The 57,671-nt window shown below is 74.7% G+C and carries 37 protein-coding genes (1 of these 37 running past the window's edge); 14 read left to right on the top strand and 23 right to left on the bottom strand.

Annotated elements, in window-relative coordinates:
- The 4 genes from AB0P03_RS16785 to AB0P03_RS16770 all read left to right on the top strand — a co-directional run.
- A protein-coding gene (locus tag AB0P03_RS16785) for an amino acid adenylation domain-containing protein (protein WP_363629438.1) crosses the window boundary here: on the top strand, positions 1 to 12,411 show its 3' portion. The gene continues 849 nt to the left of window position 1, outside the view; the window shows 12,411 of its 13,260 coding nt (coding positions 850–13,260); the start codon falls outside the window, past its left edge; its stop codon occupies positions 12,409 to 12,411.
- Positions 12,412 to 12,417: 6 nt separating this feature from the next.
- Entirely contained in the window at positions 12,418 to 13,740 is a 1,323-nt protein-coding gene (locus AB0P03_RS16780; RefSeq protein WP_363629436.1) for an MFS transporter, read from the top strand.
- A gap of 87 nt (positions 13,741 to 13,827) precedes the next feature.
- Positions 13,828 to 14,640: a dimethylargininase gene (gene ddaH / locus AB0P03_RS16775; protein WP_363629434.1), complete on the top strand. Its 813-nt coding sequence runs from the start codon at positions 13,828 to 13,830 to the stop codon at positions 14,638 to 14,640.
- Positions 14,641 to 14,775: 135 nt separating this feature from the next.
- A complete protein-coding gene (locus tag AB0P03_RS16770; protein ID WP_363621049.1) occupies positions 14,776 to 15,012 on the top strand; it encodes a hypothetical protein in 237 nt (78 codons plus the stop codon).
- Between the two features lie 83 nt (positions 15,013 to 15,095).
- On the opposite strand, the gene AB0P03_RS16765 is transcribed toward AB0P03_RS16770, so the two are convergent.
- On the bottom strand, positions 15,096 to 18,272 hold the full coding sequence (locus tag AB0P03_RS16765) for a BTAD domain-containing putative transcriptional regulator (RefSeq protein WP_363629432.1): 3,177 nt from the start codon (positions 18,270 to 18,272) through the stop codon (positions 15,096 to 15,098).
- 257 nt (positions 18,273 to 18,529) lie between these two features.
- On the opposite strand from AB0P03_RS16765, the gene AB0P03_RS16760 reads away from it, so the two are divergent.
- Positions 18,530 to 19,603, top strand: coding sequence for a hypothetical protein (locus AB0P03_RS16760; RefSeq protein ID WP_363629431.1), 1,074 nt, complete (start codon positions 18,530 to 18,532; stop codon positions 19,601 to 19,603).
- 149 nt (positions 19,604 to 19,752) lie between these two features.
- On the opposite strand, the gene AB0P03_RS16755 is transcribed toward AB0P03_RS16760, so the two are convergent.
- The 6 genes from AB0P03_RS16755 to AB0P03_RS16730 form a co-directional block, all read right to left on the bottom strand.
- Positions 19,753 to 21,606, bottom strand: coding sequence for a glycoside hydrolase family 15 protein (locus tag AB0P03_RS16755; RefSeq protein WP_363629429.1), 1,854 nt, complete (start codon positions 21,604 to 21,606; stop codon positions 19,753 to 19,755).
- A 359-nt stretch (positions 21,607 to 21,965) separates the two neighbouring features.
- Positions 21,966 to 22,967 carry a 2-hydroxyacid dehydrogenase gene (locus AB0P03_RS16750; protein WP_363629427.1) on the bottom strand — a complete coding sequence of 334 codons (1,002 nt, stop codon included), beginning with the start codon at positions 22,965 to 22,967 and terminating at the stop codon, positions 21,966 to 21,968.
- 124 nt (positions 22,968 to 23,091) lie between these two features.
- Positions 23,092 to 24,117, bottom strand: a complete 1,026-nt coding sequence (locus AB0P03_RS16745) for a 6-phosphofructokinase (RefSeq protein WP_350886672.1) — start codon at positions 24,115 to 24,117, stop codon at positions 23,092 to 23,094.
- Between the two features lie 355 nt (positions 24,118 to 24,472).
- Positions 24,473 to 25,201, bottom strand: coding sequence for a glutamine amidotransferase (locus AB0P03_RS16740; protein WP_363589322.1), 729 nt, complete (start codon positions 25,199 to 25,201; stop codon positions 24,473 to 24,475).
- 46 nt (positions 25,202 to 25,247) lie between these two features.
- The gene (locus tag AB0P03_RS16735; protein WP_350886666.1) at positions 25,248 to 26,510 is read right to left on the bottom strand and encodes a MurT ligase domain-containing protein; all 1,263 of its coding nucleotides are present in this window, start codon (positions 26,508 to 26,510) and stop codon (positions 25,248 to 25,250) included.
- 262 nt (positions 26,511 to 26,772) lie between these two features.
- Positions 26,773 to 27,477, bottom strand: coding sequence for a GNAT family N-acetyltransferase (locus AB0P03_RS16730; protein WP_363589324.1), 705 nt, complete (start codon positions 27,475 to 27,477; stop codon positions 26,773 to 26,775).
- 273 nt (positions 27,478 to 27,750) lie between these two features.
- On the opposite strand from AB0P03_RS16730, the gene AB0P03_RS16725 reads away from it, so the two are divergent.
- Complete coding sequence (locus tag AB0P03_RS16725; RefSeq protein WP_363629426.1) at positions 27,751 to 27,990, top strand: hypothetical protein; 240 nt, start codon at positions 27,751 to 27,753, stop codon at positions 27,988 to 27,990.
- A gap of 105 nt (positions 27,991 to 28,095) precedes the next feature.
- On the opposite strand, the gene AB0P03_RS16720 is transcribed toward AB0P03_RS16725, so the two are convergent.
- The 5 genes from AB0P03_RS16720 to AB0P03_RS16700 all read right to left on the bottom strand — a co-directional run bounded on the left by AB0P03_RS16720 (position 28,096) and on the right by AB0P03_RS16700 (position 32,562).
- Positions 28,096 to 29,313 (bottom strand): HAMP domain-containing sensor histidine kinase, encoded by a 1,218-nt coding sequence (locus AB0P03_RS16720; RefSeq protein ID WP_363629425.1) that lies wholly within the window; start codon positions 29,311 to 29,313, stop codon positions 28,096 to 28,098.
- On the bottom strand, positions 29,310 to 30,125 hold the full coding sequence (locus tag AB0P03_RS16715; RefSeq protein WP_363629423.1) for a response regulator transcription factor: 816 nt from the start codon (positions 30,123 to 30,125) through the stop codon (positions 29,310 to 29,312). The genes AB0P03_RS16720 and AB0P03_RS16715 overlap by 4 nt, the downstream gene beginning before the upstream one ends.
- Positions 30,122 to 31,006, bottom strand: a complete 885-nt coding sequence (locus tag AB0P03_RS16710; protein WP_363629422.1) for a hypothetical protein — start codon at positions 31,004 to 31,006, stop codon at positions 30,122 to 30,124. Before AB0P03_RS16710 ends, AB0P03_RS16715 begins: the two co-directional genes overlap by 4 nt.
- A 175-nt stretch (positions 31,007 to 31,181) precedes the next feature.
- The gene (locus AB0P03_RS16705; protein WP_363629421.1) at positions 31,182 to 31,991 is read right to left on the bottom strand and encodes a class F sortase; all 810 of its coding nucleotides are present in this window, start codon (positions 31,989 to 31,991) and stop codon (positions 31,182 to 31,184) included.
- 79 nt (positions 31,992 to 32,070) lie between these two features.
- Positions 32,071 to 32,562 carry a sortase-dependent protein gene (locus AB0P03_RS16700; protein ID WP_363629420.1) on the bottom strand — a complete coding sequence of 164 codons (492 nt, stop codon included), beginning with the start codon at positions 32,560 to 32,562 and terminating at the stop codon, positions 32,071 to 32,073.
- Positions 32,563 to 32,973: 411 nt separating this feature from the next.
- Here AB0P03_RS16700 and AB0P03_RS16695 point away from each other — a divergent pair, with 411 nt between their 5' ends.
- Complete coding sequence (locus AB0P03_RS16695; RefSeq protein ID WP_363629418.1) at positions 32,974 to 33,708, top strand: DUF2306 domain-containing protein; 735 nt, start codon at positions 32,974 to 32,976, stop codon at positions 33,706 to 33,708.
- A gap of 96 nt (positions 33,709 to 33,804) precedes the next feature.
- On the opposite strand, the gene AB0P03_RS16690 is transcribed toward AB0P03_RS16695, so the two are convergent.
- The 4 genes from AB0P03_RS16690 to asnB all read right to left on the bottom strand — a co-directional run bounded on the left by AB0P03_RS16690 (position 33,805) and on the right by asnB (position 39,188).
- Complete coding sequence (locus AB0P03_RS16690; RefSeq protein ID WP_363629416.1) at positions 33,805 to 34,317, bottom strand: hypothetical protein; 513 nt, start codon at positions 34,315 to 34,317, stop codon at positions 33,805 to 33,807.
- A 76-nt stretch (positions 34,318 to 34,393) separates the two neighbouring features.
- Positions 34,394 to 35,818 carry a pyridoxal-dependent decarboxylase gene (locus tag AB0P03_RS16685; RefSeq protein ID WP_363629414.1) on the bottom strand — a complete coding sequence of 475 codons (1,425 nt, stop codon included), beginning with the start codon at positions 35,816 to 35,818 and terminating at the stop codon, positions 34,394 to 34,396.
- A 161-nt stretch (positions 35,819 to 35,979) separates the two neighbouring features.
- A complete protein-coding gene (locus AB0P03_RS16680) occupies positions 35,980 to 37,098 on the bottom strand; it encodes a hypothetical protein (RefSeq protein ID WP_363629412.1) in 1,119 nt (372 codons plus the stop codon).
- A 239-nt stretch (positions 37,099 to 37,337) separates the two neighbouring features.
- Positions 37,338 to 39,188: an asparagine synthase (glutamine-hydrolyzing) gene (gene asnB, locus AB0P03_RS16675; RefSeq protein WP_363585840.1), complete on the bottom strand. Its 1,851-nt coding sequence runs from the start codon at positions 39,186 to 39,188 to the stop codon at positions 37,338 to 37,340.
- A 204-nt stretch (positions 39,189 to 39,392) separates the two neighbouring features.
- Between asnB and AB0P03_RS16670 the strand changes: the two genes are divergently transcribed.
- Complete coding sequence (locus AB0P03_RS16670) at positions 39,393 to 39,668, top strand: hypothetical protein (RefSeq protein ID WP_063350341.1); 276 nt, start codon at positions 39,393 to 39,395, stop codon at positions 39,666 to 39,668.
- 100 nt (positions 39,669 to 39,768) lie between these two features.
- Positions 39,769 to 41,595, top strand: a complete 1,827-nt coding sequence (glmS, locus tag AB0P03_RS16665) for a glutamine--fructose-6-phosphate transaminase (isomerizing) (protein WP_363629411.1) — start codon at positions 39,769 to 39,771, stop codon at positions 41,593 to 41,595.
- Between the two features lie 82 nt (positions 41,596 to 41,677).
- On the opposite strand, the gene AB0P03_RS16660 is transcribed toward glmS, so the two are convergent.
- Together AB0P03_RS16660 and AB0P03_RS16655 are read right to left on the bottom strand one after the other, a co-directional pair.
- Positions 41,678 to 43,030, bottom strand: coding sequence for a lanthionine synthetase C family protein (locus tag AB0P03_RS16660; RefSeq protein ID WP_363629409.1), 1,353 nt, complete (start codon positions 43,028 to 43,030; stop codon positions 41,678 to 41,680).
- A complete protein-coding gene (locus AB0P03_RS16655) occupies positions 43,027 to 46,497 on the bottom strand; it encodes a lantibiotic dehydratase (protein WP_363629408.1) in 3,471 nt (1,156 codons plus the stop codon). Before AB0P03_RS16655 ends, AB0P03_RS16660 begins: the two co-directional genes overlap by 4 nt.
- Before the next feature lie 255 nt (positions 46,498 to 46,752).
- On the opposite strand from AB0P03_RS16655, the gene AB0P03_RS16650 reads away from it, so the two are divergent.
- Positions 46,753 to 46,884 carry a hypothetical protein gene (locus AB0P03_RS16650; protein WP_363629406.1) on the top strand — a complete coding sequence of 44 codons (132 nt, stop codon included), beginning with the start codon at positions 46,753 to 46,755 and terminating at the stop codon, positions 46,882 to 46,884.
- Positions 46,885 to 46,985: 101 nt separating this feature from the next.
- Here AB0P03_RS16650 and AB0P03_RS16645 read toward each other — a convergent pair whose 3' ends face one another.
- The 5 genes from AB0P03_RS16645 to AB0P03_RS16625 all read right to left on the bottom strand — a co-directional run bounded on the left by AB0P03_RS16645 (position 46,986) and on the right by AB0P03_RS16625 (position 53,900).
- Positions 46,986 to 47,906 carry a cupin domain-containing protein gene (locus tag AB0P03_RS16645; RefSeq protein WP_363585836.1) on the bottom strand — a complete coding sequence of 307 codons (921 nt, stop codon included), beginning with the start codon at positions 47,904 to 47,906 and terminating at the stop codon, positions 46,986 to 46,988.
- Between the two features lie 482 nt (positions 47,907 to 48,388).
- Positions 48,389 to 49,774 carry an MFS transporter gene (locus AB0P03_RS16640; protein WP_363585835.1) on the bottom strand — a complete coding sequence of 462 codons (1,386 nt, stop codon included), beginning with the start codon at positions 49,772 to 49,774 and terminating at the stop codon, positions 48,389 to 48,391.
- A gap of 533 nt (positions 49,775 to 50,307) precedes the next feature.
- Complete coding sequence (locus AB0P03_RS16635; protein WP_363629404.1) at positions 50,308 to 51,063, bottom strand: heparin lyase I family protein; 756 nt, start codon at positions 51,061 to 51,063, stop codon at positions 50,308 to 50,310.
- Positions 51,064 to 51,267: 204 nt separating this feature from the next.
- Positions 51,268 to 52,686: a solute carrier family 23 protein gene (locus AB0P03_RS16630; RefSeq protein ID WP_363585833.1), complete on the bottom strand. Its 1,419-nt coding sequence runs from the start codon at positions 52,684 to 52,686 to the stop codon at positions 51,268 to 51,270.
- 260 nt (positions 52,687 to 52,946) lie between these two features.
- Positions 52,947 to 53,900 (bottom strand): helix-turn-helix transcriptional regulator, encoded by a 954-nt coding sequence (locus AB0P03_RS16625; protein WP_363629402.1) that lies wholly within the window; start codon positions 53,898 to 53,900, stop codon positions 52,947 to 52,949.
- A 191-nt stretch (positions 53,901 to 54,091) separates the two neighbouring features.
- On the opposite strand from AB0P03_RS16625, the gene AB0P03_RS16620 reads away from it, so the two are divergent.
- The 4 genes from AB0P03_RS16620 to AB0P03_RS16605 all read left to right on the top strand — a co-directional run bounded on the left by AB0P03_RS16620 (position 54,092) and on the right by AB0P03_RS16605 (position 57,546).
- The gene (locus tag AB0P03_RS16620; protein WP_363629400.1) at positions 54,092 to 54,802 is read left to right on the top strand and encodes a G1 family glutamic endopeptidase; all 711 of its coding nucleotides are present in this window, start codon (positions 54,092 to 54,094) and stop codon (positions 54,800 to 54,802) included.
- 151 nt (positions 54,803 to 54,953) lie between these two features.
- Positions 54,954 to 55,604 carry a TetR family transcriptional regulator gene (locus tag AB0P03_RS16615; RefSeq protein WP_363629398.1) on the top strand — a complete coding sequence of 217 codons (651 nt, stop codon included), beginning with the start codon at positions 54,954 to 54,956 and terminating at the stop codon, positions 55,602 to 55,604.
- A gap of 42 nt (positions 55,605 to 55,646) precedes the next feature.
- Complete coding sequence (locus AB0P03_RS16610; protein ID WP_363629396.1) at positions 55,647 to 56,414, top strand: SDR family NAD(P)-dependent oxidoreductase; 768 nt, start codon at positions 55,647 to 55,649, stop codon at positions 56,412 to 56,414.
- 91 nt (positions 56,415 to 56,505) lie between these two features.
- Complete coding sequence (locus AB0P03_RS16605) at positions 56,506 to 57,546, top strand: NAD(P)-dependent alcohol dehydrogenase (RefSeq protein ID WP_363585828.1); 1,041 nt, start codon at positions 56,506 to 56,508, stop codon at positions 57,544 to 57,546.
- Positions 57,547 to 57,671: the final 125 nt, after the last annotated feature.

Below are 57,671 nucleotides of genomic sequence, written 5' to 3'. Positions count from 1 at the left end.
GACGACCTGGTCGGCTTCTTCGTCAACTCCCTCGTGCTGCGCGCCGACACGTCCGGCGACCCGAGCTTCGCCGAGCTGCTCGGCCGCGTCCGGGAGGCCCAGCTCGACGCCTTCGCCCACCAGGACATCCCCTTCGAGCGCCTCGTCGAGGAGCTCAACCCGACCCGCGCCCTCGGCCGCCACCCGCTGTTCCAGACCCTGCTGGTGCTCCAGAACCACGGACAGGACGCCGAACTCGACCTGCCCGGGCTGGAGTCCGCACCCGAACCGATCGGCCTGCGGGTCGCCAAGTTCGACCTCAACATCGGCATCGCCGAACGCCACGGCCCCGACGGCGCCCCCGCCGGGCTCACCGGCTCGATCGAGTACGCCGCCGACCTCTACGACCACACCACCGTCGCCGCCCTGGCCGACCGGCTCGGCCTGCTGCTGACCGGTGCCGCCGCCGACCCGCACGCCCCCATCGCCACCCTCGACGTCCTCGCCCCCGAGGAGCGCACCCGCATCCTCACCGAGTGGAACGCCACCGGCGCCCCGGGCCGGCCCGGGACCCTCGCCGAGTCCTTCGAGCGCCAGGCCGACCGCACCCCGCACGCCACCGCCCTCGCCCACGACGGCGGCACCCTCGGCTACGCCGAACTCGACGCCCGGGCCAACCGCCTCGCCCACCACCTGATCGCCCTCGGCGTCGGCACCGAGACCCCCGTCGCGATGCTGATGGAGCGCTCCGTCGACGTCGTCGTCGCCACCCTGGCGATCCTCAAGGCCGGCGGCTGCTACGTGCCCATGCACCCCGGCCTGCCGCCCGAGCGGATGACCGACGTGCTCGCCGACACCGGCGCCCCCGTGCTGCTCACCGACCGCGCCGACCCGGGCTTCCCGCACCGGGCCGTGGTGGTCCGCCCCGGCGACGAGGCGGCCGCCCCCGCCCACCGCCCCGGCGTGCCCGTCCACCCGGACCAGCTCGCCTACGCGATGTACACCTCCGGCTCCACCGGCCGCCCCAAGGGCGTCGCCGTCCGCCACCGCGACGTCCTCGACCTCGCCGCCGACCGGCGCTGGCAGGACGGCCGGCACGAGCGGGTCCTGCTGCACTCCCCGCACGCCTTCGACGCCGCCACCTACGAGATCTGGACGCCCCTGCTGGCCGGCGGCACCGTCGTGGTCGCCCCGCCCGGCGCCCTCGACGCCACCTCCCTGCACGCCGTCACCACCCGCCACGACGTCACCGCCGTCTTCCTCACCAAAGCCCTGTTCGACCTCGTCGCCGAGCAGGCCCCGCAGACCTTCGCCGCCCTGCGGGTCGTCTGCACCGGCGGCGAAGCCGCCTCCGGCACCCTGATGCGGCGCGTCCTGGACGCCTGCCCCGACCTGCTGCTCGCCCACGTCTACGGGCCCACCGAGACCACCACCTTCGCGACCCACCACCCGCTCGTCCACGCCGACCTCGACGGCCCCCGGGTGCCGATCGGCGGCCCGCTCGACGCCATGCGCAGCTACGTCCTCGACGCCCGGCTGTGCCCCGTCCCGCCCGGCGTCCCGGGAGAGCTGTACATCGCCGGTGCCGGGCTGGCCCGGGGCTACCTGAACCGTCCGGGGCTGACCGCCGAGCGGTTCGTCGCCTGCCCGTACGCGCCCGGGGAGAGGATGTACCGCACCGGCGACCTGGTGCGGCTGCGCGCCGACGGCGCCGTGGAGTTCCTCGGCCGGATCGACGGCCAGGTCAAGCTGCGCGGCTTCCGGATCGAACTCGGCGAGATCGAGGCGGCGCTCTCCCACCACCCCGCCGTGCGCCAGGTCATCGTGATCGCCCGTGAGGACCGCCCCGGCGACACCCGGCTGGTCGCCTACTGCACCGCCGACGCCTCGCTCACCCCGGCCGAGCTGCGCACCTTCGCCGGCACCACGCTGCCCGGCTACATGGTCCCCGCCGCCGTCGTCCTGCTCGACGCGCTGCCGCTCAACGCCAACGGCAAGGTCGACCGCCGGGCCCTGCCCGCCCCGGACGTCGCCGCCGACGGCACCGGCCGCGAGCCCCGCGACGAGCGCGAACGGGCGCTGTGCGAGCTCTTCGGCGACCTGCTCGGCATCGACGACATCACCATCGACGACGACTTCTTCGCCCTCGGCGGCCACTCGCTGCTCGCCACCCGCCTCACCGGGCGGGCCCGCGCCGAACTCGGCATCGAACTCGCCATCGGCGACCTCTTCCAGGCCCCCACCGTCGCCGGGCTCACCGACCGGCTCGCCGACCGCGCGGCCGACGTGCCCGCCCCGGCCCGCCCGGCGCTGCGGCCCGGCCCCCGGCCCGACCGGGTGCCGCTCTCCTTCGCCCAGCGCCGCCTCTGGTTCCTCGCCCAGGCCGAGGGCCCCGCCGCCACCTACAACGTGACCCTCGCCCTGCGGCTGCGCGGCCCGCTCGACCCCGCCGCCCTGGCCGACGCCCTCGGCGACACCGTCCGGCGGCACGAGGCCCTGCGCACCGTCTTCGCCGTCCACGACGGCACCCCCCACCAGCACGTCCTCGACGGGCCGACCGCCCCGCTGCTCACCACCACCGACCGGCCGGTGGACGAACTCGCCCGCCACACCTTCGACCTGGCCGCCGACCTGCCCCTGCACGCCTACCTGCGGCCCGAGGGCCCGGACGAGCACGTCCTGGTCCTCGTCCTGCACCACATCGCCGGGGACGGCGCCTCGCTGGGCCCGCTCTACCGCGACCTCACCGACGCCTACCGGGCCCGGCTCGCCGGCCGCGCCCCCGACGGCGAGCCGCTGCCCGTCCAGTACGCCGACTACGCGCTCTGGCAGCACGCCCTGCTCGGCGACGAGGACGACCCGCAGAGCCTGGCCGCCCGCCAACTCGCCTACTGGCGGGCCGCGCTGGCCGACCTGCCGGAGGAGCTGCCGTTGCCCGTGGACCGCCCCCGGCCGCCGGTCGCCACCCACCGCGGCGCCGTCGTCCCGCTGGAACTCGACGCCGAACTGCACGCCCGCCTCGGCGAGCTCGCCGCCCAGCACGGCGCGACCCTGTTCATGGTCCTCCAGGCCGCCTACGCCACCCTGCTGCACCGCTTCGGCGCCGGTACCGACCTGCCGATCGGCACTCCGGTCGCCGGCCGCCTCGACGAGGCCGTCACCGACCTGGTCGGCTACTTCGCCAACACCCTGGTGCTGCGCACCGACCTCTCCGGCCGGCCGGGCTTCGCCGAACTGCTGCGCCGCGTCCGGGACACCGACCTCGCGGCGTACGAGCACCAGGACACGCCGTTCGAGCGCCTCGTCGAGGAGCTCAACCCGGTCCGCTCGCTGGCCCGGCACCCGCTGTTCCAGGTGATGCTGACCTTCGCCACCGCCGCCGAGGCCGGACCGTCCTTCCCCGGTGTGGCGGCGGCGGAGGAGCCCGTCGACTACGGCACCGCCAAGTTCGACCTCAAGCTGTCGCTGACCGAGCGCCACCGCGCGGACGGGACCCCGGGCGGGCTCGCGGGCGGGCTGGAGTACGCCACCGACCTGTTCGACCGGGAGACGGCGGAACGGCTGGGCGCCGCGCTGGTCCTGATCCTGCGGCAGGCCGCCGCCGACCCGGACCTGGCCGTCACCGCCGCCGAGGTCCTGCCCGAGGCCGAGCGGGCCGCGCTGACGGCCGGCCCCGCGTCGGCCGGGGAACCGCCGCTGCTCCCGGCCGTGTTCGAGGCCCGGGCCGCGGCCAGCCCGGAGGCGGTGGCGCTGGTCCACGGGGACACCGCGCTGACCTTCGCGGAGCTGAACGCGCGGGCCAACCGGCTGGCGCACCGGCTGATCGCCGCCGGGGTGGCCCCCGGATCGGTGGTGGCCCTCGCCCTGCCGCGCTCGGCGGAGACGGTGGTCGGGCTGCTGGCGGTACTCAAGGCCGGCGGCGCCTACCTGCCGCTGGACGCCGAGTACCCGGCGGAGCGGACGGCGCACATGCTCGCGGACGCCGCGCCCGCCCTGGTGCTGACCGACGCCCGCTGGCCGCTGCCCGAACTGCTGGCCGCCCTGCCCGTCCTGGACGTCACGGACGAGCCCGGCCCGGCCCAGGACCCGCGGCCCCGCCTGCACGCGGCGGACGCCGCGTACGTGATCCACACCTCCGGCTCGACCGGCCGCCCCAAGGGCGTGCTGGTGCCGCACCGCAGCCTCGCGGCCCTGCTGGCCGGCCACCGGGCCACGATGATCGCGGACGCCGAGGCGGCGCACGGCCGGCTGCGGGCCGCGCTGACCGCGTCGCTCTGCTTCGACGCCTCGCTGGAGGTCGTGCTCTGGATGGTCGCCGGGCACGAGCTGCACCTGATCGGCGACGAGGTCCGCCGGGACGCCGCCCTGCTGGTCCGCCACGTGCGCGAGACCGGGATCGACACGCTGCACGTCACCCCCTCGTACGCCGAGCAACTGGTCGAGGAGGGCCTGCTGGAGGAGCCCGCGCCGAAGCTGCTGCTGCTCGGCGGGGAGGCCATCGGCCAGGGCCTGTGGAGCAGGCTGTGCGCGTCCCCGCTGACCGCCGGCCACACCATGTACGGCCCCACCGAGTCCACCGTGCACGCCCTCACCCGGCCGCTCGACGGCACCCAGCGGCCGGTGCTCGGCCGGACGGTCGCCGGGACCGCCGGGTACGTGCTGGACGAGTACCTGAACCCGGTGCCGGTCGGCGTCCCCGGGGAGCTGTACCTGGCCGGGGCCGGGCTGGCCCGGGGCTACCTGAACCGGCCGGGGCTGACCGCCGAGCGTTTCGTCGCCAGCCCGTTCGCCGAGGGTACGAGGATGTACCGCACCGGGGACCTGGTCCGCCGCACCCGCGACGGCGAGCTGGAGTACCTCGGCCGCACCGACCACCAGGTCAAGGTTCGCGGCTTCCGGATCGAACTCGGCGAGATCGAGAGCGTCCTGGCCGCGCACCCGCAGGTGCACCGGGCCGCCGTCCTGCCCGACGACAGCGGCCTGCGCCTGGTCGCCTACGTGGTCGCCGACGGCCCCCTCGACCCGGCCGGACTGCGCGCCTTCGCCGCGGAGACACTGCCCGGCTACATGCTCCCGGCCGCCATCGTGCCGCTGCCCGCCCTGCCGCTGAACGCCAACGGCAAACTGGACCGTGCCGCGCTCCCGGCCCCGGACTTCGCCGCCCTCGCCGGCGGCCGGGCCGCCCGCACCCCGCAGGAGGAGATCCTCTGCGGCCTGCTCGCCGAGGTGCTCGGCCTGGACGCGGTCGGCGCCGACGACGACTTCTTCGCCCTCGGCGGGCACTCGCTGCTCGCCACCCGGCTGCTGAGCCGGGTCCGGGGCGCGCTGGGTGCGGAGTTGGGTATCCGGGACGTCTTCGAGGCGCCGACCGCGGCCGGGCTCGCCGGCCGCCTTGACGCGGGCTGCGACCGGCTCGCGCTGAGCGCCCGGGCCGAGCGGCCCGAGCGGGTGCCGCTGTCCTTCGCGCAGCAGCGGCTCTGGCTGATCGACCGGATGGAGGGCCCGAGCGCCCTCTACAACTCGCCGCTGGCCCTGCGGTTGGCCGGGGAGCTGGACGCCGCGGCCCTGGAGCTCGCCCTCGGCGACCTGGTGGCCCGGCACGAGAGCCTGCGCACGGTGATCGTCGAGACCGACGGCGAGCCCCACCAGCTGATCCGCCCGGCCGACGCGGCGGCGGTGCCCTTCGACGTCCGGGACTGCCCGGCCGACGAGGTCGCCGAGGCCGTCGACGCGGCCTCTCGCCGGGCCTTCGACCTGGCCACCGAACTCCCGCTCCGGGCCGTCCTGCTGCGCACCGCCGACCAGGACCACGTGCTGGTCCTGGTACTGCACCACATCGCGAGCGACGGCTGGTCGACGGGCCCGCTGGTCCGCGATCTCGCCGAGGCCTACGAGGCCCGGGCGGCGGGCACCGCGCCCGATCGGGCGCCGCTGCCGGTGCAGTACGCGGACTACGCGCTCTGGCAGCGCGAGCTGCTCGGCGAGGAGGTCGATCCGGAGAGCCTGGCCGCCCGCCAACTCGCCTACTGGCGGGACGCGCTGGCCGACCTCCCGGAGGAGCTGGCGCTGCCGGCGGACCGCCCCCGGGGCGCCGTCGCCAGCCACCACGGCGACCGGGTGTCGCAACTCCTGGGCGCCGAACTCCACCGCGAACTGGTCGCGTTGGCGCGCTCGCAGCGGGTGACGGTGTTCATGGCCCTCCAGGCCGCCCTCGCCGCCCTGCTCACCCGGCTCGGAGCGGGCACCGACGTGCCGATCGGTTCGGTGGTGGCCGGGCGGTCCGACGAGGCGCTGGACGACCTGGTCGGCTTCTTCGTCAACACCCTGGTGCTGCGCACCGATACCTCGGGAGATCCGAGCTTCACCGAACTGCTGGCCCGCGTCCGGGAGACCGACCTCGGTGCCTACGCACACCAGGACGTGCCGTTCGAGCGGCTGGTGGAGGAGCTGAACCCGGCCCGCTCGCTGGCCCGCCACCCGCTCTTCCAGGTCATGCTGGTGCTCCAGAACAACGAGCAGGCCGACGCGTCGCCCACCGGCCTGTGGGGCGAGGCGCTGCCGGCGGCCACCGGAGTCGCCAAGTTCGACCTCAACCTGATCGCCCAGGAGTCCTTCGACCCGGAGGGCGAACCCGCCGGGATCGACTGCGCGCTCGACTTCGCGACGGACCTCTTCGACCGGGAGACGGCCGAGACGGTCGTCCGCCACTTCGCGCGGCTGCTGACGGCGGCCGTCCAGCGGCCGGACACCCGGATCGGGCTGCTCCCGTTGATCACCCCGGTCGAGCGGGTCGAACTGCTGGGCGGGGTAGTGCCGTTGGAGGCGGAGGTGCCGTTGGTTCCGGCCGTGTTCGAGGCTCAGGCCGTGGCGACTCCGGAGGCGGTGGCGCTGGTCCACGGGGGCGTCGCGTTGACCTTCGCGGAGCTGGACGCGCGGGCGAACCGGCTGGCGCACCGGCTGATCGCCGCCGGGGTGGTCCCCGGGTCGGTGGTGGCGTTGGCGCTGCCGCGTTCGGTGGAGTCGGTGGTGGGGCTGCTGGCGGTGTTGAAGGCCGGTGGTGTCTACCTGCCGCTGGACCCGTCGTACCCGGCGGAGCGGACGGCGTACACGCTGGAGGATGCGGCGCCGGTGCTGGTGCTAAGTGACGGGCGTTGGCCGTTGCCGGAGGTGCTGGCGGGGCTGTCCGTTCTGGATGTCACGGATGTGCCCGGTCCGGGCGGGAGTCCGAGCCGTCGGCTGGGCGCGGCGGATGCGGCGTACGTGATCTACACGTCGGGTTCGACCGGTCGCCCCAAGGGGGTGGTGGTGTCGCACGGGAGTCTCGCGGCGCTGCTGGCGGGCCACCGGATGGAGCTGATGGCGGGTGAGGAGCGGCGGAGGGTCGCGTTGACGGCCTCGCTGTGCTTCGACGCTTCGTGGGACGGCGTGCTGTGGATGGTCGCCGGGCACGAGCTGCACCTGATCGGCGACGAGGTCCGCCGGGACGCCGCCCTGCTGGTCCGCCACGTGCGCGAGGCCGGAATCGGCGTCCTGGAGGTCACCCCTTCGTACGCCGAACAGCTCCTGGCAGAAGGACTGTTGGAAGCACCGGCGCCGGGCCTCCTGCTGCTGGGGGGTGAGGCGGTCGGTCAGGCGCTGTGGACGCGGTTGCGGGAGGCGCCGGGGACCCGGGCGTACAACCTGTACGGTCCGACGGAGTGCACCGTGGACGCGCTGGTGCAGCCGCTCGACGGCGCGGACCGGCCGGTTCTCGGCCGGACGGTCGCGGGGACCGCCGGGTACGTGCTGGACGAGCACCTGAACCCGGTGCCAGCGGGTGTTCCGGGGGAGTTGTACCTCGCCGGGGCCGGTCTGGCCCGGGGCTACCTGGGTCGCGCGGCGCTCACGGCGGAGCGTTTCGTCGCCAGCCCGTTCGCCGAGGGTACGAGGATGTACCGCACCGGGGACCTGGTCCGTCGTACCCGCGACGGTGGGATCGAGTACCTGGGCCGCACCGACGACCAGGTGAAGATCCGTGGCTTCCGGATCGAACTCGGCGAGATCGAGCAGGCATTGACCCGCCACCCCGCCGTCCGCCAGACCGTGGTGACCGTTCGGGAGAGCAGCGAAGGAGACCGCCGGCTGGTCGCCTACTGCGCGGTGGACGGCGCCGCCGCCCCCGAACTCGCCCACGCGCTGCGCCGGTTCGCCGGCGAGTCGCTGCCCGGCTACATGGTGCCCGCCGCCTTCGTCGCGCTGCCCGCCCTGCCGCTGACCGGCAGCGGCAAGGTCGACCGCCGTGCTCTGCCCGCCCCGGACTTCGCCGCCCTGGCGGCGGCCGGCGGCCGGACGGCCCGTAGCCCGCAGGAGGAGATCCTGTGCGGCCTGCTTGCCGAGGTGCTGGGCCTGGACGCGGTCGGCGTGGAGGACGACTTCTTCGCGCTGGGCGGGCACTCGCTGCTCGCCACCCGGCTGCTGAGCCGGGTCCGGTCCGTGCTGGGTGTGGAGTTGGGCATCCGGGACGTCTTCGAGGCGCCGACCGCGGCCGGGCTCGCCGGCCGCCTCGACGCGGGCTGCGACCGGCTCGCGCTGACCGTCCGCGCTGAGCGGCCCGAGCGGGTGCCGCTGTCCTTCGCGCAGCAGCGGCTCTGGCTGATCGACCGGATGGAGGGCCCGAGCGCCCTCTACAACCTGCCGCTCGTGCTCCGCGTGACGGGCGAGCTGGACGCCGCGGCCCTGGAGCTCGCCCTCGGCGACCTGGTGGCCCGGCACGAGAGCCTGCGCACGGTGATCGAGGAGGAGGACGGAACCCCGTACCAGCGGATCCGACCGGCCGAGGCGGCCCGCGTCCCCGTCGAGCTGCTGCCCGGCGGCACCGCGCCGGAGGCCTGCACCTCGCGCCCGTTCGACCTCGCCGCCGAACTGCCGATCCGGGCCCACCTGATCCCGGCCGGCCGGGACGAGCACCTGCTCGTCCTGGTGCTGCACCACATCGCCGGTGACGGCTGGTCGATGGGCCCGCTGCTGCGCGATCTCGCCGCGGCCTACGCGGCGCGGGTGGCGGGCGCCGCGCCCGAGCAGGCGCCGCTGCGGGTGCAGTACGCGGACTACGCGCTCTGGCAGCGTGAGCTGCTCGGCGAAGGCGAGGGCGAAGGCGAAGGCCAGGCCCAGGGCGGCCTCCTCAGTCGCCAACTCGCCTACTGGCGGGACGCGCTGGCCGACCTCCCGGAGGAGCTGGCGCTCCCGGCGGACCGCCCCCGGGGCGCCGTCGCCAGCCACCGCGGCGACCGGATCGTCCATCCGCTGGGCGCCGAACTCCACCGCGAACTGGTGACGTTGGCGCGCTCGCAGCGGGTGACGATGTTCATGACCGTCCAGGCCGCCCTCGCCGCCCTGCTCACCCGGCTCGGCGCGGGCACCGACGTGCCGATCGGTTCGGTGGTGGCCGGGCGGTCCGACGAGGCGCTGGACGACCTGGTCGGCTTCTTCGTCAACACCCTGGTGCTGCGCACCGACACCTCGGGAGATCCGAGCTTCACCGAACTGCTGGCCCGCGTCCGGGAGACCCAACTCGACGCGCACGCACACCAGGACGTGCCGTTCGAGCGGCTGGTGGAGGAGCTGAACCCGGCCCGCTCGCTGGCCCGCCACCCGCTCTTCCAGGTCATGCTGGTGATGCAGGGCGACGGCGACGCGGCGCCGCTCGACGCGGCCGGTCTGGACGTCTCCGTCGAGCCGTCCGGTGGCGCGGTCGCCAAGTTCGACCTGAGCGTCGGCATCGGCGAGTCCTTCGACGCGGACGGCGCCCCAGCCGGCCTGGAGTGCGTGATCGACTTCGCCACCGACCTCTTCGACCGGGAGACGGCCGAGGCGATCGCCCTCCGGCTCGGCCGGCTGCTGGCGGCCGTGGCGGCCGAGCCGGACCAGCCGATCGGTCGGGCGGAGCTGCTGTCCCCGGTCGAGCGGGTCGAACTGCTGGGCGGGGTGGTGCCGTTGGCGGTGGAGGTGCCGTTGGTTCCGGCTGTGTTCGAGGCTCAGGCCGTGGCGACTCCGGAGGTGGTGGCGCTGGTCCACGGGGGCGTTGCGTTGACCTTCGCGGAGCTGGACGCGCGGGCGAACCGGTTGGCGCACCGGCTGATCGCCGCCGGGGTGGTCCCCGGGTCGGTGGTGGCGTTGGCGCTGCCGCGTTCGGTGGAGTCGGTGGTGGGGTTGCTGGCGGTGTTGAAGGCCGGTGGTGTCTACCTGCCGCTGGACCCGTCGTACCCGGCGGAGCGGACGGCGTACACGCTGGAGGATGCGGCGCCGGTGCTGGTGCTGAGTGACGGGCGCTGGCCGTTGCCGGAGGTGCTGGCGGGGCTGTCCGTTCTGGATGTCACGGATGTGCCCGGTCCGGACGGGAGTCTGAGCCGTCGGCTGGAGTCGGCGGATGCGGCGTATGTGATCTACACCTCGGGCTCCACCGGTCGCCCCAAGGGCGTGGTGGTGTCGCATGGGAGTCTCGCGGCTCTGCTGGCGGGCCACCGGATGGAGCTGATGGCGGGTGAGGAGCGGCGGAGGGTCGCGTTGACGGCCTCGCTGTGCTTCGACGCTTCGTGGGACGGCGTGCTGTGGATGGTCGCCGGGCACGAGCTGCACCTGATCGGCGACGACCTGCGCCTCGACGCAGCCGCCCTGGTCCGCCACGTCGGCACGCACGGCCTCGACGTGGTGAACTCGACCCCGTCCTTCGCGGCCCAACTGGTCGAGGAGGGACTGCTCGACGCCCCCGCCCCGAAGCTCGTGCTGCTGGGCGGTGAGGCCGTCGGTCAGGCGCTGTGGACGCGGTTGCGGGAGGCGCCGGGGACTCGGGCGTACAACCTGTACGGTCCGACGGAGTGCACCGTGGACGCGCTGGTGCAGCCGCTCGACGGCGCGGACCGGCCGGTTCTCGGCCGGACGGTCGCCGGGACTGCCGGGTACGTGCTGGACGAGCACCTGAATCCGGTGCCGGCCGGTGTTCCGGGGGAGTTGTACCTCGCCGGGGCCGGGTTGGCCCGCGGTTACCTGGGTCGCGCGGCGCTCACGGCGGAGCGTTTCGTCGCCAGCCCGTTCGCCGAGGGTACGAGGATGTACCGTACCGGGGACCTGGTCCGCCGCACCCGTGACGGCGAGTTGGAATACCTGGGCCGCACCGACGACCAGGTGAAGATCCGTGGCTTCCGGATCGAACTCGGCGAGATCGAGCAGGCGTTGACCCGCCACCCGGAGGTCGCCGCCGCCGTCGTCCGACCGGACGACAGCGGCAGCCGGCTGGTCGCCTACCTGGTCACCGACCGTCCGCTCGACCCGGCCGGGCTGCGGGCCTTCACCGCCGAGTCCCTGCCCGCCCACATGGTGCCCGCCGCCTTCGTCGCGCTGCCCGCCCTGCCGCTGACCGGCAGCGGCAAGGTCGACCACCGCGCTCTGCCCGCACCGGACTTCGCCGCCCTGCCGGCCGGCCGCCCGGCCCGCACCCCGCGGGAGCGCCTGCTGTGCACACTGTTCGCCGAGACCCTCGGCCTGGAGCGGGTCGGTATCGACGACGGCTTCTTCGACCTCGGCGGACACTCCCTGCTCGCCATGAAGCTGCTCTCCCGGATCCGCACCGCCCTCGGCGTCGACCTCGGCATGCGGGCGCTGTTCGAGGCGCCGACCGTGGCCGGGCTCGACCGCCGGCTCGACCAGGGCCCGGCGGCCGACGCCCTGGACGTCCTGCTGCCGCTGCGCACCGGCGGCGACCGGGCCCCGCTGTTCTGCGTCCACCCGGCGGCCGGCATCAGCTGGGTCTACTCCGGGCTGCTGCGCCACCTCGACCCCGAGCTGCCGGTGTACGGCCTCCAGGCCCGTGGCCTGCGCGGCGGGGCGCCGGCGAGCGTCGCCGAGATCGCCGAGGACTACGTGCGGCAGATCCGCGCGGTGCACCCGTCCGGCCCGTACCACCTGCTGGGCTGGTCCTTCGGCGCGGTGGTCGCCCAGGAGATGGCGGTCCGGCTGCGGGCCGAGGGCGCGCCGGTCGGCCTGCTGGCCCTGTTGGACGGCGCCCCGGCGGTTCGCACGGACGCCGCCCCGCCCACCACCGAACCGGCCGACACGCTGGCCGAGTTGCTGCGCTCGCTGGGCTACGACCCGGCGGACGGCAGCGGCCAGGCCGACCTGGCGGCCGTGCTCGGCGAGGCCGCGGACGTCCTGCCCGAGGTGTTCGACCGGCACCGCAAGCTGATGGCCGAGCACCTGCCCGAGCAGTACCGGGGCGACGCCGTGTTCTTCGGCGCCACCCTCGCCAAGCCCGCCGACTGGCCGTACGAGCAGGCTTGGCGGCCCTATCTGGACGGCCGGATCGAGAGCCACCGCCTGGCCTGCGGGCACGGCGACCTGACCCGTCCGGAGTCCCTCGCACGGATCGCCGCCGTGCTCGCCGAGAAGCTTGGAGTGTGATCCGCGATGACCACCACCGTCCCCGCACCCGCCGCACCGCCGACCGGACCGCCCCGCGGCCGGTGGGGCCTGTGGGCCCACGGCGACTTCCGCCGGCTCTGGATCGGTGAGACCTCCAGCGGTCTCGGCACGGCCGTCGGGAGCGTGGCACTGGCCCTGGTCGCCGTCGTCACGCTGGACGCCGGCCCGCTCGCGGTCGGTGTGCTGAACGCCGCCGCCTGGCTGCCCTGGCTGTTCCTCGGCCTGCCGGCCGGCGCCTGGGTCGACCGCTGGCCGCGGCTGCGGGTGATGCTGGTCTGCGACCTGCTGCTGCTCCTGCTGTTCGCGAGCGTCCCGGTGGCCGGCTGGCTGGGCGTGCTCGGCATGCCGCAGCTGGTGGTGGTGGCCCTGCTCACCGGAGCCGTGAAGGTGTTCTTCTCCACCGCCTACGGGGCCGTGCTGCCGACCCTGGTCGGCAAGGAGGACCTGCTGGAGGGCAACGTCAAGCTGCGTTCCGGCGCCTCCGCGGCCGACATCGCGGGGCCGGGCGTGGCCGGTCTGCTGGCGCAGGCGTTCGGCGCGGCCAGCGGGCTGCTCGCGGACTCCGTCAGCTACGTGGTCTCCGCGATCTGCGTCAGCCGGATCCGGACGGTCGAGCAGCCGCCGCCGCGGTCCGCGCGGCGCGGCCTCCTGCGGGAGATCGGCGACGGGGTGCGCTTCCTGGCGCACGACCCGTACCTGCGGACGCTGGCACTGTTCGGCGCCGTCGGCAACCTGGGGCTGAACGGCATCCAGGCGGTGCAGACGGTGTTCCTGATCCGGTCGGTCGGCGTCGAACCGGGCGCGGTGGGCATGGTGTTCGCGGTGGTCAGCGTCGGCGGCCTGGCCGGGGCGACGCTGGCCCGGCGGATCGCCCGCCGGCTCGGCAGCGCGCGCGGACTGCTGCTCTGCGAGCTGGTGGTGGCGCCGTTCATCCTCCTGCTGCCGCTCGCGGGGGAGCGGCTGCCGCTGGCGGTGTGCGCGCTCGCCTGGGCCGTCGCGGTGGGCGGGGTGATCGCCGGGAACGTGCTGGCGGGAAGCTTCAACCAGGCCTACTGCCCGCCGGAGATGATCGGCCGGATCCGGGCCAGCGCGGCGACCCTGAACTACGGTGCGATCCCCGTCGGCGCCCTGGCCGGCGGCTGGCTCGGCGAGGCGTTGGGCGCCCGCACCACCATCTGGATCATGGCGGGCGTGCTGCTCTCCGCCGGAGGGGTGCTGCTGGCGAGCCCGCTGCGGAGCCTGCGCGACTTCCCCGAGCGGCCCGAGCTGCCCGAGCTGCCCGAGCGCCCCGGGCGTCCCGTCTCCTGACCGGACCGCCGCAGCACCCGAACCGCCAGCCCTGCCCGTACCTGACCTGACCTGCCTGACCTTCCCTCCCGACCCATGGAGCCTCCCATGACCCGCACCGCCCGCCCGCGCCACTACCTGATGTGCCGTCCGACCCACTTCGAGGTCACCTACGCGATCAACCCGTGGATGGACCCGGCGAAGCCGGTCGACACCGACCTCGCCGTCGCCCAGTGGGAGCGGCTCCACGCCCTCTACGGCGAGCTCGGCCACCGGGTCGACCTGATCGACCCGATCCCGGGCCTGCCCGACATGGTCTACGCCGCCAACGGCGCCACCGTGGTGGACGGCAAGGTGCTCGGCGCCCGCTTCTGCAACGCCGAGCGGGCCGCCGAGGGCCCGGCCTACCTGGAGTGGTTCCGCGCCCGGGGCTTCGAGACGCGCGATCCGGAGCACGTCAACGAGGGCGAGGGGGACCTGCTGCTGACCGCGAGCTCCGTGCTGGCCGGGCGGGGCTTCCGCAGCGTGGCCGACGGGCACGCGGAGGCCCAGGAGTTCTTCGGGCGCCCGGTGATCGGCCTGGAGCTGGTCGACCCGCGCTTCTACCACCTGGACACCGCGCTGGCCGTGCTGGACGGCGACGAGATCATGTACCACCCGGAGGCCTTCTCGGCCGGCAGCCGTGCCGTCCTGCGCCGGCTGTTCCCCGACGCCCTGCTGGTGGACGGCGCCGACGCGGCGGTGTTCGGCCTCAACGCCGTGAGCGACGGCCTGCACGTGGTGCTGCCGGAGGCGGCCGTCGGCCTGGCCGCGCGGCTGCGGGAGCGCGGGTTCCGGCCGATCGGGATGGACCTCAGCGAGCTGCTCAAGGGCGGTGGCAGCGTCAAGTGCTGCACCCTGGAGATCCGCGCGGCGGCCTGAACGACGGCCTCGACGGGAGGCCGTGATCAGTGGTGCTCGGCTGTAGATCCGCCGTTGAACGCTCCCGGCCAGACTGGTGGCACACCACGACGGAAGCCCTTCCCACCGGGGAAGCGAGCCAAGGGAGCACCAGAGATGACGCAGCGTCCGGCCACCGCCCCCACCCGCCTCCGGCTGTTCACGGTCGGTCTCGGGGTGGTCGTCGCCCTGGGCGCCGGCCTCTCCGCCACGGCCGCCGTGGCGGAGACGGCCGGCACCGGGACGGCGACGGTGGTGAGCGGCGACGCGACGCCGACGCCCACCCCCGCCCAGCCCAGCCCCACCGGCACCGTCCACGGCAGCACCGGCGACTGGAACAGCACCGGCTCCTGACCGCACCAGTTCCTGACCGCACTGGCTCCTGACCGCACCGGAAAGCGGCAGGATCGATTCTTCAGTGACCGGTCATCAGCTCGTCAGCGGCCCGGCCCGCAGCTCGTCACCGGAGCGCCCGACGCCCCCCGGCCACCGCCCCGACGCCCGTCCGGGACGGACGGAGCCGACGACGTCGACGGAGCCGAAGAAGCCGAAGCAGCCGTAGCGGCCGAAGCGTTCGGACCCTCCCCCCGGGGCAGCAGCCCCGCCACCTCCTCCGCCTCCGGCAGCCCCAGCCGGACGAAGATCCGATGCGCCTCCCGCAGCCGGCCCCACGCCTCGGCCTCTCGCCCGAGGTCCGCCAGCGTTCGGCCCAGCACCACCAGCGCCTGGCCCTGGTCCCGCTCGGCCCCCAGCTCCTCGCACAGCGTCAGCGCCTGCCCGGCGTGCTCCAGCGCCTCGTCCGTCCGACCCAGCGAGCGCAGACTGTCCGCCATCCGGTAGCGGGCGTGCGCGGCCCGGGCCCGCAGCCCGGCCGCCGAGGCCACCGCCAGGCACTCGCCGAACCAGGTGACGGCCTCCTCGTGCCGCCCCAGCCCGTGCAGCGCCAGCCCCAGCACGTACAGCGTGTACGCCCGGCCGGGATCGTCGTGCCGGGTCCGCAGCTCGGCCAGCGCCTCGTGGCAGATCGGCACGGCCTCGGCGGCCCGCCCGCTGCGCACCCGGGCCAACGCGGCGTTCACCGTCGTCACCAGCGCCCCGGAGCGGTGGCCGAGTTCGCGGGCCAGCAGCAGCGCCTCGTCGTAGTGCCCGACGGCCTCGTCGTAGCGGCTGAGGAACTGGCAGACCAGGCCGAGGTCGTTCAGCGCCTGGCGCAGGATCACCGTGTCGCCCGCCGAGCGGGAGGCGGCCACCGCCAGCCGGGAGGCCGCCTCGGCCTCCTCCAACCGGGTGGCGGCCAGGGCGACGTTGCCGCGGAGGAAGTGCGCCCGACCAGCTGCCCGGTGGTCGGCGTGGTGGTCCGCGGCGGCGGCCAGGGCCTCCGCCGTACTGGCGAGCTGGCGGCTGGGCGGGGCGAGGACGAACGGCGTCAGCGCGATCAGCAGGTCGATCGCGGCGCGCAACGGGTCCGGTGCCGCGCCGTCGGCCGGGGCCGGCGCGGCGTCGTCCGCGACGGTCCAGCACGCCACCTGGGCGGCGAGCGCGATCGCCCCGGAACCCTCCGCCTCGGCCCAGGCCCGGGCGCCGTCCGGGCCGCCGAGGTCCACGCCCGCGCTGCGGGCCGGCCCGAGCGCACCGGCGGCCGGATCTCCCGGGACGGCGTGCTGGAAGGCCGCGCACGCGGTGGCCAGCAGGTGGTCCAGCAGCCGGTCACGGGCCTCCACGGCCGCGCCCGGGTGGTCCGGGCGCCGCCGGGCGAAGGCGCGCAGCAGGTCGTGGTAGCGGTAGCGGCCGGGGAACGGCGACTCCATCATCGCCACGTCCACCAGGGACTCCAGCAGGTCCTCGGCGTCGTACTCGTCCAGGTCCAGCAGGGCGGCCGCGGCGGGCAGCCCGATGTCCGGGCCGTCCACCGAGGCGGCCAGCCGGAACGCCCGGGCCTGGGCGGGCGTCAACTGGCGGTAGCTCAGTTCGAAGGCGGCCTCCACCGCCAGGTCGCCGATGCGCAGCTCGTCGATCCGCCGCCGTTCGACTGCCAGCCGGCGGCCCAGCGTCTGGACCGTCCAGCTCGGCCGGGCGGCCAGCCGGGCCGCCACGATCCGCACCGCGAGCGGCAGGTGGCCGCAGACGAGCAGCAGCTCCCGGGCGGCCTCCGGCTCGGCGGCCAGCCGCTCGCCGCCGATCGTGCGGCCCAGCAGTTCGAGCGCCTCCGCCGGCTCGAACACGCCGAGGTCGGCCTGGACGGACGCGGGCAGGCCCGAGAGCCGGGTACGGCTGGTGGTGAGTACGGCGCAGCCGACCGCGCCCGGCAGCAGCGGTCTGATCTGCGCGGTGTCGTGGACGTTGTCGAGCACCAGCAGCAGCCGCCGGCCGTCGACCACCGAGCGGAACAGCGCCGAGCGGGCGTCCAGCCCCTCGGGCACCCCGTCGGCCGGCACGCCGAGCGCCACCAGGAAGCTGCTGAGCACCGCCTCCGGGTCGGCCGGCGTGGTGTCGGCGCCCCGCAGGTCGACGTAGAGCTGCCCGTCGGGGTAGGCGTCGCGGGCCCGGTGGGCGACGTGCAGGGCCAGCGCGGTCTTGCCGACCCCTCCCATGCCGACCACGGTCGCGATCACCAGCGCCTGCTGGTCCGGGGCGCCGAGGGCCTCGCCCAGCCGCTCGACCAGGACGGTGCGGCCGGTGAAGTCCGCCGCGTCGGGCGGCAGCTGGGCCGGTCTGGGCGACGCCGTGCTGGTGCCGGCGGGCGCGGCGGGCGCACCCGCCGCCGCGGGGCCGTCCGGCGGATCCTGCGCCTCGGGCCCGGGCCCGGCCGGCTTCACCGGGCTGGAAAGCAGCGCCACGGGCGGCGCCGGGGCGGCGAGCGACAGGTCGCCCTCCAGGATCCGCCGGTGCAGCTGGTCCAGGTCGGCCCCGGGCTCCACCCCCAGCTCGTCCAGGAACAACTGACGCACGCCCCGGTACACCGCCAGCGCGTCCGCCTGCCGCCCGGCCTGGTACAGCGCGCGCATCAGCAGCCCGTACGCCCGCTCGTGCAGCGGGTGCTCGGTGGTCAGCGCGGTCAGCTCCGGGATGCACCGGGAGAAGCGGCCCAGCGTCAGATCCAGGGCGATCCGTTCCTCCAGCAGGGTCAGCCGGAGCTCCTGCAACCGCTGGCGCTGCCGCTGCGCGAACGGGCCGGGGATGCCGGCCAGCGGCTCGCCCTGCCACAGCTCCAGCGCCTGGTTCAGCAGGTCACGCGCCTGCTGCGGCTGTCCGGCGGCCGCCGTGCGCTCGGCCTGCGCCGCCAGTTCCTCCCCTTGCGCCGCGTCCACGGAGTGCTTGGGCAGCACCAGCCGGTAGCCGTCCCCGACCGAGGTCAGCACGGTCGGCGCGTCCGGCTCGTCGCCGTGCAGGATCTTGCGCCACCGCCAGGCGTACGTCCGCACCGTCGTCACCGCGGTGCTCGGCGGCTCCTCACCCCACAGGGCGTCGATCAGGTCCGTGGCGCTCGCGCCGTGCCCCGGCCGGAGCAGCAGCACCGCCAGCATCGCCTGCTGCTGGGGACTGCCGACCTTCAGCACGGTCGTGCCGCACTGCGCTCTCATCAACCCCAGCACCGAGAACCGGAAATCACCCATTCGTGCACCTGCCCGCTTCATGTGCCCGCCCCCGCCCACGCACGCGTCTGCCCCCCGATTGATGAGTCACTATCAACCCACGCCAGCCGGTGGGCTGTCGAGGGATCGTCGACCCCGTAGTGATCCGGTGTTGATCGCCCACCGTCACAATCACTGGTGTGGCCCCAGCCGTCGGCCCGGTACGACCCGCCGGGCCCGCCACACCCCCCGGGTGCCGCCGCCCGGGCGACCACCACGTCTCTCGGAGGCCGACGCCAGTGAACACCGACCTGCTCTACCGGTTGCTCGACGTCGACCCGGTCGCCGGACCGGTCGAACTGCTCCACCGCGCCCGCGGCGCCCGCGACCTCCCCTACCTGGTGCTCGCCGCGCTCGTCCGGGAGGACGTCCGGATGGGCGAGCACGCCCGCGCCGAACTTCAGCGCGCCCGCGACCGGGCCGACTGTTACGCCCGGATCGCCCGCGACCTCGCCGACGCCACCGGGGTGCGCCCGATCCGCGACCTCCCGCTGGCCGGCTACTACCCGTCCGACCTGCCCCGGCCGCTGGGCGAGCTCACCCTCGTCAGCCCCACCGAGGCCGCGCTCTGGCAGGCCGTCAGCCGGCTGGTCACCGAACACCCGGTGGAGTCCGTGGAGGTCACCCTGATCGGCGAGCGCCCCCGGCACACCTCCGTCACCCTGCGCTGGCCGGCCGAGGACCCGCTGCTCGACCCGTGGTACCAGGTCCGGCTCGGCACCGCCGCGCTCACCGGCGACCTCGCCACCGTCCCGGTCCGGCCCTACCTGGCGGCCGACGACCACGTCGAGTGCCTGATCGCCCTCGCGGAGGAGGGACTCGGCCGCGCCTTCCGGGCGGGTGACGTGATCGACGTGGCCCGCCTGGGCCGGCAGTCCTTCGAGCCCGTCGAGACCGCCGCCGTGGTCGCCGCCTACCGGCTCGCCCCGGAGGCCGTCGCGCTGCTCGACCTCGCCGCCGAACACGTGCCGCTGGGCTCCCTGGGGGGCGTGCGTACCGTCCTGGAGGCCGAGGTCGCCCCCGAACTCCGCCGCCGCGAATCCCTCGCCCGCCCGCTCCGGCCGCGGCACGGCACCCTGCTGCGCCGCACCGTCATCCGGCACCAGTGGGACGAGGCCCGCCTCCTCCCGGCCGGACCCGCCACCCTGCTGCTCACCCCGGTCGCCGACTTCCTGCTCGCCCCGGAGGGCGTCCGCCCGACGGCCCCCGCCCGCGCCGCCGCCCTCACGGCCCTGCGGGCCTGGGACACCACCGCCCCCGACACCCCGGACGGCGCCCCCTGCGCCCGCCTGCCGGAGTCGAAACACGGCTGAGCCCCGGGCCGTCTGCCTGACCGAACTGTGGGTCAGCTGCGCGAGGCCGGAACGAGGGCGCCCCAGAAAACCACACTGGCCGACATCGAGATCGCCGGGATCACCGTCCCCAAGGGGGCTCCGCTCTGGCAGAACCGCAGGGTGTCCGGTCAGTAGCCGTGCTCTCGGTCAAGGGCCCTGTCCAGGGTGTCGTCGAGAGTGGTGGCCGCCATGATCAGCGAGAGATGGGTGAACGCCTGAGGGAAGTTGCCCAGCTGCTCGCCACTGGGACCGATCTCCTCGGCGAAGAGGCCGACGTGGTTGGCGTAGGTCTGCATCTTCTCGAAGGCGTAGCGGGCCGCCCGCAGGCGCCCGGCCCGGGCGAGGGCGTCGACGTAGAGGAAGGTGCAGAGGCTGAAGGTGCCCTCCGAGCCGCGCAGGCCGTCGGGCGAGGCCGTGGGGTCGTAGCGGTAGACCAGGCTGTCGGACACCAGGGTGCGCTCCATCGCGTCGAGCGTCTTCAGCCAGCTCTCCGTCCGGGGGGCCAGGAACCTGACCCTGGGGATGAGCAGCAGCGAGGCGTCGAGGACGTCGCCGCCGTAGTACTGGGTGAGGGCCTGTTCCCGTTCGTTCCAGCCGCGTTCCATCACCTGTTCGAGGATGGCGTCGCGGGCGGCGGTCCAGCGGAGGGTGTCGGCGGGACGGCTGAAGTCGGCCGCCAGCCGCAGACCCCGGTCGAAGGCCGCCCAGGACATCACCCGGCTGAAGGTGAAGTCCTTGCGTCCGCCGCGGGTCTCCCAGACGCCCTCGTCGGGACGGTCCCAGGAGTCGGCGAGCCAGTCCAGCGTGCGGGCGAGGTTCTTCCAGCCGTGGTAACCGGCCCGCATGTTGATCTCCTGGCCCTCCGCCAGGGCGTAGAGCGCCTCGCCGTAGATGTCGAGCTGGAGCTGGTCGGCGGCGGCGTTCCCGGCCCGCACCGGGTACGAGCCGCGGTAGCCCTCGAAGTGTTCGAGGATCTCCTCGGTGAGCTCGGGGTCACCGTCGACCCGGTACATGACCTGGAGGGGTTCTCCCTCGACACCGTCCATGCCGCGCAGGCGGTCGCCCAGCCGCTCGCCCAGCCAACTGGTGAACTGCGCGGCCTCCTCGACGAATCCGAGGTCGAGCAGCGCCCGTACGGACAGCGAGCCGTCGCGGACCCAGGTGTACCGGTAGTCCCAGTTGCGCTCCCCGCCGACCTGCTCGGGCAGGCCCATGGTGGCCGCGGCGATCGGGGCGCCGGTGGGGGCGTAGGTGAGCAGCTTGAGGGTGATGGCGGACCTGTTGACCATCCCGGGCCACCGGCCGCGGTAGCGGGAGCCGCGCACCCAGCGCTGCCAGAAGTCGACGACCTCCCACAACTGCTCGGACACCCCGCCCTGGGTCAGCGGAGGCGGCGGCTCACCGTCCGGTCCGTGGACGGTCAGCACGGCCGCCGCGTGCTCGCCCGTGTTCAGGGTGATCTCCCCCCGTACGTCCCGGGCCTCGGCACCGTCCGGCCGCAGTGGCACGGTGCTCTGCAGGTGTGCGGCGATGCCCGGTGCCCGGAAGGCCGCGGTGTTGTCGCGCAGGTCGAGTTCGTGGGTCGCCCGGCCGTAGTCGAAGCGCGGCCGGCACTCCAGGGTGAAGCGCACCGTGCCGCGTACGGCCCGCACCCCGCGGACCAGGACGTGCCGGTCGGTGGGCGTACCCATCCGGTCCGGCGGCATGAAGTCGAAGACCTCACCGACCCCGTCGGGTGACATGAACCGGGTCACCAGGACCGCAGTGTCCGGGTAGTAGAGCTGTTTGCAGGTGGTGGACTCCTCCACGGGGGCGAAGCGGAAATAGCCGCCGCGGTCGTGGTCCAGCAGGGCCGCGAAGACACTCGGCGAGTCGAACCGGGGGGTGGCGAACCAGTCGACGACTCCCCGGGAAGAGACCAGAGCAGCGGTTTGCAGGTCGCCGACAAGGCCATGCTCGGCGATGGGCGGGTACCGGTCCATGACCATCAAGCCTCCCTGAAGCCCACTCCCTCCACTCTCTGCCCGGTCCGACGGATACGCGAGGGGAGGACAACCGCCACCGGGGAGCCGATCCGTGCGCGGTCGTGTGCGCGGTCGTGTGCGCAGGCACGCTAGAAGTGCTGGTAAGTGGCTGTTCGGGCGGTCGTCCTCGACGAGAGTCCCAACGGTTCGGCAACGGTGCTCGAGAACTCCGGGAGGGACGGAGCGCCCTGCTCCACGGGAGCCCCGGTCCCGGAGTCGGCGCCGCGATGTGAAGCTTGAGGCTTTGTGGCGAGGAGGCCCGGGCTCCCGAGCCGGAGCGGTCTGCTGCGCCCGTTCCGTCCCCGGCCGGCGCTGGGTCAGCTGCGGGAGGCCGGGACGAGGGTGTTCTCGCTGGTCCGGCCGGCGGCGTAGTCGTCGATGTTGCGGGCGGTGGCGTCGATGATCTGGCCGACGGCGGTGTGGGTGAAGTAGGCCTGGTGGCTGGTGACGAGGACCTGGGGGAAGGTGACGAGGCGGGCGAGGACGTCGTCGGTGATGCCTTCGATGGAGCGGTCGGTGAAGAAGACGCCGGTTTCCTCCTCGTAGACGTCGAGGCCGACGCCGGACAGGCGCCCGGCGCGCAGGGTCTCGACGAGGGCGGCGCTGTCGATGAGGCCGCCGCGGCTGGAGTTGACGAGGATGGCGTCGTCCTTCATCCGCGCCAGCGCTGCGGCGTCGATCAGGTGGTGGGTGGCGGGGAGCAGGGGGACGTGGAGGCTGATGAGGTCGGCGCGGGTGAGGAGTTCGGGCAGTTCGGTGTAGGTCATGCCGAGGTCGAGGCAGGCCGGGTTCCGGGCGATGTCCCAGCCGAGCAGTTCGGTGCCGAAGCCGGCCGCGATGCGGGTGAAGCACTCGCCGATCTTGCCGGTGCCGATGACGCCGACCGTCATCCCGTGGACGTCCCGGCCGAGGAGGCCGTCGAGGCGGAAGTCGAACTCGCGGCTGCGTCCAGCGGCCCGGACGATCCGGCGGTTGACGGCCAGGGCCAGCGTCCAGGCGTGTTCGGCGACGGCGTAGGGGCTGTAGTAGGAGACCCGGGCGACGGTGAGGCCGAGGTCGGCGGCGGCGTCGAGGTCGATGTTGTTGAAGCCGGTGGAGCGTTGGGCGATCAGCTTGGTGCCGCCGGCGGCGAGGACGGTGAGGGTCTCGGCGTCGAGGACGGCGTTGACGCTGCTGCTGACGGCCGGGTAGCCGGCGGCGAGTGGGGCGGTGTCGCGGTTGAGGAACATGCTCAGGCAGCGCAGCCCGTGCCGGCCGGCGAAGGCCTGTTCCAGCAGCGGCCGTTCGTCGGCCTGCACCCCGTACGCGAGGATCTCCATCGGTTGCCCTTCCGCGAGTGGTCCGCTCCACCGGCCACGCTAGCGGGGCCGTCGCAGGGGCGCCCGTCGGACGCACGAGGGCCCGGACCGGTAGCGGTCCGGGCCCTCGACGGGGTGGGGGAGGTCAGATGACCGTCTCCGCCTCCAGGTAGCGCTCCTGCGGGACGGTCTTCAGCTCGGCGACGGCCTCGGCGATCGGCACCAGGTTGATGTCGGTGCCCTGCAGCGCGGTGATGTGCCCGAACGCGCCCTTGTGGACGGCCTCGACGGCGTGCCAGCCGAAGCGGGTGGCGAGCACCCGGTCGTACGCGGTCGGGGTGCCGCCGCGCTGGGTGTGGCCGAGGATCACCGGGCGGGCCTCCTTGCCGAGCCGGTGCTCCAGCTCGCGGGAGAGCTGGGTGGCGATGCCGGTGAACCGCTCGTGGCCGTAGATGTCCTTGGTGCCCTCTTCCCAGTGCATGGTGCCGGGCTCGGGCTTGGCGCCCTCGGCGCAGACCACGATGGCGAACTTCTTCTGCCGGTCGAAGCGTTCGCGGACGACGGCGGTCAGCTTGTCGATGTGGAACGGACGCTCCGGGACGACGATGGCGTGCGCGCCGGCCGCCATGCCCGCGTTGAGCGCGATCCAGCCGGTGTGCCGGCCCATGACCTCGACGACCATGACCCGCTGGTGGGATTCGGCGGTGGTCTTCAGCCGGTCCAGCGCCTCGGTGGCGACCGAGACGGCGGTGTCGAAGCCGAAGGTGACGTCGGTGGAGGCGATGTCGTTGTCGATGGTCTTCGGGACCCCGACCACCGGCAGTCCGGCGTCGCTCATCAGCTTGGCGGCCTTCAGGGTGCCCTCGCCGCCGATCGGGATCACCGCGTCGATGCCGAGGTCCGCGCACAGTCGCTTGGCGCGCTCGACGCCGTCGCGCAGGTGGCTGGGCTGGACCCGGGACGAGCCGAGGATCGTGCCGCCCTGGGCCAGGATGCCGCTCACCGAGTCGAGGGTGAGCGGCCGGTGGACGCCCTCCAGGAGACCGCGCCAGCCGTCCTGGAAACCGATGATCTCGTCGCCGTGGTCGACCACCCCCCGGTGGACCACGGAACGGATCACCGCGTTCAGGCCGGGGCAGTCACCGCCGCTGGTCAGCACTCCGATACGCATTAGCTTTGCAACTCCCGAGCAGAACCGAGGAACGGCCGGACTACAGGCTGGGACGACGAGCCGTCACCGTAGCGGGGCGCTCCCACGCCGGAGTGGCGGGGAGGTGGCCGCGGGGTGAAGGACCGGCCGATCCGGACAGAACGCCCGAAAACGGCCGCGAAGTCGAGCATACGGCCCCTGGTCCGGCCGGGCAGGAGCCGACGCGGGAGCGGCGCCGTCGGCGCCCCCGCGCGGAAAGTGCAGCCTGCTGCCGAGGAGGGTGTGCAGTAGGCAGCCCCATTGTGGTACGTCCGGGGCCGCCCCTGAACCGGGTGACCGCATCGCGGGCACCCGGGCGTCGGGGCGGACGGACGTACTACGCGGGGCGCGTCGTGGCGGCGATGCGCTCGGCGCGCAGCGCGTCGTACCAGGTGGTGTCGGCCGGCGGCAGGGCGTTGACGTCCAGCGCCAGCTTGATCAGCATGTCGGCCACGGCGGGGTTGCGGGCCAGCACCGGGCCGTGCAGGTAGGTGCCGAACACGGTGTCCCGCCAGGCGCCCTCGGTGCCGTCGCCGGTGCCGTTGCCCCGGCCGGCGACCACGGTGGCCAGCGGCTGGACGCCCTGGCCGAGGTGGGTGACGCCCTGGTGGTTCTCGAAGCCGGTCAGCTGCGGCAGGCCGAGGCGCGGGTCGACGTCGGCGAGGACATCGCCGACGCAGCGGGCGCCGTCGCCGCGGGTGGTCCAGACGTCGAGCAGGCCGAGGCCCGGCTCGCGCTCGCCGAGGTCGTTGACGAACTCGTGGCCCATGATCTGGAAGCCCGCGCAGACGCCGAAGATGATCGCGCCGTTCTCGGAGGCCCGGATCAGGCCGCTGTCGTTGCGCAGCCGCTCGGCGGCGAGCCGCTGCGGACGGTCCTCGCCGCCGCCGATCAGGTAGATGTCGCCGCTGGTGGGGACCGCCTGGTCGGAGCGGACGTCGATCCGGGTCACGTTGAGATGGCGCTGGCGGGCCCGGCGCTCCACGACCAGGGCGTTGCCGCGGTCGCCGTAGGTGCTGAGCAGGTCCGGGTAGACCCAGACCACGCGCAGGCTGCTCTCACTCATCCTCGAAGGCCTTCCGTCACGATCAGATGGGGCTGCAGGCGCGGCATCAGCCGGCCACGACCTTCCGCAGCTGCTGGAAGGCGGTGTAGTTGGCGATGGCCTCGATCCGGCCGGGCGGGGCCATCCGGACGGCCTGCTCCAGCGTGTCCACCACGTGGAACTGCAGTCCGGCGACCTCCAGGCGGACGGCCAGGTCCAGCTTGCGCTGCCCCATCACGAACACCGGGTGCCCGGCGAGGCGCTCGTAGTCGACGTCCCACAGCCAGGAGGTGTCCGTGCCGTCGGCGTCGAGCGCGTTGACGGACAGGATCACCGGCGCGGGCGGGCCGTCGATCAGCGAGAACGTCTCCAGCCAGCCGGCCGGGTTCTTGGCCAGCAGCAGCCGGATGTCCCGGCCCTGGTACTGGACCACGTCGTAGCGGCCGGCCACGGCCGTGACCGAGCGCATCCGCTCCAGCGCGACCTGCGGGGAGACGCCGAACACGGCGGCGACGGCGGCCGAGCTGGTGGCGTTGGCCAGGTTGGCCCGGCCGGGCAGCTGGAGCTGGATCGGCCAGGCGCCGCGCTGCGGGTCGATCACGTGGGTGCCCTGGAGCGCCCAGTGCGGGTTGGGGCGCCGGAAGCCGCACTCCTGGCAGAACCAGTCGTCGCCGGGGCGCTGCATCACACCGCCGCAGGCGGGGCAGGACCAGGCGTCCTCCTTCCAGGCCTGCCCGGCGGCCACCCAGACCACCTTCTTGCAGGACGAGGCGGCCCAGGTCACCAGCGGGTCGTCGGCGTTGGCGATGACCACGGCCTCGGTGTCCTGAAGGCCCTCGCGCCACTTCTCGGCCATCATCCGGGTCTCGGCGGCGCGGTCGAGCTGGTCGCGGGAGAGGTTGAGCAGGGCGATCGCCTTGGGGCGGGTGTCGCGGGCGACGCCCGCCAGGTACTTCTCGTCGACCTCGATCACGCCGAAGCGGGCGTCCGAACCACCGGCCAGGGCGGAGGTGATGCCGGCCGGCATGTTGGCGCCCAGGGCGTTGGAGACCACCGGGCCGGCGGCGCGCAGCGCCTCGGCGATCAGGCGGGTCGTGGTGGTCTTGCCGTTGGTGGCGCTGACCAGGACGACGTCGAGGTGGTCGGCGAGGGTGGCGAGCAGGTCGGGGTCGAGCCTCAGGGCGACCTTGCCGCCGATCACCGAGCCGCTTCCGCGTCCGGCCTTGCGGGACACGGCGGCAGCGACCCGACCGGCCGTGACCGCGATCTTGGCGCGGGCCGGCAGCGAGGCGTCGCGTGCGCCTGTGGGCTCCGATTCGGTGCCTGCCATGCTCAGTGGTTCCTCCTTGCTGCGGCACCACCCGGGTCCGGATCAACGGGCCGTCGGGCGGCGGGGACGGGGCCAGCCTACCGACTCCGCCGCCCGGCTCGACGATCCGGACCCCAGGCAGCCTGCTGCGACACGGCCGGAGGCGCCGCCTCGGGCGTCCTGACGGATCGTCGGGGAAGACGGTGTACGGAGGGGGCCTTCGCTGCTTGGGACGCTCTCCGGGCTCTCGGGGTTCCCGGGTGAGGATGTGGTGAAGAAAAGATCAGCGGCCCGGGCGGGCGCAGGAGACCGGCTCGTCCGCGGCCAGCGTGGCGGTGATCACCAGGGTGCCGTCCTCGGCCCGGAAGTCCAGCGGCGCGGCCAGCCGGCGCATCGCGGTGATCAGCCCGGTGTTGGAGGCGTGGGTCACCGCGTACACGGTCGTGACACCGGCCGCCCGGGCCGCCGCCGACAGCTGCCGCAGCAGGGCCGGACCGAGTCCGCGCCGCTGCCAGGCGTCCTCGACCAGCACCGCCAGCTCCGCCTCGTCGTCGTCCCACATCAGGTGCCCGAGGGCGACGATCCGCCCGTCGGCGGCCGTCGCGGCGAGGCTGTGGCCGTGCCGGGCGTCCAGCAGGTGGTCCAGGTAGCGGCCGGCGTCGCGGACCGGCCCGTGGTAGCGCAGCCGCAGCGAGGCGGGGGAGCAGCGGAGGTGCATCGCCAGGGCCGCGGCCCGGTCGGCCGGTCCGGCGGGGCGCAGCGTCAGCGCCGTCCCGTCCGCCAGCGTCAGCCGGGACGGCGCCTCCCGGTCCGGGTCCGTCACGGCTCGCGGCCGGTCGACCGGGGGGTGCGGGCGGGCGGACCGCAACGGGCCCCCGGTGAGCGCGGGCAGCCGGGCGGCCTGGCCCTCGGGCGCCGCGCACCTGCGCTCGGACCTGCGGAAAGGCCGGTGCCAGAGCCGTTCGGGGCGAGTGCGTGATGCCGTCATGCCGCCGACGCTACCGACGCCGCGCTTCCGGCCGGTTACGTGATCGTGAACGCAGGAATGACCTGGGCGGTTCCGGAGCGTGACCATGTTTCGGGGGGCTCGGCCGGGCTCGGGCACCAGGGTGGCCGACGGGCCCGGGGCGATCGCCCGGCCCCGACCGGACCATTGACCTGGACACGCTCACGGATGGCGCAGAATCCGGGAACGGGTGAGCCCCTTCGGATAGGGATGGCTCGGCTTTTCGCCGATCCCACCTCCCCCGAAGGGGCTCACATGTCCTTCCCGTCGTCCTTCCTGAAGAAGTCCGCCCTCGTGCAGCGGTCCGTACTGGGCGTGGCGTGCTGCGCACTGCTGCTGGCCGCGCCGATCGCCCTCGCCCAGCCGGCCGCCGCCGACGGGCCCAAGACGCCCCAGGAGGCTGCCGCCTGCAAGGCTGTCGTCTCCACGCTGCTCGGCGGCTTCGGGTCGATGCTCGCGAACTCGGCGTGCGTCGTCCAGCCGAGCGACAGCTGAGCGGCGGCCGTACGGGGGCCGCCCTCAGGCCCCGGCCGCCGTGTGGCAGCCGCTGCTCCAGCGGCTGCCACACGGCGGCCATGTTTCACGGCTGCGGTCGAGCGGTCAGGGGTGGGACGGGTCGTCGGGCAGGGTGAGGGTGGCGAGGGCGCCGCCGTCGGGGTGGTTGGTGAAGGTGAGGCCGGCGCCGATGACGCGGGCGTGGCCGGTGGCGATGGTGAGGCCGAGGCCGTGGCCGCGTCCGCGTTCGGGGGCGTTGGTGCGGAAGCGCTGGGGGCCGCGGGCGAGGAGGTCGTCGGGGTAGCCGGGGCCGTGGTCGCGGACGGTGATCCGGTGGCCGTCGACGTGCAGCCGGATCGGCGCGGTGCCGTGCCGGTGGGCGTTGATCAGCAGGTTGCCGAGGATGCGGTCGAGGCGACGCAGGTCGGTGCGGACCTGGCGGTCGGCGGCCACGTCCACGTCCACGTCGACCTCCAGGCCGGTGAGCGTGACGGTGCGGCGCACCGCCCGCTCCAGCGGGACGGGGGCGAAGTCCGGGATCTCGGCGTTGGCGTCGAGGCGGGAGACCTCCAACAGGTCCTCGACCAGCGAGCGCAGGGCCTGTACCCGGTTCTGGACGAGCTGGGTGGGGCGGCCGGGCGGGAGCAACTCGGCGGCGGTGACCAGGCCGGTGAGCGGGGTGCGCAGTTCGTGGGCGACGTCCGCCGTGAAGCGCTGCTCGTCCTCCAGCCGCTGGTGCAGGGTGCGGGACATCAGGTCGACGGCGGCGGCGAGGTCGGCGACCTCGTCCTTCCCGTCGACGAGCTCGCCGATCCGGGTGTCCGTCCGGCCGGCGGCGATGCCCCGGGCGGCCGTCGCCGCGGTGCGCAGTCGGCGGCTGATCCGGTCGGCGACCAGGACGCCGGCCAGGACCGTGGTGAAGACGGCGGCGACGACGGTGATCAGGATGATCCGGTCGAGGTCGGCGATCGCCTGCCGGTCCTGGGTGAAGTCCACCCGGACGGAGAGCACCCCGGTCTGGACCGGTCGGGCCGCCCACATCGACTCGCCCTGCGGACCGCCGGCGAGCAGCGAGCCCTCGCGGCCGCCGGCCGCGAGCGTCCGCAGTCCCTCGGGCAGCGCCGGGTCGTCCAGGGCGAACCGGTCGGTGACCTCGCCGCGCTTGTAGGTGTCCACGGCCGAGCCGAGCGCGGCGAGCGCGGCGGCGCGGGCCTGGTCCACGTGCTGACGGATCATCGCCTGGTGGACCAGCAGGCCGACGGCCACCGCCACCAGGACGGCGATGGCGGCGACGGCGGTGGCGATCTGACGGCGCAGGGTCATGCCGGACGCCGCAGCTTGTAGCCGAACCCGCGGACGGTCTCGATCCGGCCGGAGCCGATCTTGGCGCGCAGCCGCTGCACGTGGACGTCCACCACCCGGGTGTCGGCGCCCCAGTCGTAGTCCCAGACGCGTTCCAGCAGGGTGGAGCGCTCCAGCACGATGCCGGGCGCGGCGGTGAACTCCAGCAGCAGCCGCAGCTCGGTGGGGGTGAGCGGGACGAGGTGGCCGTCGACGCGCACCTCCATGCTGTCGGTGTCCACCTGCATGCCGTCGAAGCTGCGCAGCGCGGGGGAGGGGGTGTCCGCGGGAACGGCGGTGGCGGGGACGGCGGTGGCGGGGACGGCGGTGGCGGGGACGGCAGCAGGCGCTGCGACGGGGACGGCGGGGTCCACCGGCTCCTCGGGCAGCGCGGGTTCGGCCGGGACCACCCGCACCCGGCGCAGCACGGTGCGGATCCGGGCGACCAGCACGGCGCTCTCGAAGGGCTTGACGACGTAGTCGTCCGCCCCGGCCTCCAGACCGGACACCACGTCGACCGGGTCGGTGCGCGCCGACATCATCAGGATCGGCAGCTGGCTCTCCTCCCGGATCCGGCGGCAGAGGCCGACCCCGTCGAGGAGCGGCAGCATGACGTCCAGCAGGAGGAGGTCGGGGCGCACGGCGTGGAAGGCCTCCAGACCCTCCAGGCCGTCGGCGGCCGTGGTGACCGGGAAGCCGTAGCGCTCCAGGGCCATCCGGGTGGCCTCCCGGATCACCTCGTCGTCCTCGACGAGCAGGATGTGCGGGTGGGCGGGCGCGGCTGGGGGGTTCATGGCTTCGCTTCCGAGGGAGCCGAGGACGGGCGGATGGGGACCGGGACGGCCGTCCTCGGGGAGGAGACGCCCGCGCCGGCGCCCGGCTCGGGTATGGCGGGCTTCGGTTGGGCGGATGCATGGCCGTCGTGCGGGGAGACGGCGGGGCCGGCGCTGGGCGTGCTGGTGGGCGTCTGTGCACTGCCGTTCGCGGGTCCGCCGCCCGGGCCGGCGATCGGGCCGGTGTCCTCGACCTTCCGCTCCAGCAGGCCGAGCCGGACGCCGTCCCACTGGTAGTGGCTGCTGGTCCGGACGAACGCGCCGGTCGGCTCGTAGAGCCACAGGTCGGATCCCACGGTCGCGGCGCTGAACCCCTTCAGCACCTCGACCTGGAGGATGGGCAGCAGCCGGTCGTCGGCCAGCAGGTAGACGTGCAGGACCACGGGCCCGGGGGTGACGACGGCGACGACCAGTTCGTCCCGCCCGTCGCCGGTGAGGTCACGGAACTCGGGGCTGCGGACATCGCAGGCGGGGCAGGAGTCCAGGGCGCGCCGCTCCTCCGGGCCCACCGTGGAGTCCTTGGCGAGGACGGTGCGGACGTCGACCGTCCTGATGTCGTGCCCGGGGACGGTCACGTCCGGGACGGGTTGCGGCGCGGCCTGCGTGGCGGCCCCGGCGCCGGTGGCGGGAGGGCGCGGCGGCGGGGAGGCCGCCAGGTCGGGCCAGAGCGGCTGGGCCACCAGCGGCGGTGCCACCGGCTGGGTGGAGCCGTGGTCCTGGAGCCCGCCGGGGGTGGCGCGGCCGAGGGCCAGGGCCGCGAGCGTCACGAGGACGGCCAGGGCGGCGAGGGCCGCCACCGGCACGGCTACGGGCCGGCGGCGGGGTGGGGATGCTGCTGCCACGGTCGGTGCTCGTCCTCCTGGTCTGCGGCGATGCGCCGGTTCGTCCCCGCACCGGCCTCGGTGGTAGGTCGCGTGGACAGCGGTCGGTGGTTCCCGTCCCGCCGTCCCGGCCGCCGCGCCGGTTCGACAGTCGAAACGACCCGACGGCCGGGACGACCGGGGCGGCGCGGCGGCTTCAGCCGGTCGCGCCGCCCGGACCGGCCAGGTCCGCCAGGACGATGATGTTGTCCGTCCAGTGCCCGTCCGAGCCGATCCGCCCGCCGCAGGTGATGAGCCTGAGAGCGGGTTCGGGAGTGTCACCGTAGACCGTTTCGGTCGGGAAGCGGTCCTTGGCGGCCTGGAGCAGCGAGCGGACCTTGAAGTCCACGGTGCTGCCGTCCGCGCGCCGCACCTGGATCAGGTCGCCCGGCCGCAGCTTCGGCACGCCGTGGAAGACCGCCGGGCCGTGCGCGGTGTCGTAGTGCCCGATGAGGACGGCGGGGCCGGCCTCCCCTGGCGTCGGCCCGTTGCGGTACCAGCCGACCTCGTCGGCCCGGTCGGCGGCCGGCACCTCGACCGTCCCGTCGGGATTCAGCCCGAGGCCGGTCACGGGGGCGTCCACCCCGGCGGCCGGGACCAGCAGCCGGGTCGGCGCCGAGGCGGCGAACGGCTTCGGCGCGCCGGCCGGGCTCCCGGTGCTCCCGGCCGTCCCGGTGGTTCCGGGGCCTCCCGAGGGCGCGGCCGCCGGGTTGTCGGTACTGCCGTGCACCGAGGGCTCGACCCGCACCACCGGGGTCTGCTGGCCGGACAGCGCCACGGTGGTGCCCAGCACCAGGCAGGCCAGGCCCGCCGCGCCGAACGCCGTCCGGCGCAGTGTGCCCGGGCCGGGGGAGGCCTTGCGGCGCCGCCGGCTGCGGCCACCGCGCGGGCGGCCGTGGCGGGCCGGCTCGTCGGCGCCGGGCGTGCTGTCGGGCTGCCCGCCGCCCGCCGGGGCCCCGGTACCCACCGGGCCCCCGGCACCGCCTCCCCGCCCGGTCAAGGGCGGGGAGGCGGCGCCGGGGTGCCCGGCGGACTCGGGGCCGGTGTCAGCCGCGCGCACCGGAGCGGCGGCGCAGCATCGCGAAGCCCAGCGCACCGGCGCCGACGGCCGCGACGGCCCCGCCACCGGCCAGCATCAGGCCGTTGCTGTCGGTCTCGCCGGACCCGTCGCCGGCCTGGGCCGCGCCCTTGGGCACCTCACGGACCTGGGCCTTGCCGTCACTGGAGACTCCGGCGCCGCCGGCGGCGGGCTGCGCCGTGGGCGCGCCACTGACGGCGGGCTGCGCGCTGGGCTTCGCCGTGGGCGTGGTCGAGGCGTCCTTGCCCGCGACCGAGGGGGCGGCCGGGGCGGGGCGGGCCGGGGTGGGCGTAGAGGTGGGGGCGGCCGACACGCCGGCACCCGCAGCAGGCGCGGCGGACGGGGTCCCGTCGGCGAAGGCCTGTCCGCCGGTGACGACGGTCAGCAGCGCGCCGCCGGTCAGGGCGCAGACGGCCAGCACGCGGCGGGCGGGGGAGCGGTGGGTACGGCTCCTGCTCATACGGTGTTCTCCTTCGTCATGGACGCCTCCCGGCCGGGGTGGCCGGTGCGTCGTCCATGACGGTAGGAGGCCCGTGTCGCGGTCCCCGGCCGGTCGTGTCACGGCCGCCCATCGGCTGCGTAACGAACCCCGGGGCCCGTTGCGGTCAAGCTGGCGGCGGCGGTGCCCGTGCGGTGGGAGGCCGTCCGGTTGACGTCGCGTCGGGTCGTGGGGGTAACCCCCCTCCCGGCCCGGGGGGCCGCTCCATGGCCCGGGGCCGCGGGCCCGGCCACACTGGCTGCGGTTCGAACAGCGTGGTGGTAGGCCCCAGTTCCGGGGTGGTGGTGGGCGCCGCGAGCAGAGCGCCGGCCGACCGCGCGACGCGCACCGTGCACGTGATGCCGTCCCACCTCCAGCCGATCGGGGTCACCGATGACCAGTACCGCCGCCCGCGCCGCGACCGCCCCCGCCCCGACGAGCAGGAGGGGAGGGCGCGTCCGCTGGGCCGTCGTCCTGCTGACCTCGCTCGCGATCGTCGGGTACGCCGTGGGGACGTACGCCCAGGCCGGCCTGCCCATCGCCGCGTCGGAGGGCGGCGTGTCCGCCACCTACGCCGAGCGCCCGACGGCCGTCCAAGTCACCTTCTACGTCCACATCGTGACGGCCGCGCTGGCGCTGCTGGTCGGCCCGTTCCAGTTCTCCACCACGCTGCGCCGGCGATCCCCCGCCGTCCACCGCTGGACCGGCCGCGTCTACGTCTTCGGGGTCGCGGTGGGATCCCTGGCCGCGTTCGTCATGGCGTTCTTCAACTCCGCCGCGTTCAACGGCTTCTTCGGCTTCGGTGGGCTCGCCCTGCTCTGGGCCTGGACCACCTGGCGCGGCTACCGCGCCGTCCGCGACCGCGACCTGCCGAGCCACCGCGCCTGGATGATCCGCAGCTTCGCCCTCACCTACGCCGCCGTCACCCTCCGGTCCTGGCTCGGCGTCCTCATCCTCCTCCAGACGCTCACCGCCCAGGGGCACGTCGACGGCGAGCGCTTCTTCGACAACGCCTACGCCGCCGTCCCGTTCCTCAGCTGGCTGCCCAACCTGATAGTCGCCGAATTCCTCATCCGCCGCCGGGGCCTGCCCGCCTACCGTCTCACTCCGGCCGCCCCGCAGTCCTGAGCCGGACGCGGCGGGCGGGCTCGCGGGAGGGGCGTCAAACCCCCTCCTGCGGAGCTGTATTGGGGAGCCCGCCGCGTCGCCGTGGTCGCGCCGCAGTCAGCCGATGCGGGTGGGGGTGTCGAGGAGGGGGTGGCCGGTGGTGGCGAGGAGGGTGGTGAGGTCGGTGGGGGTGAGGGTGTGGGGGGCGCGGAGGTAGAGCTCGTCGACGGTGGTGCCGGGGACGGGGTGGGGCTGGCGGGAGAGGACGGCGACGTGCTGGTCGGCCAGGGCGGTGTGGACGCGGGCCAGGTCGTCGGGGGTGCTGCGGGCGGCGGTGCGGACGCGCCACAGGGTGGTCGGGGGCGCGGGGGAGTGGGGGTGGTGGCGCTGGGACCACCAGGTGTGGAAGAGGGCGGTGGCGAGGAGGGCGAGGGCGGCGGCGGCGAGGACCACCGGGCCGTCGGGGCCGCGGACGACGATCTTGGCGACCAGGTCGGCCGCGGTGACCGAGACGAAGACGGCGGCGAGTTCGACGCTGTCGCGGCGCCAGCGGTGGGTGCCGGCGCCGCGTCGTCGGGCCCGGGGGAGGGTGGGCGTCGGCTGCATGGTCGGGTGCTCCGTCTGCTCCATGACAGCACCCTGCCCGACGGGTGTTTCCTGTCCACGAACCCGCCGTGACCTGGTGGTTAAGGTCGCCGGGCCCGCGTTACGGTTGCAGGTCCGCAGCCGCCGCCTTGACCTCCGCGAGCAGGAGCTCCAGGTCGGCCTCGGTGGTGGCGGCGTTGAGCAGGCAGGCGCGGAGCATCTCGCGGTCGCCGAGGCGGGCTCCGGTGACGAAGACCCGGCCGCGCCGCTGGACGACGGCGGGGAGTTCGCGGTTGAGGGCGTCGACGGCGGCCTCGTCGTGCCCGGGGGTGCGGTGGCGGAACGCGACGATGGAGGTCTGGACCTCGGCCAGCAGCTCCAACTCCCCGTCTGCCTCGATCAGTTCGCCGAGGCGGCGGGCGAGGGCGGTGCAGCGGGCGATGTCCCGGGCGATGCCGTCGCGGCCCTTGTGGGCGATGGTGGCCCAGACCTTGAGCGCGCGGAACGGGCGGGTCTGCTCGGTGCCGTACTCGGAGAACCAGCCGAGCGCGCCGGCCGCCTCGTCGCGCAGGTAGGAGGGGACGAGGCTGAAGGTGGCGCGCAGTTCCTCGATGTCGCGCACCAGCGCGCAGCCGCAGTCGACGGGCACGCCCAGCCACTTGTGCGGGTCGAGGGCGAGGGAGTCGGCGCGCTCCAGGCCGGCGTAGCGGTGGGCGATGGCCGGGTCGAGCCTGCCGAAGGCCCCGTACGCGCCGTCGACGTGCAGCCACAGGCGCTGCTCGGCGCAGAGGTCGGCGATCGGGCCGAAGTCGTCGACGGCGCCGGTGCCGACGGTGCCGGCCGAGGCGACGACCAGGAAGGGCAGCAGTCCGGCGGCCCGGTCGCGTTCGACGGCGGCCCGCAGTTCGGCGGGGTCGAGGCGGCCGTCCGGCCCGGTGGCGACGGTGCGCAGGTGCCGGCTGCCGAGGCCGAGGAGTTCGGCGGCCTTGCGGACGCAGGAGTGGGTCTCGCCGGTGACGTAGCCGACCAGCGGCGGCAGGCCGGCCAGGCCGTCCTCGCGGACGTCCCAGCCGGCCCGGCGGGCGGCGCGGTTGCGGGCGGCGGCCAGGCACACGATGGTGGCCATCGAGGTGCCGGAGGTGAGCAGGCCGCCGCCGGCCGGGTGTGGGAAGCCGACGAGTTCGGCGATCCAGCGGACCACGGCGCGTTCCAGGTGGACGTCGGCGTGGTCGCCGCCGGCCGAGCTGGGGTTCATGGCGGAGGCGGCGAGGGTGGCGAGGACTCCGGCGGGGGCGGGGGCGGAGTTGACCCAGCCGAAGAAGCGGGGGTGGCCGTTGCCCATCGGGTGGGGGAGGACGTCCTGCCCGATGGCGGTGAGGAGGTCGGCGAGCGGGCGGCCGGCGGCGGGCAGCGGGGCGTCGAGCAGGGCCCGGCGGGCGGTGTCGTCCATCGGCTGCCAGACCGGGCGCCCGGGCAGTTCGGCGAGGTAGTCGGAGACGAGGTCGGCGGCGGTGTGCGCGGCGGCGCGGAAGTCCTCGGCGGTCATGATGGCGGCTCTCCAGGGGCGGGGGAGGCGCGGCGTCCTCGGCGCACCCTGATCGTCCGGTCCGGTGGACCGGTCGGCCGATCCTACGGAAAGGGCCCGCGCCGTGCGGCGCGGGCCCTCCAGGTGAGACGGGGCGGTCGGTCCCGGTGGGACGGGCGAGGTCAGTCGAGCGAGCTGGACAGGCCGCTGGCGGAGCGGCAGTAGCCCTGCATCTCCCTGTCGGTGATCTTGGCGCAGAGCCGGCCGGCCGCGCCGTCGTCGGTGTAGTTCACCGTGTAGTAGCTGACCAGGCCCTCGGCGCAGGCCTTGCGCTGCCAGCCGTCGGCGGCGGTGCCGCACTGCTGGGCGGCCCAGTCCTCGCGGTCGAGGTTGTACTTCATCGTCCGCGAGCCGACGCCGCGGCTGCAGTCGGTCGCCCCGCCGCTGGCCTTGCCGCTGAGGCACCACTTGAGGGCGTCGGCGTAGACCTCGGGGTGGTTCGGGTAGTCGTGCGAGGAGAGGTAGAAGGTCGGGGCGTAGAAGAAGCACGCGGACTGGAACAGGGCCGGCTGGTCCTTGCACGGGTACAGCGGGTCCTGGGCGAGCTTGTCGGCGGGCAGGTTCGCCTTGGCCTTCTCGTCCTCCTCGTCCGGGCCGAAGAGCTGCATGAACAGCCCTTCGGAACAGCGGATCTTGTTCTGGTCGCTGGGGAACTTGCTGCACAGCTCGCGCGCCTTGGGGACGTCCTGCTTGGCGACGAACATGGTGCCGTGGCCGACGCCGTGGATGCACGGGCCGGTGTTCTTGGGCGCGCAGAGCTTGAGCAGGTCCACCTCGGGCTGGGCGGAGGCGTTGAGCATCTCCTCGACCGCGCCGTGCAGGTAGCCGGCCGCGCAGGTCTCGTGCGGGAAGGAGATGACCTTCTGGAAGTCGGCGTTGAAGCGCTTGACCGCCGCGTGGCCGAGCTCGTGCGCGATCGGGTGGCAGAAGCGCACGGTGTACGGCTTCTCCTTGGTGATCTTGTCGAGGTCGGCGAGCGCGACGCCGGGGTCGCTGGCGTCCATCTCGGCCATCAGCTTGTTGCGCAGCGTCGAGCGGGTCCACACCGCCGGGTCGCCGGTCGGGGTGGCGCTCGCGGCCGCCGGTGCGACGCCGGGCGCGGCGGCGCCGGAGCCCGCGGTGGCGGCCGGGGTCGTCGCCACGGTGGCGGTCGCGGGCGACCAGTCGGTGACGGCCACCGACCCGAGGCCCAGGACGCCCAGGAGCAGGGCGGTGAGAATCGCGAATACCCGCGGTTGCATGAGGTGATCCCCCGGCGGATCGAGGTGGACGGTTCGCTCCCATCCTGACGGCACGGCGGCGGGAATCCGCGTTATCGCCCGCCATTCGGGAGGTGTCGGCGACGCTACCGCACCGTCCGACGCCCGGGCGCGGCGGGTTGGTTCCGGATGATCACCCGGGATTCGTCACCCGGATCAATCACCCGAACGGCGCAGCGGCCCGCCGTCGAGGCCGCCGCGCCGCCCGGGGCGGCCCACCGTCAGATGTCCAGCGTCACCTGGTAGTCCGTCAGCCAGGTGTGCAGTTCGAGCGCGAAGTCGACGGCCAGCCGGACGGACTGCGGGTCGGTGCCCGGATCGAGCGCGTCGGCGAGGCGCCGCCGGTCGAGCAGGGCGAGCGCCGGGGACTTCTGCTCGGCGGCGAGCCGGGCGAGCTCGGCCCGCAGCAGCGCCGGGTAGTGCGGGTCCTCGGTGACCGGGTACGGGCTCTTCACCCGGTCGGCGACGGCGTCCGGCAGCACGTCCCGGACGGCGGCGCGCAGCAGGCTCTTCTCCCGGCCGTCGAAGTGCTTCATCGCCCACGGCGTGTTGAAGACGTACTGGACCAGCCGGTGGTCGCAGAACGGCACCCGCACCTCCAGACCGTTGGCCATGCTCATCCGGTCCTTGCGGTCGAGCAGGATGCAGACGAAGCGGGTCAGGTGGAGGTACGAGATCTCGCGCATCCGCCGTTCCAGCGGATCGGCGTCCGGCAGGTGCGGGACTTCGGCGAGTGCCTCGTGGTAGCGGGCCCGCCGGTAGCCGGGCAGGTCGAGCTCGGCGAGCAGGCCGGCGTCGAGCAGGTGTTCGCGCGGTCCTGTGCCCTGGCCGCCGAGGCCGGTCAGCGAGACCGCCCAGGGGAAGTCGTCGGCGGCGACGGCCTTCGGGTCGTGGAACCAGCGGTAGCCGCCGAACAGTTCGTCCGCGGACTCGCCCGACAGGGCGACGGTGGACTGGCGGCGCACGCCCTGGAAGAGCAGCAGCAGCGAGATGTCCATGTCGCCGAAGCCGCCGGGCAGGTCGCGGGCGCGCAGGACGGCGTCCCGCTGGGCGAGGTCGGTGAGCGCGGCGGCGTCCAGCTCGATCACGTTGTGGTCGGCCCCGACGTGCTCGGCCAGCAGCCGGGCGTACGGGCCGTCCAGGGTCGGCCGGACCTCGCTGGCGTGGAAGTTCTCGCTCTGGCCGGCGAAGTCGACGGCGAAGGAGCGCACCGGGCCGGCGCCCTCGGCCCGCAGGACCCGGGCGGCGAGGGCGGTGACGGCGCTGGAGTCCAGGCCGCCGGAGAGCAGCGAGCAGAGCGGGACGTCCGAATCGAGCTGGCGGTGGACGATGTCGTCCAGTAGGGCCCGGACGGTGGCGACGGTGGCCTCGAGGGTGTCGGTGTGCTCGCGCGCCTCCAGCGCCCAGTAGCGGCGCACCGACACGCCCTCGCGGCGGACCCGGACGACGTGCCCGGGCCGGACCTCGACGATGCCCCGGTAGGGGGTGATGCCCGGGGTGCGGGTGAAGGCGAGCAGTTCGCGCAGCCCGTCCAGGTCGACCACCGGGCGGACGGCGGGGTGGGCCAGGATGGCCTTCACCTCGGAGCCGAAGATCACGCCGTCGGGGGTGAGGTGGTAGTGCAGCGGCTTGACGCCCATCCGGTCGCGGACCAGCAGCAGTTCCTCGCTGCGGGCGTCCCAGATCGCGAAGGCGAACATCCCGTTGAGGCGTTCGGCCAGGCCCTCGCCCCACTCCAGGTAGGCGTGCAGCACGACCTCGGTGTCGCTGCGGGTGCGGAAGCGGTGTCCGGCCGCCTTCAGTTCCGCGCGCAGCTCGCGGTGGTTGTAGACCTCGCCGCTGTAGGTGAGCGCCGCCAGCAGCCGGCCGTCGTGCTCGACGGTCATGGGCTGGACGCCGCCCTCCAGGTCGATCACCGCGAGGCGGCGGTGGCCGAGGGCGGCGTGTCGCTCCAGGTGGACGCCGCCGGCGTCCGGGCCGCGGCAGATCTGGGTGGCCGTCATGGCGTCGACGACGGCCCGTTCGGCGGTGAGGTCACGGTTGAAGGCGACCCATCCGGTGATCCCGCACATCAGCAAGCCTCCGGTCTTCCGCTACGTATGCGGAAAATGACGCTACGTGTCGGAGGGGTGCGGCTACAAGGGTGCGTCGGGAAGGAGTCGGAAGGGGCTCGGGAGGACGATGTGACTGGTTGTTTGAGCTGAAAGTCGTAAAGTCTGCCCGATTTCGGGCAGGATTCTTGGCCCCAGAGGCGGCGCGGCCTAGGCTCCTCACTCGTGCCGAGCTCACCCCACCCTCACGACGACCTCCTCGCCCACCTCACCCGGACCAGCCCGCTCGGGCCCCGGGAGGCGGCGCGGGTCGTGGCGGAGGTGCTGGCGTACTTCTCCGAGAGCACCGAGGAGTACGTCCGCCGCCGCCACGGCGAGCTCCAGGCACGCGGACTGACCAACGAACGGATCTTCACCCGGCTCGCCGAGGAACTCCCCGCCCGCCGGGTCGCGGCACCCGAGCTCTCGGCCCGCCAGCTGCGCCGCATCGTCTACGGCTGAGCGCTGCCGGGGCGGGGGGCACGGCACTGGCGCATTCACAGCACTTACGGCATTCACGGCACTTACGGCACTCACGGCATTCACGAAGAGGAGACCACGCATGTGCGGAATCGTGGCCTACATCGGCCCCAAGGACGCGACCCCCTTCCTGCTGGAGGGCCTGGCCCGGCTGGAGTACCGCGGCTACGACTCGGCCGGCGTGGCCGTCACCGGGCGCACCGGTGGGCTCAAGGTCCGCAAGGTCAAGGGCCGGGTCGCCGACCTGGCCGCCGCCGTCCCGGCCCGGTTCAAGGGCGGCACCGGCATCGGCCACACCCGCTGGGCGACCCACGGCGTGCCCAGTGACGCCAACGCCCACCCGCACCTGGACGGCGCCGAGCGGATCGCCGTCGTCCACAACGGCATCATCGAGAACGCCGACGAACTGCGCGCCAAGCTCACCGCCGACGGCGTCGTGTTCCGCTCCGAGACCGACACCGAGGTGCTCTCCCACCTGATCGCCGCGCACGTCGGCGAGGGAGTCGAGCTGGAGGACGCGGTGCGCGCCGCGCTCGCCCGGGTGGTCGGCACCTACGGCATCGCGGTGCTCGACGCCGAGCAGCCGGACCGGATCGTGGCCGCCCGCAACGGCAGCCCGATAGTGCTCGGCCTCGGTGAGAAGGAGATGTTCGTCGCCTCCGACGTCTCCGCCCTCGTCCGCTACACCCGCCAGGTCGTCCACCTGGAGGACGGCGAGCTGGCCACCGTCCGCGCCGACGGCTTCCGCACCTTCACCACCGACGCCCGCACCACCCACCACCAGCCGTCCACCGTGGACTGGGAGATCGACTCCTACGACACCGGCGGCTACGAGCACTTCCTGCTCAAGGAGATCCACGAGCAGCCCGGCTCGGTCGAGCGCACGCTCAGCGGCCGGCTCGACGAGCGCTTCTCCACCGCGCACCTCGGCGGCCTCAACCTGGACGCCCGGGAGCTGCGCGAGATCCGCCGGGTGAAGATCCTCGGCTGCGGATCCGCCTACTACGCCGGCGAGATGGGCGCCCAGCTGATCGAGGAACTCTCCCGCATCCCCGCGCACAGCGAGCCCGCCTCCGAGTTCCGCTACCGCAACCCGGTGATCGAGGCGGACACGCTCTACATCGCGGTCAGCCAGTCCGGCGAGACCTACGACACGCTGGCCGCCGTCCAGGAGATCAAGCGCAAGGGCGGCCGGGTGCTCGGCGTCGTCAACACCGTGGGCAGCGCCATCGCCCGCGAGTGCGACGGCGGCATGTACCTGCACGCCGGGCCGGAGATCTCGGTCGCCTCCACCAAGGCCTTCACCTCCACCGTGGTCGCCTTCGCGCTGCTCGCCCTGCACTTCGGCCGCATCCACGACCTGTCGCCCGCCGACGGCCGCCGGATCGTCGCGGCCCTGAAGGCGCTGCCGGACCAGATCCGCGAGGTGCTCGCGCAGACCGAGGCCATCGCCGAACTCGCCGCCGAGTACGCCGGATCGGCGGGCATGATGTTCATCGGCCGGGTCCGCGGCTACCCGGTCGCCCGGGAGGGCGCGCAGAAGCTCAAGGAGATCTCCTACGTGCACGCCGAGGCCTACCCGGCGAGCGAGCTGAAGCACGGTCCGCTGGCGCTGATCAGCCCCGAACTGCCCACCGTCGCACTCGTCCCGGACGACGAACTGCTCGACAAGAACCTCACCACCCTCGGTGAGATCAAGGCCCGCTCCGGCCGCGTGATCGCCATCGCGCACCGCCGCCCCGAGGACAAGCTCGCCGACCACTGCGTCCTCGTCCCCAAGAGCGAGCCCGAGCTCGACCCGCTGCTGCTCAACATCCCGCTCCAACTCCTCGCCTACCACGCCGCCGTGGCCCTCGACCGCGATGTCGACAAGCCGCGCAACCTGGCGAAGAGCGTGACGGTGGAGTAGGGCGCCCCCGAGAAGTGACGGCCCGGCGGGCGGGACGGCTTTCCTGATGATCAGCAGCTCAACAGCTCAGCAGCTCAGCAGCTCAGCAGATCAGCAGGAAGGCGTCCCACTCCTCGGCGGCGTCGCCGGTGCCCGCCGAGGACGCCCGCGCAGCGGTACGGGCACGGGCGTGGGCGTGCAGGGCGAGGGCCGCGCCTGCCGTCCCCTCCAGGAGGCCGGGCGGGTCTCCGGTGCCGAGTGCCGTGTCGAGCCGGCTCGCGACGGTGGCGGCGAGCGCGGGCAGACGGGCGGTCAGTTCGGCGGAGCCGGAGTCCTCGGCCATCCGCTGGGCGATCCGCAGCAGGCCGCCGGTGCCGTGGCAGAGTCCGGGGCCCTGGAGGTTCCAGCCGGCGGGGTCGCGCAGCGTGTCGGTCAGCGCCGCGACGGCGGTGGTCCGCCAGTCGGAGCGGCCGTGGGCCGCGCCCGCAAGGAAGAGCGCGCGGGCCGCACCGGGGGTTCCGTAGCACCAGGCCGCCCGCGTCGGCTGGTCGGCCGGCAGCCGGCCGGCCTCCTCGTCCTCGACGCGTACGGTCATCGGCCAGGACCCGCCCACGCCGGGCCGATCCCCGGCCGGGTCGGGGCCCATGGGCACCGGCTCGGTCGGGACGGGCCTGTCCGGGTCGACCGGGCCGGGGATCCGCCGGGCGGCGAGCCAACTCGCCAGCGCCTCGATCGCCTCGTCCTGCCCGGGCACCTCCACACCGCGCAGCCGGGCCAGCGCCAGGAGGGCGAGCGGGCCCGGGACCCCGTGGGCCAGGCCCAGGTTGAGGTGCCCCCGGGGGAACCCGGGATCCGCGCCGGGCAGTCCCGGTCCACCGGCGGTCCACCAGCGCGGCAGCACACCGCCGGTCGGCTCGGCCAGCGCGACCAGCGCGGTGAGCAGGTCGGCCAGTGCCGGTCCGGCCGGCTCCAGCGCGAGCAGCAGCCGGCCCAGGCCCGCCGCGCCCGAGACGGCGTCGAAGGTGTGTGCGCGCAGGCCCGTGCCGGCGGCCAGATCGGCGCGCAGGTCGGCGACGCGCCCGGCCGCGGCCTGCCGGACCCGGGGCGTCAGCCCGTCGAGCAGCGTGCGGTACTCGCCGGGGCGCCGCGCCATGGTGCGGGCGGCGAAGGCGATCGCGGCGGCGCCGGAGAAGAGTCCGCCGCCCCGCATCGCCCCGGGGGCTTTCACGGCGGCCGCGAGGTGCCCGTGCGCGGCGCGGCGCAGCGCGGCGTCGTCCTCACGGTCGGCCAGTACGGCGAGCGCGAGCGCGGCGCCGCTGCGGCCGGCCCCGAGCGCGTGCGCCGCTGGGGGCGGCGCGGACGCCGAGGGCGTCGTGGTGCCGGCGGCCGGTTCTTCGAGCGCACCGGGCCTGCTGAGCGACTCGGCCACGGCGCGGATCGGATCCGTCGTGTTCATCGCCCCTCCCGCGGGCTGGAGCGGCGGGCCCGGTGGGCCTCGACGGCGCCTCGGGCCAGTGCGTAGGCCCGGCGTTCGGCCTCGCGGTCGATCCCGATCAGCCGGTTGTGGCCCATGTGCAGCAGCGAGGCCAGCACCGGGTCGGCCGACGACGGCTCCACCCGGGACGCGTACCGCGCGAGTGCGACGGCCCGCTGCCGCCAGGCGTCGGCCAGCGCGGGGTCGGCGGGCAGCAGGCCGCCCGCCGGGACGGTCGGCCCGTCGGGGCCGATCGCCCGCAACGCGGCCGCGCGCTGGGCCCGGAACGCCTGGTGGTGGCGCTCCGACTTCGGATAGACCCCCGCCAGCCAGGTCCCGACCGAGGGCACGCCGGGGACGGCCGGCGCGACGGCCTGCCGGTCGGTGGGGAGGCCGGTGGGGAGGTCGGCGGAGAGACTGGTGGGGAGGTCGGTGCGGCCCTCGGGCCCGTCGTCAGGAACGCGGTCTCCCACCGGCTGCCCCGCTGGCTGCCCCGCCGACTGCCCCGCGCGGCCGGCCAGGAAGGCCTGCGCGGTGCCGGCGAGGTTCACGGCGGCGAGCAGGTCCCGGGAGAGCGAGCGCTCCGCCCGGGCCAGTCGCAGCGCCGCCAGCGCGACCAGGCTGTCGGCCTGGAAGACCCGTTCGGCGTCGGCGAGCACCTCGGCGCCGCCGTAGCGGTCGGTCTCCGGCGCGTACCCCTCCAGGCGCAGGTCGGCGGCGAGCCCGGCCCGGTGCAGCTCCCGCACCCAGTCGTGCACGGTGGGCAGCAGTCGGGCGGCGAGGACCGGCGGCGCACCGTGGAAACGCAGCCGCAGATGCGGCGCGGAGTCCTGATAGCGGATGAAGAACCAGCGGTCCACGTCGGCGGGCAGGGCGTCGAGCAGCCGGGGCAGGTGTTCGACCAGGATCTCCTCCTGGCGCGCCTCGGTGGCCGCCAGCCGGGCGAACAGCCAGGATCCGCCGGGGAGTTCGACGGTCCGGTCGCGCCGGGCGGGCAGCGGGCGGCGAGGTCCGGACGCGGTCGGCCCGGTCGTGCTGCGGCGCAGCGGGACCACCAGTTCGGCGGTCCGCGCACCATCCGGTCCGCACAGCCAGCCGCCGTCGCCGGCCGGGTTGGGGTCCTCCTGGAGCACGGTGGGCTCGGCGGACCGCGCCTGGCTGTGCAACAGCCGCCGGTGCCACGGGAGGTCGAGGTCCAGGCTGATCCGCTGGTCGCCGCTGATCAGGCGGACGGCGGCCGGCACTCCCCAGCGTCGGCGCCAGCGGGCCAGGCCCTCGTCCCACTGCTCGAACGGGGCGGAGGCCGCCGGGACGGGCGCGGTCAGCCGCCAGGTGGCCGGGGCCAGCACCACCCGGCCCCGGCGGACGCGCGGCAGCACGGGCGCGCTGCTCGCCGCCCCCCAGTCCCAGGGCTGCCAGGGCCGTTGCCCGGTCAGCGTCACCTCCTGGAGGAAACGGGCCGCGTTGGGCGCACCGCTGCGCAGGTTGAGCACGTGATGGGTGGCGACGCGGACCTCGCGGCCGAGGCGGCGGGAGTACACCGCGAGCCGGTCGGGGTCGGCCAGCACGACCAGGTCGTCCAACGGAAGTACGGAGGGGCCGCCCGGGTCGGCGAAGGCGCTGACCACCACCCGGTGGTCGAGCCAGCGCGGGGTCAGGGCGATGTTGGCATGGCGCGCGCGGTACGGGGTGAACTCCAGGTGCGCTTCGAGTGCGCCGTGGTCGCCGGATCCGGTGGGCCCAGCGGACTGCACGGACCCGGCGGCCTCGGCCAGCAGTGCCCCGCCGGCCGCCGCGGGGTCGTCCGCCGACCGGCCCGGGTCCGCGCCCGGTTCGGCACCCGGGCCGCGGTCGCCCCCCGCACCCGCGAGCAGGGTGGCGAAGCGGCCGAAGGTGGCTCCGGCGCGGTCACTGCCGGCGACAGGGGAGAGCACGAGTCGGAAGTCCCCGGCGTCCAGCGCCTCCAGGGAGTCCGCCGCCAGTTCGGCGTACAGCTCCAGGGATGCGGGCGGGGTGTCGACGGCGCCGCCCGTCTCGTCGCGCGGCGGGGCCAGCCGGGCCAGCAGGTCGTCGTCCAGGAGCACTTCGGGCAGCGCGCCGTCCGGCTCCCGGTCGGCGAGGGCGCCCGCCGCCAGTTCGGCCAGCAACCGGTCGCGGGCCGCGTCGGCGTCGGTGCGGGCCCGGGCGGGCTGGGGGTTGGCCGTGCCGCGGGGGCCGGCCGGGCGCCGGTAGCCGGCCGGCGGGCCCAGGCCGGTGTCGGGGTCGAGCAGTTCGGCCAGTGGGACGGGGCTGTCCGTGCCGTACCGCTCGACGAACTCCGCGTGGTACGCGCGCAGGTGCTCGGGCCCGGGGGCCGGCGGCGACAGGCGCCAGAGGAGCGCGGCGGTCCTCTCCAGCTCGGTGCGGACCTGGTCCGGCAGGACCACCTCGGCGTCCAGGGCGAGATCCGCGTGGAGCGGGCGGTCGGCCGGGGCGAGCCGGGTCATCCGGGTCCGGAGTTCGCGCAGCAGGTCGGTGGCCTGCCCGCCGGGCAGGGCGGCGGCCTGCGCCAACGCGCTCCGGACGGCCGCCAGTTCGGGGTGCACCGGGTGGTCTGCGGGTATCCGGTCGAGCACATGGCCGAGCAGGTCGGTGCTGTCCGCCGGAGGCGTCAGGTCGGTGAGCAGGAAGCCCTGGCCGACCAGCGAGCGGACCAGGGCCGCGACGGCCTCGGCCGGGGCCGTGGGGAAGTCGGCGGTCAGCGCGGCCAGCAGGTCGCAGTGCCGGACCGGCTCGGCGGCGGTCCGGATCGCGGCCCGGACGACGGCGGTGGCCCGTACGGTCCGTTCGGCGACCGGCTCCGCCTCGGCACCGGCGGCGGCGGGCCGACGCTCGGGCAGGTACGGCAGCACCAGGCGACCGCCGCGCAGCCGGGCCTGCTGGTCCACGGCCAGCCGCAGGCCGGGCAGCACCGCAGGGTCGGTCCGCAGCCGGTCGAGCAGCGGGAGCAGCCAGCCCAGGTCGGGCCGCAGGGCGCGGCGGTCGGCCCCGCCCCAGCGGACCTTGGCCGCCGCGCCGAAGCGCGCCGGCACCACCGCGGCCATCAGCCCGAACGGCGTCGGCCGGGTGGCCATCCGCAACCGGTAGCGGCTGACCGCCTCGGCCGCCCGGCGCAGCGCGGCCGGGCGGGGCACGGTGCCTGCGGCGACCTGGTCGAGTAGGTCGGCCAGGGAGGGGCTGGAGAGCTCGATCGCCTCGCGCAGGGCCGGGTCGGCGGCGGCCTCGGCGAGGTACGTCAGGAGCGCGGTCTCGGCGGACCCCGGCGCGGTCTCGGCGGACCCCGGCGCGGGGTGCGCGGGGTCGGCCGGGACGGTGTGGCGGTGCGAGCGCGGCAGCGCGGGTGTCCGCAGCAGGACCGGGCCGGTCGCGGTGAAGAGTCCGTCCTGGGGCGCTCCGTGCGTCTCGACCACTGTGCTCCTCGTGCCTCGGTGCCTCATGCCACACGCCCCGTACCGATGCCGCCACGCGGCTCGCACTCCTGACGGCGGGTCGGGTCGTGTCTACCTCGGCGATCGAAAACTGTCCACCATCGATCGAACTGTTTCGATTTTTGGCTGAGTTAATCCATTCATCCGTGCAGAACCATTGCTGGGCCCATGCAGGAGTGCCTAACGTCCGCTGCAGTCCGCCGCGGTCAACCGTGGCACTGACGAAGGGAGGCCCTCATGGCCGACAACATGCTGGAGCTGTTCGACCTTGACGTGCAGGACCTGGTCTCGACCGAGCTCGGCGAGCAGGAGGAGTCCGCGTTCAGCATCTCCTGTGAGGGGTCCTGCACCCGTCCGTGGTGCATCTAGTCCGGTAGCAGTACCGGCACTACGGGGCGCGGTTGCCCGGACCAGACGGTCCGGGCAACCGCGCCCTCGTGCGTTCAGGCCCCGCCCGGTCTCGGCCCGGCTCAGCCGCCGGCGGCCAGCGGTCCGTGACCCGGCGCCGCCTGACCGTCGTCCGTCACCGGCGCGGGCAGCGGCCCCCGGGCCAGCCGCAGCAGCTCCTGCGGGGTCAGTTCGGCCAGCCGGGCGCGGCCCAGTCGCAGCACCTCCGCGGCCGTGTCCAGCAGTTCCGCCGGTTTCGCCGGGCGCTCCGGCAGCCCGGCCGCCCAGTCGCCGCCGGCCAGCCACTCGCCGACGGCGCCGCGCAGCTGCCCCGTGCCCGCCTCCCGGATCGTGAACGAGAGGTGTACCGACAGGCCCTGGTGGCCCGTCGCGGTGTGTGGTGCCCCGCGCGGCACGTACAGCACCTCGCCCGGCCCGAGCACCGAGTTGAGCGCCACCGCGCCGGGTTCGGGGGCCAGCCCCGGGCGCCAGCGCCCGTCGGCGGGGGCCTCGTGGACCGTCCACTCCTTCTTTCCCGCGAGCTGGACGACCAGCACGTCCGCGTCGTCCCGGTGCACGTCCAGCCCGCGCCGGCCGGCACCCGTCGCGAAGCAGAACGCCTCGGTCCGGCGGCCCAGTTCGACCGCGATGTCGGTGGCCAGCGCGCGCACCGGCGCGTGCCACTGGTCCAGCTGCGGCAGCAGCAGCGTGGCGCCGTCGGCCAGCAGGGCGGCGATCCGGTCAGGGTCGGCGAAGCCCTCCTCCCGGCGCCCGGCGACCACCCGGGTCGTGCAGAACTCCGCGGGCGGTACGACCGCACCCGCCCGGACCATCTCGACGTAGGGCACCCGCAGCAGTCCGCCGCGCAGCGCCTCGTCCAACTCGCCCGGCCGGGGCAGCCCCGCCGGCCAGCCCGCGGTGCGGAACACCTGCGGCCGGCGTTCTTCCAGCGCCTCGGCGAACGTCGCCGCGTCGCCCACCAATTCGGTCAGAACTCGTCCCATCGTCCATCCCTCCGTCCAGCGGCCCACCACCGGTCGACCGTCGCATAACCTACGGATGAACATCTGAGTCGGGTTCAGCGAGAATCCGCCGACCAGCCCGGGATCGGCCAGCTTCGCGCCACGGGGCGACCACCGCGATGTGCTGCGGCGGCCCGTCGCGGGCGGACGGGCCGAGGGGTGAAGCGGGCGAGCGGCGCCGGCGCCGGCTCCCGACCTGCGAGTCCCGCCGCCCCAGGTCGGACGGCCGGCGGCGGCGGGCGCGGCCCGTTCTTGCGGCAGCCCGCCCGCCCTCCGGCGCGACAGGCGGCGACGCCGGGGCGCCGGCCGTCCCGCACCGCCCCGAGGGCGTCGGCGAGCCGTTCCGATCGACTGTGACGAGCGTCACACTTCAGCCCCGGTCGGCCGGGCGGCGCCGCCCGGAAGGTCCCGGACAGCGCCGCCGGTGCGTCACACGGTGGCCGTCAGTGCACCTCGGCGCACCCTCAGCGCGCCGTCTGCGGGACACGCTGGCCCGGGACGGCCGGCCTGGCGGCCGTGCGGCCGGCGGCCGGGGCGGCGCCCAGGGCGGTGCCCCGGGTCTCCTCGGCCCACAGCACGCACACCAGCAGGCCGACCACGGTGGTGCCGGCCGCGATGAGCATGGTCGGACCGGTGCCCAGTCCGGACAGCGACAGCGGCAGCAGGTAGGTGCCGACGGCCGCGCCGATCCGGCTCACCGAGGTCGCCACACCCACCGCCGTCGCCCGGATCTCGGTGGGGAACAGCTCGTTGGGGTAGGTCCAGTCGAGGACGTTGGGCCCGCCGCACAGGAAGGCGTACGCGCACAGCGCCGTCAGGGCGACGGCCGCCGGGGCGGTGGGCCACACGCCCAGCAGGGCCAGCGGGACGGCCATCAGGGCGAACGACCAGATGATGACGGGGCGCCGGCCGCGGGTGTCGATCAGGCGCAGGGCCGGGTAGCAGCCGAGCAGGAAGACGAGGCTGATCAGCCCGGTGCCCAGGGTCTCCATCACGGTGCCGCCGGGCATGCCGAAGGAGGAGAGGATCTGCGGGCCGAAGGTGAGCATCGCGAACAGCGGGCCGACCTGGCAGAGGAAGAACAGGCCGCAGAACAGGGTGCGGCGCCGGTAGGGCGGGGTCATCAGCAGGCGCAGCCCGCCGGGGCGGCCGCGCTCGGCCGGGTCGGGCATCAGCTCGCGGCCGTCCACCCGTACGCCGAGGTGCTTCTCGACCACGCGCACCGCGTCGCCGACCCGCCCGTGGGCGGCCAGCCAGCGCGGGGACTCCGGCGTGCCGCGGCGGATCACCAGGAACACCACGCACAGCACCGTGGAACTCGCGAGCATCCACCGCCAACTGCCGGGCCCGGCCAGCTCCAGGAACGCGTAGCCCACCACGTAGGCGAGCACGGAGCCGGCGTACCAGGCGATGATCTGCTGACCGAGCAGCCGCCCGCGCTGTTTGGCGGGCAGCCACTCGGCGAGCAGGGAGGTGGCGATGGGGTAGTCGGCGGCCACGGCCATGCCGAGCACGAAGCGCAGCACGGCGATCGCCCACACCGTGTCGACCCAGAAGGAGAGCACCGAGCAGGCGACCATCACGAGCAGGTCGGCGGTGTACATCACCTCCCGGCCGATCCGGTCGGTCAGCACGCCGAAGAGCGCGCCGCCGACGAACATGCCCACCAGCGCGGCGGCGCCGATCAGGCTGACCTCCGCGGTGGACAGGCCGAGCTCGGGTCGCATCCCGATCAGGGCGACGCCGACGATGCTCAGGATGTAGCCGTCGAGCAGCGGCCCACCGGAGCAGGCGAGGGCCAGTCTCCGGTGGAAGGCGGTATACGGGGCGTTGTCGATGGTCTGGGACATGTGCTGGGGGTCCTCCGGAGCGTACGGCGGCGGATGGCCCGCTCACCGTGCGCCGGGTAGACGGCAGGGAAGGACGCCGTCCGGCGGACGGCGCCATCGCCCGCTCACACCGGGCGACCGTCCACGGTTGCCCGGGTGCGAGGGGGGCGCCACCGGGCCGAAGGTCGGCCGAAGTCGCGACCAAGGTCCCGAAGCGGACAGGACCTCGGACCGTGTCGCGACCCCGTCCGCCCAGTCCTGCCGGGCCCTGTCGCCGTCCGGGCGCCCGCCCGCCCGCCGGGCGTGACCCTTCTCACCCGGAGGCCCCCGAGGACCCCGATCGTGTGACCGGGGTCACGTCGCACCGGTCGATGTCCGGGGGAATTCACCGATCGGGCCGCTCGGGTGCTGCGAATTGATCGGCCGGCGGGGGAGGGCGGGTCGGCCCGGCGGCGGGCGGCCGTGACGAGCTCCGGCGCCGTGCCGGAAAAGGCCGGAGGCCCGGACCGCGAGCTGCGGTCCGGGCCTCCGGACAGGATCTGGGCCGGGCGTCGTTACGAGCCGGCCGTGGCCGCTTCCAGGGTGGTCGCCATGATCGGGCTGGTGAACGTGTTCGTCGCGTCGCCCGAGGAGGGGTGGTAGGAGCCCCACTTGAGGTAGTTGCGGTCGCCGTCCCAGGTGGTGCCCGTGAAGGTGCCCGAGCCGGTGGTGAAGGTCTGCTTCACGCCGTCGAACCAGAAGTCGATGGTGCCGTCGGTGCGGCCCAGGCGGATCTTCAGCGCGTACGAGTGCCACTGGCCGTTGGTGGTCGGCGCCGTCCACAGCGAGTGCGCGACGTGGTCGGTGTCCCACTCCTGGAGGCGGATGCGTCCGGTCGTCGCGTCGATCTCGATCGGGTGGTTCGCCGTGTCGGTGCTCGGCGAGCACTTGAGCTGGAAGACGTAGCGGCTGTTGGAGTCCTGGATGTCCACCTTGGACGACCAGCCGAGGTAGAAGGTGTCGCCCTCCTTCAGGTTGGGGCTGAGCGTCTCGCAGCGCTCCTCGCCCGCGGCCTGGAACGCCCGCCACACACTGCCCTTGGCGGGGTCCTTGACGACGTCGAAGTTCCCCGACGCGCACTGGACGGAGGCGAAGGAGGACGGGCCCTTGCTGATGCTCGGGGTCCAGAGGACCTTGCCCGCCGCGGCGGCCCCGGTCGGGCCGGCGACGACGGCGGAGCTGCTCGCGGTGGCCGAGCCGCAGGAGATCGCGAGCGTGGCGAGGGCCACGGCGCCGACGGCGACCTTGCGGTGGTGCGACAGAAGGGACATGCCTCTCCCGGGGGGATGAGTGGCCGGAACGGACGCGCCCGGGCCGGCCGGCCCGGGTGCACGGAGCGATTCGACCACCTGACGGCCCGTCGGGCCAGGCGGAAGCACGGGCGGAAGTACCTTTCGGTCACTTCCGCCGGTCGGCTCCAGCCGTAGCCGTAGCCGTGGCCGAGGGCGCCGCCACGGCCACGGCCACCGCCCCGCTTACGGGGTGCGCCGCTGCGCCCCGCCCGACTCGCCGTCCTCGCCGGACCCCTCGTCGTAGGAGGAGGTGCCCTCGTCCAGCAGCGGCTCCTGCGTCTTGAGGTGTGCGGGGGCCAGCGCCCGCAGCGTGTGGTAGCCGGTGATGACGACCAGGGTGCCCAGCGCGATGCCGCTGAGGCTGAAGGTGTCGGTGAACTTCAGGGTGACGTTGCCGATGCCGATGATGATGCCCGCGGCGGCCGGCACCAGGTTCAGCGGGTTGCGCAGGTCCACCTTGGACTTGATCCAGATCTGCGCGCCGAGCAGGCCGATCATGCCGTACAGGATGACGGTGATGCCGCCGAGCACCCCGCCGGGGATCGCGGCGACGACGGCGCCGAACTTCGGGCAGACGCCGAACAGCAGCGCGAAGCCGGCCGCGGCCCAGTAGGCGGCGGTGGAGTAGACCCGGGTGGCGGCCATGACGCCGATGTTCTCGGAGTAGGTGGTGTTCGGCGGGCCGCCGAGCGCGGTGGAGAGCATGGAGCCGACGCCGTCGGCGGAGATCGCGACGCCGAGCTTGTCGTCCAGCGTCTGGCCGGTCATCTCGCCCACGGCCTTGACGTGCCCGGCGTTCTCCGCGACGAGCGCGATCACCACGGGCAGGGCGACCAGGATCGCGGACCACTGGAAGGAGGGGCCGTGGAAGGCGGGCAGGCCGATCCAGTCCGCCTTGCCGACGCCCGACAGGTCCAGGCGCCAGTGGTCGGTGAGGTGGCCGCCCGCGTCCACCGAGTGGATCTTGCCGAAGACCTGGTCGAACAGCCAGGAGATCCCGTACCCGAAGAGCAGCCCGAGGAAGATCGCCACGCGCGACCAGAAGCCGCGCAGGCACACCACGGCCAGACCGGTGAACAGCATCACCAGCAGCGCCGTCCACTGGTCCTGCGGCCAGTAGGTCGACGCGGTGACGGGGGCGAGGTTGAAGCCGATCAGCATGACGACCGCGCCGGTCACGATCGGCGGCATCGCCGCGTGGATGATCCGCGCCCCGAACCGCTGGACCGCGAGGCCCACCAGGAACAGTGCCGCGCCCACCACGAACACCGCACCGGTCACGGTCGCGCTGGTGCCGCCCTGCGCCCGGATCACCGCGGCCACGCCCACGAAGGACAGCGAGCAGCCGAGGTAGCTGGGCACCCGGCCGCGGGTGGCCAGCAGGAAGATGATCGTCGAGACGCCGGACATCATGATCGCGAGGTTGGGGTTGAGCCCCATCAGCACGGGCGCCACGAAGCTCGCGCCGAACATGGCCACCACGTGCTGGGCGCCGAGCCCTGCCGTGCGGGGCCAGGAGAGCCGTTCGTCGGGGCGGACGACCGCCCCCGGCGCGGGCGTACGCCCGTCACCGTGCAGCTTCCAGCGCACGCCGAGATCCATGGTGGGGGTTCGCTTTCTCTGTACTTCCGGTGAACTGTCCGCACCATTCTCCCGGTCACCGGGCCTCCCGCGCGCACCCGGCCCGGCCTTGACCTGCGCACTCGCGCGGAGCGGGGCGGGGCCCGCGTGTGCGGGAGCCGGCCCGGGCGCCGTCGGCGATGTCCTCGGTACCGCCCGCGGTACCGCCCTCGGCGGCGGCCTTCAGGCCGCTCGGCCAGGCCTCCGGCCCCGGCGGCCGGCCCGACGGTGGCGCAGCCGGCTCACAGCAGCTCGGCCCGGGCGGCCTGGATGCCCGCCTGGAACCGGGTCCGGGCCCCGAACCGGTCCATCAGCTCCCGCACCCAGCGCTGCACCGTCCGGGTGGACACCCCCAGCTGGCGGGCGATCGACTCGTCGGTGAGCCCCGCCGCGAGCAGCGGGAGCAGCCGGCGGTGCCGGTCCTCCGGGTTCTCCTCCGGCAGGGCGGGCAGCCGCATCGCCTGCGCCCAGTACAGCTCGAACAGCCCGGCCAGCGCGTCCAGCAGGGTGGAGGGCCGGATCAGCAGCACGCTCTGCAGCTCGGTGCCCGCGCTGACCGGCAGCAGCGCCCAGCGGTCGTCCAACAGCGCCAGCTTCAGCGGCAGTTCGGTGTGCACCCGGGCCTGCTCCCCGGCCGTGGTGAAGGAGTGGATCTCCGCCAGGCGCTCCGGATCGCGCAGCACCTGGCTGTGGTACACCACCCTGGTCGTCACCCCCCTTGCCAGCAGGGCCAGTTCGGTCTGCGGATCGCTGCGCCGGATGTACGGGGGCCGGTCCAGGACCCGCAACTGCCGGCGCACCCCCTGTTGCAGGGTGCGCCACAGCTCGGCGACCGACCTGCGCCCGCAGATCACCTCGGCCGGCCCGTCGGAGCCGCTGCCGTCCCGGCCCTGCCGGTAGGCGCGCATCAGCTCGCCCATCCGCCCCCGGGCGCGCCGCAGTTCGACCTCGCGCCGCAGCAGCAGTTCCTCCACCGCCACGTCCGGCGGCACCGCCGCCCAGGCCCCGGCCGCGCAGGCCTCCACGAGCCCCTGAGCGGCCAGCGAGACCAGCGCCGCGAGCACGATCGAGGCCTGGAGGTTCATCTGGGCGGCCAACCGCTGCGGGTCGGCGGCCTGGACGCCGAGCAGCCGCAGGTAGAGCTGTTCCTCGACCGTGCCGAGGCCGAGTCCGGCGAGCATGCCCGTCCCCGACACTGCGCCCTCCTCGCCCTCCACCGGCAGTGGACGAGCCGACTGTGCGCCACTCGGTGCCCGAAATCAAGGGATTGATCGGTCGACATGTTCCCGCCATGTCGGGTTCCTGCCCACGCGGCTCCCTTCCCGGCCCGCCCGCGGCGCCCGCAAGCTGGGCGGCACCCCCTCAACCCCCAGTGAAGGAGCCCCCCATGGCCCTTTCCCGCACCGGCCGGCTCGTGCTCGCCGCCCTGCTGGCCCTCCCGGCCGCTGCGGCCGCGACCCCCGCGACCGCCGCCCCCGCCACCCACACCGCCGCGCACGGCTACGGCGCCGCGCACCGCTTCGGCCACGGCGCCCGCTACGACGGCGGAGTCTGGGGCGGCTACGTCGCCCAGGGCAGCGGCTTCCAGAGCGTCTCCGGCTCCTGGACCATGCCCGCCGTGCAGTGCAACACCGCCAACGACCTGTTCGCCCCGTGGGTCGGCATCGACGGCTACGGCTCGCAGACCGTCGAGCAGACCGGTGTCCAGGCCGACTGCTCCAGCGGCTCCCCGGTCTACTCGGCCTGGTACGAGATGTACCCGGCCCCGCCGCAGTACTTCAGCGACCCGGTGGGCGCCGGTGACAGCTTCACCGCCTCGGTGGTCAACGACGGCGGCTCCGGCTACACCCTGCAGATCACCGACACCACCAAGGGCTGGAGCGAGAGCACCCGCCAGCAGCTCGACGGCCAGAACGTCAGTGCCGAGGCCGTGATCGAGTCCCCGAGCCAGAGCTACCCCTCCTTCAGCCGCCTGGACTTCTCCGGCGTCACGGTCAACGGCCAGGTCTTCGACGGCTACTCCCCGCAGGCCATCAACAGCGGCCCCTACACCGAGACCCCGCTCAGCAACGGCTCCTTCGCGATAGTCCCCGCCTGACCCGGCCGCCTGAACCGTCGGCCTGACCCGTTCCACTCGACCCGCCTCCGAGCCCGCCCCGGCCCCCGCCTTCCCGCGGGGCCCGGGGCGGGTTCGCGTCCCGTCGGGACTCATGTCCCAATGAGACATTTCCGGGTGTACGGTGGCTCCCGTGACCACCGAGAAGGCCGAGCACAGCACCGAGGGGCGGCGTGACCGCAAGGCGCGCCGCACCCGCGAGTCACTGGCCGCCGCCGCCCTCCAGCTGGTGCTGGACCGCGGCCTGGCCGCCGTCTCCGTCGAGGACGTCACCGACCGGGCCGACGTCTCCCGCCGCACCTTCAGCCGATACTTCGCCTCCCGCGAGGACGCCGTGTTGGACTGCCTGCGCGCCGACTTCGGCCGGATCAACGCGACGCTGGCGGCCCGCCCCGCCGCCGAGGCCCCGGTGGCCGCCTACCGCGCGGCGCTGCGGGTCTGGCTGGGCGACGAGCGGGACCCGGCCTGGCACCGGCGCCCCGGCGTGCGGGAGCTGTTCGGCCTGATCGCCGCCGAGCCCTCGCTGACCGCCGCCTACCGGCGGATCTGCGTCGACGAGGAGGAGGCCTCCATCCGGATCGCCGCCGCCCGCCTCGGCCTGGACGCGGAGTACGACCTGCGCCCGGCCGTCGCCGTCGGCCTCGGCGTGGCGGCCCTCCAGGCCGCCTCCCGCGCCTGGGTCCGCCACCCCGTCGGCGCCGACGAACCGGATCTGCCCGACCTCGTGGAACGGGCCTTCGACCTGCTCGCCGCCGAACCGCCCCCCGACGGCCCGGCGGCCTGAACCACCGCGCCCCCGGCGCACCCGCACGAAAGGACGTACGCCATGACCGGCACCGACCACCCCCAGGAGTTCACCGGCAAGGCCGCACTGGTCACCGGTGGTGCCTCCGGCATCGGCCTCGCCGTGGCCCGCCGCCTGGCGGCCGGCGGCGCGGCCGTCGCCGTCGCCGACTTCGACCTGGAGGGCGCCCGCAAGGCCGCCGCCGAACTGGAGGCCGCCGGCGCCCGGGCCCTGGCGATCGGGACGGACGTCACCGACCCGGAGTCGGTGCGGGCCGCCGTCCAGGCCACCGTGGACGGCCTCGGCGCCCTGCACCTGGCCGTCAACAACGCCGGCATCAGCGGCGCGAAGGCCCCCACCGGCGCGTACGAGCCCGAGCAGTGGCGCCGGGTCCTGGCCACCAACCTCGACGGCGTCTTCTACTCGCTGCGCTACGAGATCCCCGCCATCCTGGCGGCCGGCGGCGGCGCCGTCGTCAACATGGCCTCGATCCTGGGCACCAACGGCTTCGCCGGTTCGCCCGCCTACGCCGCCGCCAAGCACGGCGTGGTGGGCCTGACCAAGACCGCCGCCCTGGAGTACGCCGCGCAGGGCGTGCGGATCAACGCCGTCGGCCCGGGCTTCATCGACACCCCGCTGCTGAGCGCGGCCGACGAGGAGGCCCGGCAGGCACTGGTCGCCCTGCACCCGGCCGGCCGGCTCGGCCGCGCCGAGGAGGTCGCCGAACTGACCGCCTTCCTGCTCTCCGACCGGGCCTCCTTCATCCACGGCAGCTACCACCTGGTCGACGGCGCCTACGCGGCCCGCTGACCGGCCCGCCACCGGCCCGTCCGGGAGCCGGGGCAGCGCAACCGGGGGGACAGGCAAGTCCGGGGGGACCGAGAGAGGGAGTCCGAAACCCATGAAGGCAGTCCAGTACCGCAGCGTCGGCGCCGCCCCCGAGGTGGTCACCGTCCCCGATCCGGAGCCCGGCCCCGGCCAGGTCCTGCTCAAGGTCACCGCGGCGGGGGTGTGCCACTCCGACATCGCCGTGATGAGCATGCCCGCCGAGCGCCTCTCCTTCCCCCTGCCGCTCACCCTCGGGCACGAGGGCGTCGGCACCGTGGCCGCGCTCGGCGCGGGCGTGACCGGCCTGGCCGAGGGCGAACCGGTCGCCGTCTACGGGCCGTGGGGCTGCGGCAACTGCGCCAAGTGCGCGGAGGGCAAGGAGAACTACTGCCTGCGCGCCGCCGAACTGGGCATCCGCCCGCCCGGCCTGGGCGCCCCCGGGGCGATGGCCGAGTACATGGTGGTGGACAGCCCCCGGCACCTGGTGCCGCTCGGCGGCCTCGACCCGGTCCGGGCCGTGCCGCTCACGGACGCCGGCCTGACCCCGTACCACGCCATCAAGCGCTCGCTCGGCAAGCTGACGCCCGGCAGCACCGCCGTGGTGATCGGCACCGGCGGCCTGGGGCACGTCGCGATCCAGCTGCTGCGCGCGATGACCGCGGCCCGGGTGATCGCCCTGGACGTGACGGAGGAGAAGCTCGCGCTGGCCCGCGGCGTCGGCGCGCACGAGACGGTCCGCTCCGACGCCTCCGCGCCCGCCCGGGTGCGCGAACTCACCGGCGGCATCGGCGCCCAGGTGGTGCTGGACTTCGTCGGCGCCCCGCCCACGGCGGCCGCGGCCGGAGCGATGGCGGCGGTGGAGGGCGACGTGACGATCGTCGGCCTCGGCGGCGGCACCCTGGCCGTCGGCTTCGGCGCCCTGCCGTACGAGGTCTCGGTGTCCTCCCCGTACTGGGGCACCCGCGGTGAGCTGATCGAGGTCCTCGACCTCGCCCGGGCCGGCGCGGTGGACGTGCACGTCGAGACCTACGGGATCGACGAGGCGCCGCTCGCCTACGAGCGCCTGCACAGCGGCCGGATCAACGGGCGCGCCGTCATCCTCCCCAACGGCTGACGGCTGACGGCTGGGGTCCCGGTCCCGCCGCCCCGACGAGGGGCGGCGGGGGGGCGGGCCGGAGGGGGGGGGCAGGGGCCGGGCCGGGACGGAAAGAAGAGAGTGTGGGGTTTTAAGGGGGTGTG

The sequence above is a fragment of the Kitasatospora sp. NPDC088779 genome (genome assembly GCF_040685395.1).
GTDB lineage: Bacteria > Actinomycetota > Actinomycetes > Streptomycetales > Streptomycetaceae > Kitasatospora.
Note: the sequence above shows the minus strand (reverse complement) of the source record. Positions and strands in the feature narration are given on the sequence as shown.

Bases quoted from the DNA above. Each gene is read 5' to 3' on its own strand.
- AB0P03_RS16780 (WP_363629436.1), top strand. From the start codon at position 12,418: ATGACCACCACCGTCCCCGCACCCGCCGCACCGCCGACCGGACCGCCC.
- ddaH (WP_363629434.1), top strand. From the start codon at position 13,828: ATGACCCGCACCGCCCGCCCGCGCCACTACCTGATGTGCCGTCCGACC.
- AB0P03_RS16770 (WP_363621049.1), top strand. From the start codon at position 14,776: ATGACGCAGCGTCCGGCCACCGCCCCCACCCGCCTCCGGCTGTTCACG.
- AB0P03_RS16765 (WP_363629432.1), bottom strand. From the start codon at position 18,272: ATGGGTGATTTCCGGTTCTCGGTGCTGGGGTTGATGAGAGCGCAGTGC.
- AB0P03_RS16755 (WP_363629429.1), bottom strand. From the start codon at position 21,606: ATGGACCGGTACCCGCCCATCGCCGAGCATGGCCTTGTCGGCGACCTG.
- AB0P03_RS16750 (WP_363629427.1), bottom strand. From the start codon at position 22,967: ATGGAGATCCTCGCGTACGGGGTGCAGGCCGACGAACGGCCGCTGCTG.
- AB0P03_RS16745 (WP_350886672.1), bottom strand. From the start codon at position 24,117: ATGCGTATCGGAGTGCTGACCAGCGGCGGTGACTGCCCCGGCCTGAAC.
- AB0P03_RS16740 (WP_363589322.1), bottom strand. From the start codon at position 25,201: ATGAGTGAGAGCAGCCTGCGCGTGGTCTGGGTCTACCCGGACCTGCTC.
- AB0P03_RS16735 (WP_350886666.1), bottom strand. From the start codon at position 26,510: ATGGCAGGCACCGAATCGGAGCCCACAGGCGCACGCGACGCCTCGCTG.
- AB0P03_RS16730 (WP_363589324.1), bottom strand. From the start codon at position 27,477: ATGACGGCATCACGCACTCGCCCCGAACGGCTCTGGCACCGGCCTTTC.
- AB0P03_RS16725 (WP_363629426.1), top strand. From the start codon at position 27,751: ATGTCCTTCCCGTCGTCCTTCCTGAAGAAGTCCGCCCTCGTGCAGCGG.
- AB0P03_RS16720 (WP_363629425.1), bottom strand. From the start codon at position 29,313: ATGACCCTGCGCCGTCAGATCGCCACCGCCGTCGCCGCCATCGCCGTC.
- AB0P03_RS16715 (WP_363629423.1), bottom strand. From the start codon at position 30,125: ATGAACCCCCCAGCCGCGCCCGCCCACCCGCACATCCTGCTCGTCGAG.
- AB0P03_RS16700 (WP_363629420.1), bottom strand. From the start codon at position 32,562: ATGAGCAGGAGCCGTACCCACCGCTCCCCCGCCCGCCGCGTGCTGGCC.
- AB0P03_RS16695 (WP_363629418.1), top strand. From the start codon at position 32,974: ATGACCAGTACCGCCGCCCGCGCCGCGACCGCCCCCGCCCCGACGAGC.
- AB0P03_RS16690 (WP_363629416.1), bottom strand. From the start codon at position 34,317: ATGGAGCAGACGGAGCACCCGACCATGCAGCCGACGCCCACCCTCCCC.
- AB0P03_RS16685 (WP_363629414.1), bottom strand. From the start codon at position 35,818: ATGACCGCCGAGGACTTCCGCGCCGCCGCGCACACCGCCGCCGACCTC.
- AB0P03_RS16680 (WP_363629412.1), bottom strand. From the start codon at position 37,098: ATGCAACCGCGGGTATTCGCGATTCTCACCGCCCTGCTCCTGGGCGTC.
- asnB (WP_363585840.1), bottom strand. From the start codon at position 39,188: ATGTGCGGGATCACCGGATGGGTCGCCTTCAACCGTGACCTCACCGCC.
- glmS (WP_363629411.1), top strand. From the start codon at position 39,769: ATGTGCGGAATCGTGGCCTACATCGGCCCCAAGGACGCGACCCCCTTC.
- AB0P03_RS16660 (WP_363629409.1), bottom strand. From the start codon at position 43,030: ATGAACACGACGGATCCGATCCGCGCCGTGGCCGAGTCGCTCAGCAGG.
- AB0P03_RS16650 (WP_363629406.1), top strand. From the start codon at position 46,753: ATGGCCGACAACATGCTGGAGCTGTTCGACCTTGACGTGCAGGACCTG.
- AB0P03_RS16645 (WP_363585836.1), bottom strand. From the start codon at position 47,906: ATGGGACGAGTTCTGACCGAATTGGTGGGCGACGCGGCGACGTTCGCC.
- AB0P03_RS16640 (WP_363585835.1), bottom strand. From the start codon at position 49,774: ATGTCCCAGACCATCGACAACGCCCCGTATACCGCCTTCCACCGGAGA.
- AB0P03_RS16635 (WP_363629404.1), bottom strand. From the start codon at position 51,063: ATGTCCCTTCTGTCGCACCACCGCAAGGTCGCCGTCGGCGCCGTGGCC.
- AB0P03_RS16630 (WP_363585833.1), bottom strand. From the start codon at position 52,686: ATGGATCTCGGCGTGCGCTGGAAGCTGCACGGTGACGGGCGTACGCCC.
- AB0P03_RS16620 (WP_363629400.1), top strand. From the start codon at position 54,092: ATGGCCCTTTCCCGCACCGGCCGGCTCGTGCTCGCCGCCCTGCTGGCC.
- AB0P03_RS16610 (WP_363629396.1), top strand. From the start codon at position 55,647: ATGACCGGCACCGACCACCCCCAGGAGTTCACCGGCAAGGCCGCACTG.
- AB0P03_RS16605 (WP_363585828.1), top strand. From the start codon at position 56,506: ATGAAGGCAGTCCAGTACCGCAGCGTCGGCGCCGCCCCCGAGGTGGTC.